We start from the raw sequence: 48470 nt of genomic DNA on the forward strand, positions 1-48470 counted from the left end.
GTTCTCTCGCACTTCGTTACTCGACATCTCGAAGCGTGAAGAACGGCCGCGTCACGTACGCCCAGATCCCGGGGATCTCAGCAGGTCGAGTGACCAGCAACGTTAAACGCCAAGCTCAGCCGGTGTGAAGGATCCGAAAGCGATCGGGCTCCGCCGGATCTCGATCGACGACTTGGACCGGTGTCCGAGCCCATTGCCAGACGCTGATGCCCGGCGTGCGGGAGAACCGGATCTGCCCGCGGGTGCCTTCGACTGCAACGCGCGGCCAGGAGTCGGCGATGCGCGCCCGATCCGAGCCGTGAGAACGCAGCATGTCGGCGAGGACCGCGACCGTGTCGTAGCCCTCGAACGCGACGAAGGAGGGCGCTTCGGCCAGCCGCTCACGAAGGGCCGTCCCGACGCGCACACCGAGTGGGCTGAGGCGCTCGGGCAGGTAGCGCAAGAACGGGATCGCGACACTGTCGTCGCCCAGCAGCGTCGACCATTCGGCGAACTCCGGTTGCCCGGCCGGAGCACCCATCATGATCCCGGCGAGGCGCCGGTCGCGGCGCACGGACTTGACGATCGACACGGCCGGCTCCGGGAAGCCGACCAGCAGAAGGAGGGCTGTCGCGCGGTTGTCGACGAGTTCGTCGCAGACGGCCGTGGGGGCGAGCGCGCGCATGTCGAGTTCGATGACGGTGCCGCCGCGCGGAGCGAGGTAGTCCCGCAGAATGCGGGCCCCGGATGCCCAGTAGACACTCGGTTCGGCTGCTACGGCGATTCGGCTGTGGCCCGCGCCGAGGAGGAAGTCTGCGTAGATCTGCCAGCCGTGGGACTGCGCCGGGGCGAGGCGCGCGACCCATTCCGTCGGCTGTTCGGTGAGCGCGTCGAGAACCGCCGACGAGCAGAGGAACGGAAGGCCGAGGGCGTCGGCCCTGGCGGCAGCGGCGCGAGCGACGACGCTGTGGTACTCCCCTGCCAAGGCAGCCACGCCCAGGCGGGCCAATTCGTCCACGGCCGCCGCGGCCCTCTGTGGATCGGCCGCGGTGTCCCGGACCACCAGCTCGAGTGGCCTTCCGGCGATCCCGCCGGCTTCGTTGACTTCGCGAACGGCCAGCTCGAGTCCAGCGAGCAGGTGCCGTCCTGCCTCGACCCAGCCAGGCCGGGTCAGCGGAACGAGAGCGCCGATCCGGACGGATGGTCCGTCAGTCCGCTGCGCTCCGGGGGGCGATGGTGGCGCATTCATGCGTCGGCGTCTCCCGCGTGACGAGTCGGTTGCAGTGGGTCCGGATCGCAGAGTGGCAAGGCCCGGTGGTACGCGTTCATCGCGCCGTGGCGGGCGCACCTGGTGACCACGCCGGACATTGCATCCACCACCATCGCCAACAGGCAACCGATTATCTGTTCGCCGAGTTGCCGGGCTTCAGGAAGCCTTGCCGCGCTCAGCCCGGGATGAGCGCATCCCACTGATCTCGGGTGGGGCCGTCGTACTGGGGCGAGAAGTCCGGGTGGGCAGCCAGCCAGGCGGTGACGCGCCCGTCCACTTCGTCGGTGCCGTAGGCGTCGTCGGCCGGTCGCAGGAGATGGCGTACCTGGGCCCGGGCCCTCATGACGACGGGATCGTCAAAGGCGCAGGCGGCCCGGGCGGCGGCCCGCCGGTCCGAGGGCGGTGAGCTCTCGGCGAGGCGTTGCTCGTTGGCGCGGTCGGCCGTCACCTGCGCGTCGAACCACGGGCGGAGGGCCTGTGCCGTCCAGGTGTGGAAGCCGATGGGGTCCGCGGCGATCCGGTCGGCATGGGTGGCGATGTGCTGGGCGGCGCGCAGGCCGAGGGCCACGCCATGGCCCAAGGTGGGGTTGGTGTGGATGAGGCTGTCGCCGGTGTTGACCAGGCCGGTGACGACAGGACCGTCGTCGTCGGCGAAGCCGGTCCAGCGGTTGTCCAGGCCGCCCATCGCCAGGACGGCTGACTGTGGTTCGGGGTCCAGGCCGAGCCAGGCGGCGGTGGCGGGGAAGCGACGGGCGGCGGCCTCGAACACGGCGGGGTCGGTGAGTGCGCCGCGGGTCGGATCACCCGTGGAGAGCACCAGGTGCACCGCGAAGGTGTCGTTGTCGGAAGGGAAGACGCCGGCGAGCGCGAACGGCGCGGCCGAGCCGGTCTGCACCCGCCCGGGGTCACGCGGGCCGTCGGCACGCAGGCGGTACCAGCGGCACAGATAAGCGATCCCGGTACGGTGGCTGTCGACCACGGGCGGGCGGCAGCCGGCCGCGATCAGCCAGGCGGGCACCGGCGAGCGACGGCCTGCCGCATCGACGACGAGGTCCGCCCGGTGCGTTTCCGTACCCACCTGCACGCCGGTGACCCGGGCAGGGCGGCCCTCCTCGATGGTGAGGGCGCGCACCCGGGAGCCTCGCCGCACCTCAACGGTGCGTTCCCGCCGCACGGCCGCGGTCAAGGCGGCCTCCAGCACGATGCGGCGGGTGCGCAGGGTCACCAAGTCCTCGTCGCCGGCCCGATGCGGCGGATGCTCACCGAACCAGTCGAAATCGTGGTACTCCCTGGCTCCGCGTGCCAGCAGGTCCGCGTAGACATCGGGGGTCTCGGTGAGCAGCACGGTGCGCACGGGCGCGAGGAATGAGTGGGGCTGGACGGCCTGCGGTATCCGGGGCCTGTCCCAGTGGAAGAAGTCCCGGTTCAGGTCCTCTCCGGCCTGCCGCGCGTCCTGCTCGAACAACGTGACCGTGTGGCCCCGCCGGCCAAGCATGAGCGCCGTCCCCAGCCCGCTGATGCCCCCACCGATCACCGCAACCCGCGCCACTGTGCTCCCCTTCGCGTCGTGTTGCCAAATGATCATACTGCTTGGCGATCCAGGGCTCCTCGCGATCGCCTACCGCCGCCGTTGTCCGGGCGGGCGTCAGGCGCGGCAGCGCAGCATTTCCAGTGGGGGGTTGGTGTGGAAGTCCGCCCAGAAGTCCGCGCCGAACGTGCGCACTCCGGCCTCCGACACCGTCAGCGGGACCCAGGTCACCTCGCTGAATCCGGCCGCCCGCAGAGACTCCTCGTAGACCTCGCGGCGCGGACGGTTCGCGACGAACGAGACCGGCGGGTCGAGCAGCGCCGTGGTCCGGACCTGCGGCCCGGTCTCGACCTCCCCGCCGGTGAGCTCGCTGCGGAAGCCGTACTTCTCCGGGGTCGGCCCGTCGAAGCGGAAGTCGGGCGACTGGTTGAGCAGGAAGAACTCGGCGCCGGGCTTCAGGCTCCGGTGCACGTTGCGGCACATCCGCTCCGTGGTGGCGATGTCCTGCGCGTAGTTGAGCAGCTGGACCGCCAAGCCGATGTCGAACTGCTGCTCGAAGGGCCGGAGTTCGGCCACATCGCCCACCTCGTAGCGCAGGCCCAGCGGGTTCCCCTGCTCCAGCTGCTGTGCGACGGACACCATTTCACCGGAGATGTCGACCCCGAGCACCTCCGCGGCGCCACGCCGCTTGAACTCCCTGCTGTAGAAGCCGGTGCCGGAGGCCAGGTCGAGGACCGACTTGCCGCTCACGTCCCCGACCATGCCCAGGAAGCTGGGCACCACCGCGTACTGCTCCAGCGGCAGTGACTTGAAGCCCTCGTACGCCTCACCGATCTCGTCGTACTGATGCACGCTCATCGTGCTGTCCTCCCCGTGTTTCGTGATGTCCTTGGCGTCGGCCCCCGCCTTCGGGACACGCCGAGGCTCTGGCTGGCAGTCTCTCCACATCCCGGCAGACCGTCGTACTGGCAGAACCCACAAAGATCCGGACGTCGTCCCGGCCTCCTGTACGGGCGGGCGTACGGGTCCGAGCGGACGGTGGGACGGTCTCGGGCCGCTCTTCGGCCCGCTCTTCGCGCGTCGGCAGGGCGGCGGCTGCGGATTCGACCGGCTCGCGCCGTGCGGGAATCGGCGAACCCGCCGGATTCCGGTCGAGCCCGCGTCGACGGGGCCCGGTACCCCGCCGCAAGCAGGTCCGGCGGGGTGTGCGGCCTCCGATCAGGGGCGGCGGCTCGCAAGGACGCAGAACTCGTTCCCCTCCGGGTCGGCAAGTACGATCCAGCTCTCATCGCCTTGGCCGACGTCGGCGAGTCGAGCACCCAGGTCGAGCAGGCGACGGACCTCTTCGGCCTGCTCCCTGTCGGTTGGATTGACGTCGAGGTGGAGCCTGTTCTTGACGGTCTTGCCCTCGGGCACCTGCGCGAAGGTCAGCGTCGGTGGCACTGGGCCGAGGCGGTTCCTGCCGTCAGGCACCGCCGGGGAGCCGATCGTGACAATTCCGTCGCCTTCCTCGTGCACTTCGTAGTCGAGGACCGCGCACCAGAACCGCGCGAGACCCCTGGGATCGGCACAGTCGATTCCGAGCTCGGTGAACTTGCTGGCCATGTCAGGACCTCCTGGTCAGTCGCGGGTCCGCCAAGGGTGGCACTCCCGAGCAGGAGCCGCTTGCGACGGGTCTGCACCTGAACCGACACGCTGTCCCCCCGGAGTCAATGTGGGCGGATGATGGCACGAATCAGCCACCCGTGACGTGCGCAGGCACTGGATCGAGACAGCGCGGATGCCGGAGTTCGTGCCGTACGCGTACCGCGATCAGCAACAGGCGTTCACGGGGCGGGTGGACGGAGCCTGCGCGCATGGCCGATCATGACGTGATGTCGCTGCGTACGTTCGAGGCCGAACTGTTCGAGAGTTCCAGGGGCCGCTTGGAGGCGATCGCCTACCGGCTGCTGGGGTCGGCCGGTGATGCCGAGGACGCGGTGCAGGACACGTTTCTGCGGTGGCACGCCGCGGACCGGGAACGGATCGAGACGCCCGAGGCCTGGCTGACGAAGGTGCTCACCAACCTCTGCCTCAACCAGCTCGCCTCGGCACGGGTCAGGCGGGAAACGTACGTGGGGCAGTGGCTCCCGGAGCCGGTCCTGGCCGGAGACCGGATGCTCGGTCCGGCCGACACCGCCGAGCAGCGCGAGTCGGTCTCCATGGCGATGCTCACCGTCATGGAGCGGCTGTCGCCCAATGAGCGCGCGGTGTACGTGCTGCGCGAGGCGTTCGGGTACGCGCACCGCGAGATCGCGGAGATCCTCGACCTCACCGAGGGGAACTGCCAGCAGATCCACCGGCGCGCCAGGCAGCACCTCACCGCCGACCGGGCCCGTACCGAGGTCGATGCGGTCGCCGCGCGGAAAGTCGTCGAGGAATTCCTCGCCGCGGCCCTCAGCGGCGACACCGAGCCGCTGATCCGGCTGCTCACCGACGACGCGGTCAGCGTGGCCGACGGCGGTGCCCGGGTTCAGGCCCGCAGGACCCCGGTCCTCGGTGCGCTCGGCATCGCGCGGTACCTGCGTGGCCTGTTCCGGCCGGGCGACGCCAAGCGAGCCAGTGTCGGTGGCAGTGCCGCCCTCCATGCCGCCGTTGTCAACGGCGGTCCTGCCGTGCTGATCTCGGCCGGCGAGCGGATCGTCGGCGTCATCTGCCTCGATGCGACCTCCGACGGCGTCGAGGCGATCCGGGCGATCCGGGCGATCCGCATCCAGGTCAACCCCGACAAACTGGAACGCATCACGCGCCAGTGGGCGGCCGCCGGCCCCCATCACCCCCTCGCACAGATGTGGTGACCCGCGTCACAACCGTTTCCTGTCAGGGATTGCGCGGCTGTCCGGTTCAGGAGGTGAGTCCCACCGGATAGGGAGCGAGCCAGCCATGAAGCACCGCATTGTCGTCCTCGGAGCCGGGTACGCCGGAGCCGTCACCGCCGGTCGCCTCGCCAGGCGGCTGCACCGCGACGACGTCGAGATCACCCTGGTCAACGGCGATCCCGAGTTCGTCGAGCGGGTACGTCTGCACCAGCTCGCGAGCGGGCAGGACCTGCCGCGCCGCCCGCTGCGCGATGTGTACGCGGGCACCGGCGTGCGGGTCCGGCCGGCGTGGGTCACCGCGGTCGATGCGGACCGCAAGACCGTCGATCTCACCAGCGAGCACGGCGCCGAGACCCTCGGCTACGACACCCTCGTGTACGCCCTGGGGAGCACCGTCGACGACCACGGCGTCCCCGGTGTCGCCGAGTACGCCCACCACGTCGCCGGGAAGCAGGACGCGCTGCGGCTGCGGGCGCGCCTCGGGGAGTTGGAGCCGGGTGGGACCGTGCTGGTCGCGGGCGGCGGCCTGACCGGAATCGAAGCAGCCGCCGAGATCGCCGAGGCACACCCGGACCTCAAGGTCGCCATTGCCGCCCGCGGCGGCCTCGGCGACTGGCTCGGCGACAAGGCCCGGCGCCACCTGCGCGGCGTCTTCGACCGGCTCGGCATCACCGTCCACGAGCGGGCCGACATCACGCGCGTCGAAGCGGACGGCGTGGTCACCGGTGCAGCCGGGGAGATCCCGGCCCAGGTGACCGTGTGGACCGCGGGCTTCACCGTGCACCCGATCGCGGCCGCCACCACCCTGGAGGTGTCCGACACCGGCCGGATCGTCGTCGACGGCACCATGCGCTCGGTCTCGCACCCCGATGTGTACGCGGTCGGCGACGCCGCGCTCGCCGAAGGAGCGGGCGGCAGGCCGCTGCGGATGTCCTGCGCCACGGCGACCCCCATGGCGTGGCAGGCCGCCGACGCCCTCGCCGCGCGCCTGACCGGTCGCAGGGTTCCCGAGACCGTGATCGGCTACGCCGCCCAGTGCATGAGCCTCGGACGCCGCGACGGCATCCTCCAGCGCGTGACCCACGACGATCAGGTCACCTCCACGGTCATCACGGGCCGGACCGGCGCCCGCATCAAGGAGTTCATCTGCGCGGTCGCGGCCTGGAGCGTCTCCCACCCGACTTTGATGCTGCCGAGCCGCCGCCGCCACCTCCCGGCGACCGCCGGAGCGGCGGAGCCCCGCCTCGCCACCCTGTGACGCGGCCGCCGCATCCGAATGCAGCGCAGCGGAGGCCGAAGCCGCCGCTGCCCGCGCCCTGCACCGCGCCGCGCCCGGACTCCTGGTAGGACCGGCAAGCCTGACGGCCCCTCTCCTGCCGGGAGCCCTTCACCCTCCGGACGGACCGTCGCATCGTCCGGAGGTCCGCCCGGCACCCGACACCGTTGCCGGAGCCGTCGCCGACGGCACGTCAGTGGTCGTGGCCGTGCCTGCCGAGGGTGTCCACGGGGGTCGCGCCGGGGCGGGTCCACTGCGGCACGGGGCGGCTGGTCGGGCCCCAGGTGGCGTTCCCGTCCGCGTCCGAGCGCCAGAACCAGCACGGGCTGCGCCCCTCGGGCCAGCCCTCGGGGTGGTCCTCCCACGCCTCGCCGCGGCCGTAGGGCGTCATGTCGAGCAGGTGGAGGGACCCGTTGACCGGCTCGTTGCCACGGCCCGTCGTGGAGTAGGTGAGGAAGGCGCGGTCGCCGTCGCGCAGGAAGCAGGTGAGGTAGCCCATGCTGCCGCCGACCGGCGCGTCCACGTCGCGCACCGAGTACCAGGGCTGGGTGTAGCCCATGAACTCGACGTAGGAGGCCACCTCGTCCGGGCGGCCCGTGGTCAGGATGGCGAACGAGACGCCGCGGGCGTTGAGGTAGACGGCGTCCTTCAGGTGCCAGGCCGTGGTGGTGCAGCCCTCGCACTGCCCCTGGTGCGGCGCGCCGTCGTACCACATGTGCTTGCAGACCACGAGCTCGTCGCGACCCTGGAACAGGTCCAGGAACGGGACCGGGCCGTCGGGTCCGACGACCTCGACCGTCCCGTCGAGCTCCACCATCGGCAGCCGGCGGCGGGCCGCGGCGATGGCGTCGCCCTCGCGGGTGTGGGCCTTCTCGCGGACCAGCAGCTCGTCACGGGCGGCCTGCCAGGTGGCCAGGTCGACCACGGGCGGGCGGCCGGGCGGCGCGGCGGCCGGGTCGTCCGGCGTGGTCGTCATGATGTCCTCCGTGGTGTCTCGTGCCGGGCAGGGCTGCGGGTTCAGCCTCCGTACGTGAATTCGTCGGGCGCGTCCCGATACCGTGCACGATGCGCAGGGCGTGCGCGTTCTGGGTGTCCCCCGAGGGGCGCGGGGTCGCCGCGGTGGCGGCGATCGCGGCGAGGGCCATGGTCCGGGCGCCGGTCAGCAGCGTCTGAGTCACCTGCGTCATACGTGCTCCTTGCATGTCACCGCGTCCGGGCGGCCGCTTGGCGCGCATCTGGGGGAGCACGCCCCTGGACCGGTGTCCGGGCCTCACTCCTGAAGTCGCATTGATCGTATTCATCGCGCTGGGTGATGTCTGGGCCGCGGGACTCCACGGCTCTGGGGGAGCTGCGGATTTCAGGCACCTGGTCCAATCCCGCACCGGTCCGCCGGACCGCCGGACCGCCCCCGGCCGGCGCGGCCGACGGCTCCTCGGATGCGCGGGAGGCGTCCTGGCGACTTCGCCGCGGGCATAGCGTTCACCCTCAGCCCATTGCAACCCGCGGGATGGGAGTTGTTGCATTAGATCGCAAACCATTGCAACGATTTCACGCCTCTCACCTGCAATGACTGAAATTAAGCGCAACGATCCTGTTGCCAGATCAATGAATGCAACGTAGCGTTTCCATCATCGAAAACAACGGTTCGAAGGAGAGCACGATGCAGAAGTTCGACACCACCACCCCGGTCTCGGTCGTCCTCGACATCCCCGCGGGACACATCCGGTTCATCGCCGCCGACCGGGCCGACACCACGGTCGAGATCCTCCCCGCGGACGCCTCTAAGAGCCGCGACGTGAAGGCGGCCGAGCAGACCACCGTCGCATACGGCGACGGCGTCCTGCGGATCGAAACCGCATCCGCGACGAACCGGATCATCGGTGCCACCGGATCCCTCGAGGTCACCGTCCAGCTCCCCGCCGGCTCCCACATCGAGGCGAAGACCGCCAGCGCCGAGTTCCACGGCGTCGGACGGCTCGGCGACGTCACCTTCGAAGGCGCGCAGGGCTCGGTCAAGCTCGAGGAGACCGCGAACGCCCGCCTCACCCTCCTCGCCGGCGACATCTCGGTCGGCCGCCTGGGCGGCCCCGCCGAGATCAGCACCCAGAAGGGCGACATCCGGATCGCCGAGGCCGTGCGCGGCACCGTCGAACTGCGCACCGAGGCCGGCGAGATCCAGGTCGGCGCCGCCTCCGGAGTCTCCGCCTCCCTGGACGCCGGCACCGCCCACGGCCGGATCCAGAACGCACTGCGGAACACCGACGGCGCCGCCGCCGGCCTGAACATCCGCGCGACCACCTCCTACGGCGACATCACCGCCCGCAGCCTCTGAAGGAGCACCCGCCCCTGGCCCTGTAGTTGTGGAGCGTGTCCGGACCGTGCCCCTAGGATGCGCAAGGACTGCATCGACCACCTGCGGGGGACGCGTTGAGAGAGTTGGCCTGCGTCGTACCAGAGGTCCGGGACCGGCTCGTTGTCCGGTTCGGAGCCGAGGTGCTCGGCTGGTGTGACGAGTTGCCGGCTCTCGTCGGCGAACTTGCCGCTCGCTGGAATCTGGATCTCGTCGCGGCGGATGGCGGAGGCACCTCGCGGGTGTTCCGCTGCTTCAGCCACACCGGCACGCCGGTGTGGCTGAAGCTGACGCCGGAGCCCGGGATCGCCCGGGAGGAGGCCGAAGCCTTGCGGGCCTGGGCGCAGACGCCGTCGGTCGTCACTCTGCTGGCACACGACCTCGCCGCCGGAGCCCTGCTGCTGGAGGACGTGGAACCAGGAGTGCCGGTGCGCCAGCTCTCTTGGGATCTGCCCGAGGTCGCGGCGCTGCTGCGGAACCTGCGGACCTCTCCTCCCGTGCCGGGAAAGCACTCGGTAGTGCAGCCTCTCTCACATCGGATCGACTTCCTGTTCGACTTGACTGACCGCAAGGTGGCGGCGGCCGGCATGAACGCTCCGATGGCCTCGGCGGTGCTCGGCCGGGGACGAGCGGCGGCACTGGACCTCGCCGCCAGCGGGCCGGTGGGCCTTGTGCATGGTGATCTTCATCCGGCCAACGTGCTGTCCGGTCCGAGCGCGCGCATGGTGGCGATCGATCCGAGGCCCGCGTGGGGCGACCCGGACTTCGACGCCGTGGACTGGGTGCTTGAAGGAGTTACAGGTCTCGCCGTGCTGGAGCAGAGGATCGAGAAGCTGGCGGCGCTGGTTCCCGGCCAGTCCCCCCAGCGTGTGCTGGGTTGGTGCCGAGCCCTGGCCGCCCTCATCGCAGTCCCCAGAATGTGCGCGGGGCGGGGCGACGCGGAGACTCGGTTCCTCATGACCTTGGCCGGCGGCTGATCCGCCCTGTGGCCGCAGCCCGCGGTGGTGCGGTCGAACGCCTCGGGCCGGCCGGCGTGTCGTCCAGGGCAAGGAAGCGAACCGTCATCGTGCCGCCCTCCGGTACCGCGCCAGCACGGCGGCGCCGACCGGCTCGGCGGACACGCACTCCAGGTACACGGGCGGGGCGCCGGCCGGGAAGAGCCGTTCGCCGGCGCCGAGGACCGTGGGGAAGGTCAGGAGCCGGTACTCGTCGATCAGGTCCGCGGCCATCAGCGCGTGGACGACGCTCAGGCTGCCCGTGATGATCACATCACGCCGTTCGCGCTTGACCGTGTCGACGAGGTCACCTTCGAGGATCCGGGAGTTGGCCCACGCCGATGCGTCGGTCAGCCTGCGGGAGGCGACCAGCTTCGGCACGGCGTTCATCCGCGCGGAGAACGGGTCGTCGCGTCCCGGCCAGAGCCGCGAGAACAGCTGCCAGGTCGTACGTCCCAGCAGCATGACCCCGTCGTCCAGCGCGCTCCCGAGCCTGAACTTGTCCCCGGCCACCGTCTCGGGGCCGTGCCGGAACGCCCAGCCGCCGAGCGGCGTGCCCCCGGACCCGTCCGGGTCGGACACGACCCCGTCCAGGGTGATGAACTCAATGACGATGACGCTCATGATGGGTGTCCCTTCGGTCGATGCTCACCCTTACGTACCGGCGGCATCGGCCCGACTCATCGCGCCTGGCGGAACTCGTCGAAAGAAATCCGCCGGGGCAGGTCAAACGCCTCGAACACGCTCGGATCGGCGAACACCACGTTGTGCGCGACCCGGCCGTCGGTGACCGTGAGGACCTGGAGCGTGTGCAGCCGGTGCCCGCCGCCGGGTTCCGGCGCGTACGCGGCGAGCGCGGGCTGCCCGTTGGCGGTCAGCTGCCTCATGCCCCAGCCCCTCCCGCGCATCTCGAACACGCGGTCCATGAACAGCCCGTAATCGCGGCTTCCGCGGTACCACAGCGGCACCGGCGGCATCTCCAGAACCGCCTCGTCGGTGAGGAGCCGCACGAGCGCAGGGACGTCGGCCGTCTCGAATGCCTCTACGTACCGTTGGATCACCGCGCGCACCCCGGGATCGCTCGGCTCCGTGACCTCGCCCGCGTCGCCTGCGTCCGCGACGGCGGCACGGGCTCGCTGCAGAGTGCTGTTGACGGCCGGGACCGTGGTCTCCAGCTGCGCGGCGACCTCGGCGGCACTGAACTCCAGCACCTCGCGGAGCACGAGCACGGCCCGCTGCCGCGGTGGGAGTACCTGCATCGCCGCCACCAGCGCGAGCCGCAGATCGGCCCGCACCCCCGTGTCGAACCGCGCGTCGGGGAACGGCTGCAGCCAGGGGATGTCGAACACCGGCGTGAGCGGCGCCCCGGGATCGTCGCTCGGCGTGCCCAGCCCGGACGGCAATGGCCGCCGCGCACGCCCCTCCAGCGCGGTCAGGCACACGTTGGTCGCGATCCGGTACAGCCAGGTCCGTACGGACGCGCGCGTGCTGTCGTACCGGTCGCGGGCCTTCCACGCGCGCAGCATCGTCTCCTGCACCAGGTCCTCGGCCTCGTGGAACGACCCCAGCATCCGGTAGCAGTACGCCACCAACTCGCCTCGGTACGGCTCGAAGTCCACGGACCCATCATGGCTGACGCGGGGCCGCCGCACGGCCGGGTGGCGCGGGCGGCGCGCCCCAGAGGGGGGCTACCGTAGGTTCGCGTTTTCTGTGTCCTTTTCTCACAGGCGATGTCCCTTGCCTGGCCCAAATGACACAGAAGTGAGACGAACGGTGTCCTGTCGCAGTGCAGCTGGCGGAGTCTCACTCGGTCTCATCCGAGCTGCCACATTCTCACTGCGTCGCGGTTGACCGCTGGCGGTTCGTATCGTCGAACCTTGGCTGGCCCGGCACTACCAGCAACTGGGGCCGCACAATGGACGCATCTGGGCAGGGAATACGGTGACGACGTGACGGAGACACTGCCCGCTGATGTGGCCCTCGTGCTGGAGGCCGTTCTCGGTGAGGATGATCCGGTCCACCTCGCACTTCGCCAGCAGGTGTCGCACATCCGTGTGCGAGAACGCTGCACGTGTGGGTGCGGCACCGCGTACTTCGATCTCGATACAGAAGCGGTGGAGCCGGCGCCGTCCGGGCCGGGCACTGTGGTGGCGGCCGAAGTCCAGATCTTCACGGAAGACGGAGAGTGCCCCGGCGAAGTGCTGGTCTTCGCGCAGGGCGGCTACTTGTCGTGGCTGGAGGTCTGCTCCTGGAGCGACGACATCGAGGTAACTCTGGCCACCGCTCAACGCTCGCTGCGCACTTGAAGCTGGAGCCCTTCATCGAGGGCTGGCTCCGTTTGTGACCTGGGGCGGTCGGCTCGCAACTCACGCGGGATTCCGCAGAAGCCAGATGCACCGAGAATCCCGAGCCGGGAGTTCTCATCCGACCTGGCAACCCCGCAGCTCAGCGCAAGATCCACAGACGAGCTCAATTCGACGGGACAAACGGCTGGGGTTTGACCCCGCGAGAGCGCAACGCTTCAGGCCGTCCCCGGACGCGTCGGAGGCGGGCTCACTGTTGCACCGGCCCCGCCGCGAGGGCGTCCAGCTGCTCCTTCGACGACGAGAGCCGGCCGGCTCGCAGGTCTTCGACCACCGTGCGCACCCACTCCAGCTCCGCGGCCGTCACCGCCCGCAGGTACTCGGTCTCCAGGCGGGTGATGCGCGGCAGCCCCCGCTCCGCCTCTGCGGCCATGGCCGCTTCCAGTCCGTCGAGCTGCTCCGCGAGGGCGTCGGCCCGCAGCTGCAGTACGTCCCCCATCTCTTCGGGCGTGAGCAGCAGCAGATTCGAGAGAGCGGCCGGGAACTCCGGGAACTCCTGCTTGGGCGCGGAGAGCATCTCCTCCAGCCAGGCGCGGGCGATCTCACGCCCCGCGTCGGTGACTTCGTACACGGTCCGCTCGGGGTACTGCTGATCGCGCCCGGTCTCGCGGACCGCGATCAGCCCGTCGCCGTTGAGTCTCTCGATCGTGCGGTAGAGGCTCGCACGCTGCCTGACGTTGACGACCTGCTCCTTGCCCCAGTCCTTGACCAGCCGCTGGATGCCGTACGGGTGCAGCGGCTTGTAGTGCAGCAGAGCCAGGACGGTCAGGGCGAGGGGGGAGCTGCGGGGAGCGGATGTGGTCATGGAGTCGATTTTAGCCCCGGAATAACTAGTTGACGAGATACTAGTTTCAGTGAAACTATCAAATCGTCAACGCGACACAGCCCCGAGAGGAACCACCGAGATGTCCCTCACTGAGCGCATCCACTCCGACCACGACCTCGTCAAGCACCTCGGCAACTGGACCGAGGCCGGCCACTTCGAGATCAAGGCCCGCCATGGCACCGCTGTCCTCGACCTCCGCTCCCCCGACCTCCCCGACGACGTCGAGATCCACCTCGACATGGACCGGGCCATGGTCAAGCTGCTCGTCGACGACGCCACCGCCATCGACCACTGGAACCTGAGGTGGACCGCCCGCGGCAAGGTCAAGGACTCCCAGTCCTCATCCACCCACAACACGACCGCCGGCCGCCGTGTCCGTCTGTCCGGCTCTGCGACGAACAGCGAAATCCGCATCCACCGCGGTGGCATCGCGATCCTGTCGGCGATGTTCTCCCGTGCGTACTTCCAGGATGTGCGCCGCGCACACAAAAGCGGCGGCGTACCGACGATCGACGACCCTGCGAGGGGGCACCAATCATGACCCGCATCGGCAAAGCCCGCACCGCGCTCGTCATCGGCGGCGGTATCGCAGGCCCGGTCGCCGCGATGGCCCTCCGCCAGGCAGGTATCGAGGCCGCCGTCCACGAGGCGTACGACTCCGCGGCCGATGGGGCCGGAGGCGGCATGACCATCGCTCCGAACGGCCAGAACGCCCTCGACGCGATCGGCGCGGGCGACCTCGTCCGCGCCATCGGCACACCGGTCACCGCCATGGGACTACGGAGCTGGACGGGCAAACACCTCGCGCAGTTCGCCCCGCCCTCCCGCCTCCCGTCCCTGCAGTTCGTCTGGCGCGCCGATCTCTACCGGGCGATCTACGACGAGGCGGAGCGCCGCTCCGTCCCCATCCACCACGGCAAGCGGCTGACCGGCACGACAGAAGCCGGCTCCGGTATCACCGCGCACTTCGCGGACGGTACGGAGGCGAGCGCCGATGTCCTCATCGGCGCCGACGGCATCCGCTCCACGGTCCGCTCCCTGATCGACCCGGCCGCAGCACAGCCGAACTACGCCGGCCTGGTCTGCTTCGGAGCGCGGATGCACCAGTCAGGGATGCCCTCCACTGACGGCGTCATGTACATGTGCTTCGGCAAGCGCGCGTTCTTCGGCTACCAGGTCTTCGAAGACTCCTCGGCGGTGTGGTTCGTGAACCTGCCCCACCGCGCCCCGATGACAGTCTCCGAGGCCCAGGCGATCGGCGCGAACGAGTGGATACGCATCCTGCGGAACGCCTTCGCCGACGACCGCACCCCTGCCCTCGAGATGATCAGCCGTACCAACGCCGGCGAGCTCCTCATCACCGGCCCGATGGAGAACATGCCGGGGGTCGCGAACTGGACCCACGGCCGCATGACCCTGATCGGCGACGCGGCCCACGCCGCCTCATCCAGCTCCGGGCAGGGCGCCTCCATCGCCGCCGAAAGCGCCGTCGAACTGGCGCGCTGCCTGCGGGACTTGCCCTACGGCCAGGCCTTCGCAGCATACGAACAACTGCGCCGCCCCCGCGTCGAACGCATCATCAAGCTCGGCGCCCGCACGAACAGCAACAAGACCGCGGGCCCGGTCGGCCGCGTACTGCGCGACCTCGTGATGCCGGCCACCATGAAGCTGATCAACCCGGAGAAGATGGCCTGGCAGTTCGACCACCACATCGACTGGGACGCGACGGCAGCCCCGCTCACGTGAACTCCAGCCCGTCCAGCGCTCTGGCGAGTTCCGGCAGACGGGCGGCGGGTGCCTTGGCAGCCAGCTCCGCATGGATCCGTATCGCCGCCTCGGACGGGGCGAGGGACTCCTCGCGGCGCTCCAGTGCGTCAGGCAGTCGGCGAGGTTGTCCAGCGCGGGCGATCACGATCCGACGGCGTTCTTCGATGCAGGGCGACGGCCTGAGGGGCTGGATTCCCGGCGGCCTCCGCGGAGGCGGAGGCCCGGTCCCGGCAGGTGATCGCCGCTTCAGGGCGCCCGGCCGGCCGGCGCGGGCACCCTGGCCATGGTCCGGCCCCGGCGCCGCAGTCACCGGTCGGGCAGCACACTCACGCTCACGGCCTTCGCCGTGGTCATGCGCGGACCGGGGTCAGCCGAGCTGCCGCCCGAGGAAGTCCAGCATCGGCTCCGCCGCGACGCTCCAGTAGGACCAGCCGTGGCCGCCCGGCTGCAGGACCACCTCGGCGTCCACGCCGCGGGCCGCGAAGGCGGTGTGCAGGTCTTCGGTCCCCGGCAGGTAGTTGGTGTCCTCGGTCCCGCAGCCGAGGTGGTAGCGGATGCGCCGGAGCCGGTCGGGCGCGGTGCGCCGGATGATGTCGGCCAGGTTGTACTCGCGGGATCGGTGCGTCAGCCGGGCGGATCCGGCCAGGTCCCGGCCGAAGGCATGGCCGAGGAAGCGGTTCCATTCCTCCATCGGCATCGCGCGGTAGCCCTCGTCGGTGAAGTGTGCCGTGCTCAGCCCGGCAGTGGCGCCGAACAGGCCCGGATAGCGCAGGGCGTACATCAGCGCACCGTAGCCGCCCATGGAGAGCCCGGCGACGGCCCTCTGCTCCGCCCGGCCGCCCAGTCCGTGGGCCTTTTCGACGGCCGGGACGAACTCCTTGATGAACATGTCCTCGTAGCGCAGGGCGTGGCCGCCGGATCCGGCGTCGTTGATGTAGAACGTCTCGTCCTGGCCTCCCCCCGGCTTGCCGGGGTCGCGCCGGGCGTCGGGCATGACGAGGGCGCACGCCGGGATCCGGCCCGCCGCGATGGCCCGTTCCAGGGTCTCCACGATGCCGCCCTTGACGACCCAGTCGGTGTGCTTCCCGCTCGCGCCGTGCAGCAGGAAGAGGAGCGGGATCCCGCGGTCCGGGCCGCCGCCCCGGGGTGCGGAGCTCACCCCGGCGGGCAGGTAGAGGCTGTACGGGACGTCCCGGCCGAGCAGCCGGCTGCGTACGGCCAGGTCGGTGCGCAGCGATGCGGTCCCGGAGGCGGACGAAGCGGGCGGGGTGGAGGCCGGCGCCGGTCCCGGCGCCCCGGGGCCGCCCCGCAGCAGGAAGGCCGCGGAGACGGCGGCCGCGAACGATCCGCCGGCCCCGGCCGCGAGCAGGGAACGGCGCGCGGGAAGTTTCACCATGGTTGCCTCACCTTCGGCACCGGATGTCCGTCCCGGCCGTCCTGCGCACGTGCCCGGCGGTCCGGATGCGGCGAAACCCACGCCCGTGCCGGGTGTGCGAGCGAGCGAGCGATGCTTGTAGCCGGTCCCAGGCGAGGGAGTTGCGGGGGCTTCTTCCCTCACGCGGCCGGGCGTTCACGGGACCTGACACATGACACGCCCGGCGTCCGCATCGAGGCAAGCAGCCGCGCCGGAGACCCGCAGAGGTCATCACCCAGCGGGCTACCGGCTACCGGCTGAGGACTGCGGCGGAGCCAGGTCGCACATGGTGCGGAACATTCCGAATGAGACACGTACGGGGATCGGGTGCACCGCACTCCGTCACGTGGAGCGGGAGAGCTGTGCGCGCACCCATTCGGGATCGGGGTTGACGTGCGGCCGACCCGCCACCACGACGGTCGGCACGGTCTCGTCGCCATGGTTGGCTGCCCGCACCACACTCGCCCCGGCCGGGTCGCGCCAGATGTCGACCCAGTGCAGTCGGCGGGCGCTGCGGCCCAACCGGATCCGCAGGCGCAGGCAGTACGTGCAGCCCGCCCGCCAGTAGACGATCGGTCGGCCGTCGACCGCGCTGCGGCGTTGTGCCTCCACCGCACCGATCGACCGTGGGAACGTCAGTGGCGAGTTCAGCCCTGCGAGCAGGACGAACATCAGCAGGAGCGGAACGGCGGCGCCGGGGAACCCCCGGACGGCCAGCATGGTCGCAACGAGTGAGCCGCAGACCAAGAGCAGCATCGGCAAGATCCAAGCGCGTGTCATGACGACGCAGACTATCGGTGGCGCAGCTTCGGCGGATCTGCGGCCAGGTGCGGCAGGCCCCCCGCCTGGATGCGGACGAGGGCTGCGCGAAACGCCGCCTTCATCGTCTCGGGGCCCTCGTACTTCGCCGCGAGCGGGTGGAGCCGGCAGGAGTTGCCGTTGCGTTCCCCGCTGCGCGGGCTGAGCACGATGTTCAGGTCGCCCAGGGGCGCCATGAGCCCGCTGACCGCCTGGGGCGTGACCCCGCACTCGGCCGCCATGTCCTTCTGCCGGACCGGGCGCCCATCCCGGATCACCCCTGCGGACCCCGCCCGCCGCGCGTGCGGAGTAGCACCCGTACGCCGGATGTGCCGGTTTCGGTGAAGACGCTTCAAGACGCCTTTCCGTCGACCTGAAGTGGCAGGTCGGCAAGACTGCTCCCCGCACCCGCGGGCTGATCCCGGGTGAGCGGGACCGCGTCGTGCCCCGTTGCGGCCCGTTGCGGCCCACGTGTTCCGCGGGAGTGCGGGCCGCATGGCGCGGTGGGTCATCGGGTGCCGGCGATCCATCGTTGGACGGCCGCGTTGGTGGTGTCGTCGAGTGCGGAGACGGCTTCGATGGCCTGAAGGTCTCCGGCGAGCGGTGGGACGCCGGCGGCGGTCAGCGCGGCGTGCAGGTCGAGGCGCCGGTGGTGTGCTGCGCTGATCAGGCCGAGGGGCCGCTCCGCCGGGTCCGGGGCCGGCACGGAGCTTTGGAGGCGAGTGTCCTCCCTGCTCTCGAATCCCCGCACACCGGGGAAGCGGTAGGGGTCGAGCGCCTCCTGTGGTTTCGGCGCGTGCGAGGAAGCTCGCCATGTGTCCATGCAAGGACCTCCTGGAGTCTGCCTGGTGGTGGGGGAGTTGCGAGGGTGCGGTACGGGGGCGGCGCCGGTGGGTGGCGGACCGGTTGTGTCCGGGCGTGGTGGGGGGCACGTGCTCACGCCCGCTGCTCCTGCAGGGCATGGGCGCCCGCGGCGATCACCTCGGCGAGCTGGTTGGCAACGGCGACGCTGCATCCGCCGAGCCGGACGAACCCGCGGGAGCCCAAGGGCCCGTCGTTGGACAGGGAGGGGAGGACCAACCCGGCGAGCGCGAGGGCTGCCTCGAGGTGGGTGACGGCGTCCAGGCCTGCCTGGTAGGCGGCGTCCTGAAGCCGCTTGTACTGGATTCGCTCAGCGTAGGAGAGCTCGTACACCATTTTTGTTGCTGTCCTCTCTCAGTAGATGGGGGGGGGAGGTGTGGCGCGGGGCGCGGGGTGTTTCAGCGCCTCCCGAGCCCGGCCGGGGTCCGGGGCGGCGCGGCGGGCCGTCGGACAGGTGGCAGCGGAGTCCGGGCAACGGGATGGCGCTCTGAGCTGCGGTATGTGAGGTGCCCGGGCCGGCTTCGCGTGCAGGGGGAGGCGGTGCGCGCAGGCCGTCGTGCCGAGTGCCGAGATTGTTCGGACCGCCCGTGACTTATCGGATTCGGTTGTCGTTCCTCAGATGAAAACGATCACTGCGGCTCTGGGAAGGAACACGTTCTCCATGCGGTTGGCGGCTGTTGCGCCCTTCGTTCCCGGCGCCGTATGCGGCGGCGCCGGCTCTGCGGCTCTGCGGTTGTCGGCGTGGCCTCGACTGCCACGGCAGACTCCGGCCCTGCCCGTCTCGGCGGATACTCCCTCCGCCAGGGCGTCGTCACGGCCTTCTCCGAGCTCGACGGCACCCGGCTGGCGTCTGTCAGACACGGAACTGGTTCGCACGGGCGGCGGACCGATCCCGGCCAGGGACTTCCCGGACGTGACCGTCATGCCCCGTAATGGAGCTTGGGGGCAGAGGAGGGCCTGGAGTTGCGGTGCCGTGGCGCCGGCTGACGGGGCGGCCGGGTGAGCGTGATCTGGCGGACGAGCTGCTGGAAGCAGGCGAGCGCGGCGATGGCGGGAAGGGTCGCCGCGGCCTCGGCGGCGAACGTTCTCGGCGCCTGGGCCACGCACAGGAGCGTGGCCAGGGTGGAGAACAACAGGACGATGGACCAGGAGTGGGCGGCGCGGCGCTGGTGCAGGGCCGCCCTGAGGATGGACAGGGAGGCGACCACCCAGGGTCCGTAGATCAGCAGCGGCCACCAGCTGACCACGTCGTGGGCGGTGTGGGGCACGGCACTGTGCCGCAGGGCATCGCAGAGGGCAAGGCCGCTGAGGACGCTCACGACGGCGGCGATGAGCGCGACCAGTACAGCTGTGAAGAGGCTCCCCGTTCGCATCAGGGCCGCTGCCGGCGCCTTCGCCGTGGCAGTCCGGCGGTGCCCGCCGGACACTTCTGGCTCCGGCAGCCCGATGATGCCCGGAGCTCCGGCTACCAGCCCGGTGGTGCTCATCGTGTCGTGTGGTTCGTCGAAGACGACCCGGTCGAAGGGCTCCGGCTGGCCGGCGGCGGCCATGCCCCCCTGGAGAAGACAGGCGAGCTCCTCCGCCGGATCCCATGCGCCGTTCGCCTGGCCCAGTCCGAACGGCGCATGCCCCGTGGCGATGTGCTGTTCGGGTTCCGGCCCGGGCCGGAACAAGAGGGCCTCCGGCTGGGTGTGGAAGCTGTTCCAGTCGTGATGACCGTATGGTTCATACACGGGAGACGTGCCTCACTTGGTCGTCGGTGTACATTCCGGATGCAGCCACGTCGTGCGACCGTCGGTTGAATTCGCGATGGATCGTGCTGATTGCTTCCAGGAAGTCCTCAAGGATTGAGGACGAGTAATTTAGCTCGATTTTCCGACCTTCATGATGCAGAGTCGCGTTCTCGCTCTGGGCGCGGTCCGATGAAGCCGGTGTGAATGTCCATTTACCCATCCGGGCGGCCCCGGGGCGAACGGGGAGACCTTCCTCTGCCGCGTATCGATGGAAGGTTGCACCGAGGCTTGCTCTTGTCATAGTCCAACCAACGCTTCCGGCGTCGGGCAGGGTGTGCGCCATGCGGGTGATGATGGCCGAGCGCACGAGTGTTGACCGTCTGCTTTCATCGTTTCTGCACGCGTGTCGAACCCGTCACGACCGCGCTCCGCACACCCCGCCCGGGGTGCATCTTCGCAGCTCAGACCGGTTACGGTGCGGTGGCGTGCCGGGGTGTCGCGGGGGCGGTGTCCGCGTCGGCCGGCTGCCCGCTCGCGCAGGTTTCGGCGTAGCCCGAGTGGGGGTCGGCGGTACGCCGTGCTGCCGGTCCGTCATGCCCCGTTCGGCCCGCCGCCTCATGTAAATCAGACATTACTGCAACCCGACAGGGTGCTGCACATGGCTGCAATAAGAGCACGGGGCATAACTCTGCATATGCCGCTGCGTTATGTCGAGATGTTGCTGAGGGCTCGGCTGCGGGCCCCGCTTGCGAATCCGTCACCGGAAAGGGCCCGCTGTGGCAGATGTGTTGATGAGGCTTGTGCTGATCTGTGCAGTACTAGGTGCGTTCTGGGGCGCATTGGCATCGTCGGGGGTGGGCCGGATGCGGCACAGGGACGTTCTCGAACTGAGGCGCCAGCAGCGCTTCAGGTACGTCCTGGACCGGAATGCGAATGCCCCCTGGCTCGCCGGCCAGGAAGTACCGGCGGCTGCCGCGCCGGCGCGAGAACGCGCCGGCAGTGCGACGTGCGCCGTCTGCGGAGCCCTGTCCGGCTGGGAAGGCGGCGTTCCCGGCTGAGCGCCGACGCTGCCACCGCTTACGAGGGTCGGGTGTGGATCCGGATGGTGTCGCGGATGAACCGGCGGCTCTGTTCGGGGCCGAGTGCTTTTGCCTGGAGGTGGTCGTAGATGAAGTGGTAGGGCCGGCGGTCCGCGGGCTTCTCCAGGTAGAGGCCGCTGGTGTAGCGCTCCAGGTACACGACTCCCGCGTCGCCGCCGGGGAACGTGAGGATGGAGAACTGCCCCGAGACGCCGGGGTGGGCTCCTGCGCTGTGCGGGAGGATCTGCACGGTGATGTGGGGCTGGGCGCTGAGGCGGTTCAGATGCTTGAGCTGTTCGCGCATGACGTCGGCGGTGCCGACGGTGCGGTGTAACGCCGATTCGTCCAGGACGACCCACAAGCGCAAGAGACGGGCGGGGTGGTGGGCGCGATGCTGGCGCCGCAGCCGCAGCTCGAGATGGGTGGCGGCCTCCTCGGCTGTGAAGTGAGGGTTCGTTTCCTCAATGACCGTGGCGGCGTAGGCGGGGGTCTGCAGCAGGCCGGGGATCAGCAGTGGCTCGTAGGCGTGGATGGAGGCCGCCTCCGTCTCCATTCCGACGAACACGCCGTAGGGGACGTCGCCGTAGGCGACCCACCAGCCCTGCCGGCCGGATTCCTCCGCCATCCGCATCATCGCGGCGACGAGCGACTGGTCGGTGACCCCGTAGAGCTCACACAGATCACGCACGTCACGGGGGTTGATGGCGCGACGGCCCGTCTCCAGCAGGCTGATCTTGGACTGTGACACGAGTAGCCGACCCGCCACCTGCTGGGACGTCATGCCCGCGGCACGGCGCAGCCGGCGAAGTTCCGCACCCAGGCGGCGTCTTCTGATGGTGGGGCTTCCGTTCGCCGGCATGGGCGGTCTACTCCAACTGCAGGACCTCAGGCAGAAATGCACACGCCAAGGCAAGTGGCAAAAGCATTCTGCACATCCGAACCGACGAGGAGCAGACCCGGACGACGAAGATCACCTATCCGGCCCAAGGGGCAACGCCCGGAGCGACGCCCCGGCGCCAGACGGCCCGTCGGACCCGCGCCGAGCGCCGTCAGATGTCCGGGGGCCGCCCGGGGGCCGTCCGCCCACAGCCCCTGCGAGGCCGTCCGTTGGAGGACGAGCACGTACGTGCGTCCGTTGACGCCGGCGTCCAGGCCGGGACGAGCTGCGCGGCACTGGGCCAGGCCTTGGTGAAGGCCACCGCCGGGAGCGAGCCCGGCAAGCACTCACAGGCACAGGCACAGGCAGGCCGTGAAGGACGTGTTCTATTCCCCCGGGCTCGGCTCCACGAAGAATCTGCGGATCGACCCCGCCTCCGGGTGCCGCTGGCCACCGTGCTCGCGGACCACGCGGGCGACGCTCATGAGGTGCTCGCAGGACTCGACTCCCAGTACGTCGTCAAGGCGGATCCGGACGACGACCCGTGGGAGTCCTCCGGCACCTGTCACCTGGCCGTCTCCCATCCGGTCTTCCGCAACGTCGTGCGAGCCGTCGCCGAGGACCCGCAGGCGTACGCGATCCTGCGGCTGGCGGAGACGCGGTACGCGGCGCAGCAGCTCGCCGCCGTCCCCGGCGAGGCGACGGGCGCCGCCTTCGACCTCCCGCCGACGAAGAACGCCCGCGCCCTCGCCATCCTGGACGGCCTCACCGACAAGTACGGCCGTGGCCTGGCGGACCGCCGTCCTCGACCACCTGGTCCACGCGCCGGCCGACCAGTTCACGGAGGCCTGGCTCCGGGGGCTGAAGGACACTCCGCAGGACCGGCTCACCGACCGGCTCAGCGCGCAGAGCGTCGACATGGCCCGTACGTGGACGCAGGCGCGGAACACGGACGAGGAGACCCGGCAGGTGCTGCTGGCCGAGGTGACGCGAAGCGCTCAGACCGCCTTCTCGGAGGCCACGCACTGAGGGCCGTCAAGGAGGAATGCCGTCGTCGGGGAGGTTCGGACCCGCCGCGGCGTGGCCGCCACTACCAGGCTCCGGTCACCCTCGCCTGCCTACGCCGCCGGCTCCCATGACTGTGCGGACACGCCTTACGCCCTGTCGCCAAAGGAGCGCCTGGCCCGCGGCTACCGGGACGACAGGACCTGGTGCCGGATCCGGGACAGGTCCTGCCCGGCCAGCTCCGGCCGGGCCTCCAGCGTGGCGCGGACCGCCTCCAGGATCGGCAGCGGGGCGTGCGCGGTGGCCAGGGCCACGTCCTTGGCGGCCAGTGCCACCGGGAAGTGGGAGCCCTCGGCGAAGGCCCGCGCCACCGCGCCCGCGAGGGGTCCCTTGGCCAGCTGCTCGCGGACCAGGCCGGCCGGCAGCCCGAGCGCGCCGCCCAGCGCCAGCGCCTCGGCGACCAGGCCGACGCCGCCGACCACCGCGTTGATCAGGACCAGCTTGAGGGCGGCCCCCGAGCCCAGTGGCCCGCATTCGGTGACCGCGCCGAGCGTGTCGAGGACCGTACGGACCGGGCCCGGCAGCGGGGTGCCGCCCGCCAGCACCCACAGGTCCCCGGTGGCCGCCCGGTCCACGCTGCCCATCACGGGGGCGTCGGTCAGCGTCACCCCGGCGGGCAGCAGGGCGGCCAGTTCCCGCACCTGCTCCGGGCCGACGGTCGAGGTGTCGATCCAGTGGGTGCCGGGGCCGACGGCGGGCAGGACCTCGTGCGCGACGGCCCGCAGGGCGGCCGGGTCGGCCAGCATCGTGATCACGAGCTCCGCGCCGCGTACCGCTTCGGCGGGTGTCGCGGCGGCGGTTGCCCCCGCCGCCGCCAGTGGGGCCGTCTTGGCGGCCGTCCGGTTCCAGACCGTCACCGCGTGGCCCCGGTCGTGGAGATGACGGGCCATCGGAGCGCCCATGTGGCCGAGCCCCAGGAAGGCGATCTTCCGCGCCGGGCCCGCGTCTTCGTGTGTGTTCTTCGCTGCTGCGTCCATGACCTCGAGGCTAGATTCCACCCATCCATGCGACAAGCGAATGTCTAGCATGGCTGCCATGCCCAGTTCGCATAGCCCCAGTCCGCATAACCCCAGTCCGTACAGCCCCGGTTCGTACAGCCCCGGTTCGCACAGCCTCTACGAGGTGTTCCTGCGCGTGGCCCGGCTCGCCTCCTTCACCGCCGCCGCCCGTTCCCTCGGTTACACCCAGTCCGCGATCTCCCGCCAGATCCAAACCCTCGAGGAGGAGTGGGGCGCCCCGCTCTTCGACCGCCTCCCGCGCGGGGTCCGCCTCACCGAGGCCGGCCGGATCCTGCTCCCGCACGCCGAAGCCGTCGGCGAGCGGCTGCGCACCGCCCGCGCCGAACTCGACGCGCTGCGCAGCCTGGAGACGGGCCGCCTGCGGATCGGCGCCTTCGCCACCGCCGACGCGGCCCTGATCCCGCGCGCCCTCGCCGCGTTCCGGGCCCGCCACCCCGCCGTCACCGTCACCCGCGCCGAAGGGCTCTCCACCCGGCTGCTGGCCCTCCTGTCCGCCGGGGAGCTCGACGTGGCCGTCGTCGCCGGCGCCTCCGACCGGCCGCCCGGGGACTGCGTGGCCCACCATCTGCTGGACGAGCGGATGTACGTGGCGCTGCCCCTCGGCCACCGGCTCGCCGGGCTCACCGACGTACGGCTGGCCGAACTGGCCGACGAGGAGTGGCTGGCGGCCGGCCCGGATCCGGCCGAGACCCTGCTGCGCTCCGCCGTCGCGGACGGCTTCCGGCCGCGCATGGGCTTCGCCGTCGCCGACTGGGTGGCGAAGCAGGGCTTCGTCGCGGCCGGGCTCGGCGTCACCCTGATTCCGGCGCTCGCCGCCTCCTCCGCGCGGCCCGACCTCGCGCTGGTGCCCCTGCACCCCGAGGACACCCCGTGCCGGCGGGTCTACGCCGCGACCCCGCGCGGGCTCGCCCCCTCGCCCGCGGCCGAGGCCTTCCTCACCCTGCTGCGGGAGGTCGCGGACGGGCTGGCACCCTGAACCGGTTGAAGACCGCCGCCGCGCAGCCGGCCTGCGCACCGGCCGGCGTGTCCGCCAACGCCGCGCAGCCGGCCGCCCTCGCTGTCCGCACGGGCGGCCCCGCGGCCCCCGTTCCGTCAGGCTTCGTCCAGCACCGCCCGGATCACGTGCCGGGCGTTGTGTGCCATCGCGGGGTTCGTCCTGCGGTAGTACGGCAGGGCGATCAGCGCCTGTGAGAGCGTCCCCCCCGGCCGCGGATCCAGGTCGCCTCGTCCACGGCCAGCGCCTCGCGGAAGACTTCCCTCGCACCGGGCGGCAGCAGATTCCACGCCGGGAACAGATCGCAGGCCGGATCTCCCACCCCCATGCACCCGAAGTCGATCACCGAGGCCAGCCTGCCCCCGTCGACCAGCAAGTTGCCCGGCATCAGATCGGCATGCAGCCACACCGGCGGCCCGTCCCACCCAGGGGCTCGCAGCGCCTCCTCCCACACGGCGGCCGCGGCATCGCAGTCGACGTCCTCCTGCGGGATCCCGCGCAGTTCCTCGATCGCCGCCCGGGTCTCCGCGTCCTGCGAGGCGAGCGGCCCGCCCCGGTGGGCGTTCGGCGCAGCCGGCAGGGTGATGCTCCGCATCGCCGCCACGAATGCGGCCAGGTCCTCGGCCAGCAGCACGGGCTCGCTCAGTGCCCCCGCTTCGGGAAGCTCGCCCGCCAGCCACCGGTACACCGCCCACGGCCACGGATACCCGTGGGCGGGCTCCCCGGCGCCGAGCACCTCGGGGACGCGCGTGGGCAGGTGCGGTGCGAGGCGGGGCAGCCACTCCCGCTCCATCGACACGTCCTCGGCCCCGCCCTGCACCAGCGGCAGCCGTACGACCAGGTCGTCGCCCAGCCGGTACATGGCATTGACCGTCCCGCCGGACGGCCACCGCTCCACCGCCAGCCCCGCCCACTGAGGGAACTGCCCGGCGACCAGCCGCCGTACGAGGCCTTCGTCCATGGGGCGCATACCGGGATGCATCTGTCCTGTGCTCATGGACGTCATCCGATCGCCGGACACCGACGGGCGTCAAACGCCTTTCCGGCCGTCACCGACAACGGCGGGGTCTTCGGCCCGGGACGGCTCACACCCGACGAACGACGGTGCTCCGGCGCAGATCACCGGCCGAGGATCTTCCGTTCGTAGCCCACGGCCACCGCCGCGGCGCGGTCCTTGGCGCCGAGTTTGGCGAAGACGTGGGTCAGATGGGTTTTCACCGTGGCCTCGCTGATGAACAGCGCGCGGGCGATCTCCCGGTTGGAGGTGCCCTTGGCGACCAGTTCGAGGACCTCGCGCTCGCGGGCCGAGAGGGGCTCGTCCGCGGGGGGCGCCGGGTTGCGGACCGCCGAGACCAGGCGGGAGGCGACCGCCGGGGAGAGCACGCTGCGTCCCTCGGCCGCGGCCCGCACCGCGGCGAACAGCTCCTCGCGCGGGGCGTCCTTGAGGAGGTAGCCGGTGGCGCCTGCCTCGATCGCGGGCAGGGTATCCGAGTCGGTGTCGTAGGTCGTCAGGACCAGGACCCTGGAGCGCAGGCCGCGCCGGGTGAGCTCCGCGATGGCGGCCACTCCGCCGCCGCCCGGCATCCGGAGGTCCATCAGGACGACGTCCGGGTCGAGGCGCTCGGCGAGCTCGACGCCCTCCACCCCGTCGGAGGCCTCGGCGAGCACCTCGAAGCCCTCGGCGGACGCGAACATGCCGCGCAGGCCGTCCCGTACAACGGGGTGGTCATCGCAGATCAGCAGGGTGATGGCGGCATCAATGGTCATGGCAGTGTCAATGGTCATGGGGCACCAACGGTACGCGGGCACAGACCGCGGTGCCGTGGCCGGGTTCCGACTCGACGGTCACGGTGCCCGCGATGCGCTCCGTACGGGCCCGCATGCCGTCGAGGCCGAATCCGTGGGTACCGGAGCGGGGCGGCAGGCCGAGCGGGTCGAAGCCGCGGCCGTCGTCGCGTACGTCGAGCGACACCTCGTCACCCATGAAGGAGAGGGTGACGCCCACCCGGGAAGCACCCGCGTGGCGGCCCGCGTTGGCCAGCGCCTCCTGCGCGACGCGCAGCAGCGTTGCCTCGATCTCCTCGTGCAGCTGCTGGGCCGTTCCCGTGACGGTGAAGTCGGCGCGCACCCCGTGCCGGGTTCCCCATGCGGCCACGGTCCGGTGCAACGCCTCGTGGAGCAGGTCGTGTTCGAGGTCGAGGGGGCTGAGGTTCTGCACGGACCGGCGGGCCTCGCCGAGGCTGTGGCGGGCCAGTGCCTGGGCGCTGGCGAGGTGGTCCCGCATGGTGTCCGGATCCGAGCCCACGGCGACGACCTGGAGCTGGGCGATGATCCCGGTCAGGCCCTGTGCGATGGTGTCGTGGATCTCGGCGGCGAGCCGGCGGCGCTCGTCCGCGACGCCCGCCTCCCGTGCCTGGAGGAGGAGCTGGGCGTGGAGGGCGGCGTTCTCGTCGAGGGCCTGCCGGAGCCGGGCGTTGGCGGTCTCGAGCTCGCCGATGGTCTGCGCCTGGAGGCGCGCCCGCTCCTCCTCCTGTTCGGCGAAGTGGTGGAAGACGGTGAGCAGGGCGATGTTGACACCCATCAGGGCTCCGAAGACGACCCAGCCCATGGACCCCTTGGGCGGCAGCCCGCCGGACTGGGAGCCCGACATCGTGATGACGCTGGCGAGCAGGCCGACCCGGACCCAGCGGCGGGGCAGCAGCCGGTCGGCGCCGAAGTAGCCGATGACGGCGTAGAAGGCGAAGAACGGGTTGAGCCACGTCAGGGCGAAGCCGAGGGCCCAGCGCAGGGCGTAGTAGGCGCCTGCGGCGGCCGACGGTCCGGGGCGGGCGGCCCGGAGCCGGCCCCAGCCGAGCTGGAGCAGCAGGGCGCAGCCGACCAGGCCGGCGGCGGCCCGGCGGTCGGCGGTGCTCATCATCAGGTCCGCGGTGGCGGCGGCGATCAGGGAGGCCGTGCCGAGGAGGGCGTAGGGTCCCCAGCGGTGGAAGGCCTCCCACCGCTCGTCGACCCTCAACCGCTGTACCTGCAACCGCTGCATCTGCAACGGCTGTACCTGCAACCGCTGTACGTGTGACTGCTCTGCCTGTGACTGCCCTGCTGGAGGCGTCCCGCCGTGGCTCATGGACACAGTGTCGGCGGTCATTCCCAGCGGAACCAGCGGGATGCCGCGCCGGTGAGGAGGACCGACCACACCGCGAGGACGCCGAGGTGGCCCCAGCCCGGCCAGTTGCCCGCCGCGGCCTCGTTCAGGGCCTGCGCGGCGGCTCCGAACGGGAGGAGCCCGGCGATCCGGGCGAGGGTGTCGGGCATGGCCTGGACGGGCAGCCACAAACCGGCGCTGAACATCATCGGGAAGAACAGCCCCGCCCCGGCCGCGTTCGCGACCTTCGAGGTGGGTGAGAGCGCGGAGACCAGGGCTCCGCACGCGAGGGCGCTGAGGACGGCGAGGGCCAGCGCGACGAGGTACCCGGGGAACTGGCGGGGCAGTGCCACCCCGAAGGCGAGCCGGCCGACGGTGATCGAGAGGAGGGCGGAGACCGCCGCCGCGGCGCCGTGGAGCCCCATCTGGGTGCCGAGCACCGCGCCGGGGCGGACGGGGGTGAGGGACATCCGGCGCAGGATCCCGCGCTCCCGGTAGCCGGTGATGACCGGGGGCATGGCCTGCAGCCCGGCCATCACCAGGGACAGCAGGACCGCGATGGGGACGTACGCGTCGACGAAGACGATCCCGTGCAGGTCCTCGGCGGGTTCGTCGAAGCCGGGGATGTTGCCGATGACCACCAGCAGCACGGTGGGGAACACCATGATCCAGAAGAGCCCGGCGGGTTCCCGGCGGAACAGCCGGGTCTCGACCTTCAGGACGGCGAGGGCAGCGGTGCGGGACGTACGGGGCCCTCGGGAGCGGCGGCCGGCAGCCGGACGGTCGGGTGCGGTGGGAGCGGTGGGTGCGGTGGTCATGCCGATTCCTCCGTGAGGTCCAGGAACGCATCGTCGAGCGTGGCTTCGGTGATGCGCAGTTGGCGGGCGGTGATGTGGTGCCGGGCGAGGAGGGCGGTGGCGATGCCCGCGGTCTCGTCGCTGCCGTGGAGGGAGATGCGGCCGTTCTTCTCGGTGAGCCGGGCGGCGCGGCCCAGTTCGGCGAGGAGGTCCTCGCCGAGCGGTACCGACGGGGTGAAGGAGATGACGGTGGAACCGGAAGACCGGCGGATCAGGCCGGACGGGGTGTCGAGTGCGGCGACCCGCCCCTTGTCGATGACGGCGATCCGGTCGCAGAGGCGCTCGGCCTCCTCCATGAAGTGCGTGACGAGGAGGACGGTGACGCCGCTGTGGCGGACGTCCTCGATCAGCTCCCAGGTGTCGCGGCGGGCTCGCGGGTCGAGCCCGGTGGTGAGCTCGTCGAGTACGACCACTGTGGGGCGGCCGATGAGGGCGAGCGCGATGGACAGCCGCTGCTTCTGGCCACCGGACAGCCGGGCGAAGCGGGTGCCGAGCGTGCCGGTCAGGCCGAGGCGTTCGGCGAGCTGCCGCCAGTCGGCGGGGGCCGGATAGAAGGCGGCGTACAGCTCCAGCGCCTCGCGCACGGTGATCTTGGGCTGCAGCTCGCTCTCCTGGAGCTGGGCGCCGAGGATGCCGGTCACCCGGTCGTGGTCGGCGACCGGGTCGTACCCGGCGACCCTGACCGTCCCGGCGTCGGGGATCCGGAGCCCTTCGACGCACTCCACGGTCGTGGTCTTGCCCGCGCCGTTGGGCCCGAGGATTCCGAAGATCTCCCCCTCCTCGACGGCGAAGCCGACTCCGTCGACGGCGGGCCTGCGCCCGTAGGTCTTGCGCAGTCCGTCCACTTCGATGATTGCCATGCCACGAGGATCACGGCGGGCGGGGTGCCGGCGCATCGCCCATCGCGCTCGAAGCCGCATCAACCGATCGGTTGACCGCGCGCTACGACCGCGCGCTACGACCGCGCGCTACGACCGCGCGCTACGACCGCGCGCTACGACCGCGCGCTACGACCGCGCGGGCAGGGCCGCGCGGGCAGGGCAAGCCGCGGCGCCGGCCCCGCCTGATCCGAAGGGTTGCGCATCCCGCCCGGGAACCGATGCCGGGATCCGCCGAAATCGCGCCCCGGCCGCCGGCAGGGGCGCGCTACGGCGCCGGAGGGGTCCAGTAGTCGGGGCCGCCGCCACGCCACTCGACGAGGGCGGGGTCCGTGAGGTCGAAGTCCTCGGCGTTCTCCATCCCCGTGGCGGCGAGGAAGACGGCTATGTCGCTGATCCGGTACGCCGTGCCCAGGCTCTGCCCCTCGCACCGCACCCGGCGCCATCCGCGGTGGTCCGGGGGATGGACGACCAGGCGGGGAGCCGCTGTCGGCATGTCTTCGTCCGCGGCGTCCGGGACCGCAGTGCCGTGTCCCCGGTCGCCACCGGGGCAGGCGCTCGTCATGCCGCCCTCGCCCAGGCCCGGGCCCTCGCCGCGCGGCGGAGCTCGGCCGGGCCGCCCGCCGTACGGACCGGGCGGGACCAGTAGGGGTGGAGGGAGATCGCGCACGAGAGCGCGATCAGCCGGCGGCGGAGCGTGGTCGTGCCGGCTGCTGCGGGCCGCCGGGCCAGTTCCCGGTAGGTACGGAGCCAGTCGGCCTGGAGCCCGATCAGGTCGTCGGGGAAGGAGGTGCACTGCATCCACCAATTCAAGCATGTGTTCGATTTATGGTGCGAATGGGAGCGCAGGCCAAGCGTGCTCGGTCACAGGCGGATGTGGCGTCCGCTGCACCAGTGAGGGCCGTGGCGCGGGATACTGACCGCATGGCTCAGCTCTCCTCTCCCGTCTCACCGGCGCTGCCCGCCGCCGAGGTCCTGCGCGAGCGGTACACCAACCGCCTGCCCGCCTCCCTCGGCCAGCTGGCCGGCCCGTCCCGCGGAGTGGTCGAGCTGCCCCTGCACATCGCCTGGTCCGGGCTGCGCGCGTACGACCTGGACCGGCCCCGGCAGCGGATGAGCCTGTACCGCACCGTCCTGGCCGAAGGCCAGCGCGACGACCTCACCGCGCTCCTCGACCGCGACCTGCTCACCGAGCAGTGGCCCGTCCTGCGCACCCTGGTCAGCCGGCACATCCGGCAGGTCTGGGAGGAGCGCTTCCCCCAGCTCGCGGCCCGGACCCGGACGACGTCCGCGGCGTGAACCTCAGCGCACTCCACCGCCGGCTCCTGGCCGACGTCATCGCCATCGGCACCCCGTACCCGCTCGTGATCACCGGCGGCTACGCCGTGCAGGCCCACGGCCTCGTCGACCGCCTCAGCCAGGACCTCGACGTCGCCACCGAGAACCCCGCCCCCATGGGCGACATCACCGCCGACCTGACCCACGAGCTGGCCAAACGCGGCTGGCAGGTCGCCGTCATCGCCGTCGACCCGCTGTCGGCCCGCCTGATGGTCACCGACCCCGCAGACGGCGCCGAATGCGAAGTCGACATCCTCAAAGAGAACCTGTGGAGCGCCCCGGCCCACACCGAGTACGGCCCGGTCCTCGCCCTCGACGACGTCATCGGCACCAAGGTCCGCGCCCTGGCCGACCGCGGCGCCGTCCGCGACCTCATCGACGTCCACGCCGCCTCCCGCATGCGCACCACCACCGAACTCGAGCACCTGGGCCGCCGGCACGGCCGCGACGAGTTCCGCCTCGAGGACCTCCACGACCGCCTCGCCGGCGCCGACTGGTACGACGACGAGGAGTTCCACGCGTACGGCCTCGACCACGCGGCCATCACCGCTCTGAGGGGCTGGGCCCGGCACTGGGCCACCGGCCTCGAGCAGCGACTCGCCCGCGACACGTGCGACGGCACCCTCTGACACCGCCGCACCCCCCATATCTCTGCCCGGCAAGGCTGCCCACACCTGACAGCCACCTGGCCGCAGGCGACGTCGGCGCCGATGGCGGCTCGCGATCCTGGCCGGCTGCTGCGCGCTCTGGCCGGCGCCGTCGTCCTCGGGGTGCCGGTAAGAACCGTGTCACCAGCCGCAAACGAGCGGTCAGGGCTTCGTGGCCTCGGTCTTCTTGGGCTGGCGAAGGACGGTTTGGTCTTGTCGAGGTGCCTGTACACCGTCGAGCGCGACTCGCCGAACATGTCGGCGATCTGCTGGACCGTCTTCTCCCGCTCGTCGTAGAGCCGTTGGGCAAGCGCAGCCTGGTCCCCGGTGAGCTTCGGCCTGCCCCCGCCTCTGCGTGGCCATCGTCGACCGCCTCACGGCGGTACATCATCGAGACCGGCACCGACTTCTACCGCCTCGCCACCACCCGAGCCCGCGCCGAGCACAAAGCCGTCGGCTGAGAAGCCGCTCGGGACGGGCCGCCTGTCGATGGCCGCCGACGGCGCACGGACTGCCCGCCTCCCCATGCCCGCCACCGCTGCCGGCGAGGACCCGGACGCGGCCGACGCCTCCGCCCGGGGCACGGCCGCCGAGCTGGTCCTGGCCATGTACGGCCGTATTCCGGTGGACGCCCTGGAGCTGGACGGCGACCGACGCCTCTTCGACCTGCTCGTGGCCTGGGACCCGGAGGAGTAGGACGTGACGATGCGCCACCTGCCGCCAGGACTACGACGAGGCCGACGGTAAGGCTGCCGCGCATCACAGCGAGCCCGTCGACTGCGGCCGGTCGTGCCGCAGCGACGGGCGCCCGCGCCGGTGTTCTGGCGCCCGGCGGAACTACGCCGCGCTGTTCTCCGCGGGCTTCTGCTGGGCGGTGGGGGACGGCTTGCCCTCGCAGCCGCAGCCGCCGCGCTGGACGGTGAAGCGGCGGCGCGGCGCCGGGGCGGCGGGAGCGGCGGAGTCGGCGGCGGCGGAAGCGGCGGCGGAAGCGGCGGCGCTCGGGAGGGTGTACTCGGTCATGTGTCCTGCTTTCCGGTGGGTGCGGAGCCGGTACGGCTCCGCACGAAGGCGATCTGGGCGGACACGGCGTCCGCGCCGACCTCGGCGCGGGCGCCGGCGTGGCCGGTGGAGCGCAGCCGGAAGTCGGTCCGACTTCCGGGTTCAGGGCCGGGTGGAGCCCCAGGAGAACCCTGCGAACGCCGGACGGCCGGCAGGGGCCTGCGGCGCTGCCTCCACCCGGGGCGTGAGCGAGCGGACCAGGGTCTGCGGCCCGGCCGTCGACAGCCGGCGCGCGGCGTGGGCGGCCCTTTCGGCCAGTCCCTGTGCCGTGCCCGGTTCGTAGAGTGCGGAGTCGTACTGGAGGAGCAGTCTCAAGCCGCTCGAGTAACGCGCGAACTGGAACGAGAGGTCGAACAGGCCCTCGTCCAGCGGGATGGGGCCGCCGGTGAGCCGGAGCGCGCCCGGCCCGGTGTCGATCTCGTCCCAGAGGGTCACCCACACGTCGAAGAACGGGTTGCGGCCCGGGTTCCGCGGTGGTTCCAGGGTGCGCACCAGCTCGCTGAAGGGCAGCCCGCCGTGGTCCATCGCGCCGACCGCCTGGTCCGCGAGGTCGTCGACCAGCGCGACGCAGGGCGATCCGCCCTGTACGGCGGTCCGCAGGACCACGGTGTTGACCATGCATCCCACCGCGGCCGCCGGGCCGGGCCCGAGGGCGGGGCGGCGGCTGACGGCCGTGCCGAGGCTGATGTCGCCGGCGCCGGTCGCCTCGTGCATCGTGGCGGCGACGGCCGCGGCCAGCACCGGGAACAGCCCCGTACGGCGGCTGAGCGCGAGCTCCTCCAGCGCCTCGAGTTCGGCGGCGTCGAGGTACACGGCCGTGACCGCGGTGGCCCGGCCGGCCGGGCCGGTGCGCGGATGGTCGACGGGCAGCGGGAGCGGAGCCGGCGGCGGGCTCAGCCGGCTCCGCCAGTACGCGAGTTCGTCCCCGCCGGACGGCTCGTACGAAGCACGGCCGGGCAGCCCGGGAGCCGGGTCCGGACCGGTCCCGGCCAGGGCCCGGGCGATGATCTCGAGCGAGGTCTGGTCGGCGACGATGTGGTGCAGGACGACCAGCAGCCGGTCCCGGCCGCCGGGGCGGCGCAGCAGTGCGGCCCGCACCAGCGGCCCGTGCGCGAGGTCGAACGGCGCGTGGGCCCACTCTTGTACGGCGGCCGCGCGGGCGGCCTCGTCGGGCAGGTCCAGGACCGCCAGGCGGGCGCGCTCGGGCGCGGGGCCGGGCACCGGCTCCCCCCACTCCTCGCGGAAGACGGTGCGCAGCTGCGGCTCGACCTCCTGGAGGCGGGCGAACGCGGCGCCCAGCGCCTCGGGATCGGCGGCGCCGTGGCACTCCAGCAACATCGGCACGTGGTACGCGGTGCTCCCGCGCGCCCCGGCACGCCGGGTCCGGTCCTCCAACCACAGCCACCGCTGAGCCCCGCTGACGCCCTGCGACCCGTCGGCGCCCCCGGCCGGGGCCACGGCCTTGGCCTCGGCCGTCGCGGAGGCGAAGCGTGGCGCCAGCCGGTCGGCGAGGGCGGTGACGCTCGGGCATTCGAACACGTCGCGGACGCGGACCGGTACGGACAGCCGTTGCGCTGCCGCCGCAGCCAGCGAGGCGGCCTTGAGGCTGGTGCCCCCGAGCAGGAAGAAGTCGCCGCGGTCCGAGACCGGTTGGCCGAACGCCTCGGAGAACAGAGCCCGCAGCGCGGCACGGACGGTGTCGGCCGCCCCACCGGCATCCGCCGCGGGCCGCGGCCCGGTGGACGGAACCACCGTACCACCGAAGGCACCGGCATCCGCGGAGGGCGCGAGCCCGGCGGAGGCACCGGCGTCCGGAACGGCCGGAACGTCCGGAACGGCCGCGGGGAGGGGGCGGGCGGAGAGGCTGCGGCGGTCTATCTTGCCGTTGGGAGTGCTCGGCATACGGTCCAGCGGGATCACCGCTGCCGGGACCATGTAGTACGGCAGCCGCTCGGCCAGCCTGGTCCGCCAGTCGGCGGGCAGCGGCCCGTTGGTGACCACGTACCCGGTGAGCAGCGGCTGCGCCGTCCCCTCGGGCACGACCACGGCGGCGGCCGCGACGCCCGGCAGGGCGGTGAGCGCCACCTCCACCTCGCCGGGCTCGATGCGGAAGCCGCGGATCTTCACCTGCCGGTCGGCGCGCCCGCGGAAGTCCAGGGTGCCGTCCGCGCGGTGGCGGGCCAGGTCGCCGGTGCGGTAGAGCCGGGCCCCGGGGCGGGGGTCGTCGGGGTCGGGTACGAAGCGCGCCGCGCCCGCGTCGGGCAGGCCCAGGTAGCCCCGGCCCACGCCGGCGCCGCCGATCCACAGCTCGCCCTCGACGCCGGGGCCGACCGGTACGCCGGAGCCGTCGCGCACCGAGTAGCGCAGGTTGGCCATGGGACGGCCGATGGTCGCCGGCTCCCCGGGGGCACCGGGCAGGCACCGGTGCCAGGACTGGAACACCGTGGCCTCGGTCGGCCCGTAGACGTAGATGAGGTCGCGGCCCGGGGCCCAGCGGTCCACCAGCGCCTGGCTGAAGGACTCGCCGCCGGTGACGACCGTCCGTACGCCCGGGAAGGCGGCCTGGTCCAGCTGGGCCAGCAGTGCGGCGAGCAGGAACACGGTGTCGGCGCGCCGTTCGCGGACCAGTGCGGCCAGGGCCTCGGCGGAGGCGACGGGCTCGTCGAAGACGACGACGGCCGCCCCGGCCCACAGGGTCGCGAGGATCTCCCACACCGAGACGTCGAAGGCGGGGCTGGCGAACTGGAGCACGCGCCGCCCCGGGGCGAGGCCGAAGGGGACGGCGGTGGCCTCCAGCAGATTGGCCAGGGAGTGCTGTTCGATGGCCACCCCCTTGGGGCGGCCGGTGGAGCCCGAGGTGTGGATGACGTACGCGAGGTCGGCCGGGCCCGGCTGCGGCCCGCCCGGCTCCGGTACGGCCGGGCCGACGGCGCCCGGCGCGTCCAGGTCGACCTCCAGCACACCCGCTGCGGGGAACAGGTGGGCGAACCGGGCACTGGTCAGGGTGATCGGCGCGGGGGCGCTGTCGGCGAGCTGGGCGAGCCGCTCGGCCGGGTGGTCCGGGTCCAGCGGCACGTACGCGGCTCCGGCGCGCAGCACCGCGAGGACGGCGACGACCAGCTCGGCGGAGCGGGGCAGGCAGACCCGGACCAGGACGCCCGGCCCCGCCCCGCGCTCGCGCAGCCGTGCCGCGAGCGCCTCGGCGAGCCCGTGCAGTTCCCCGTGGGTGAGGTCCCGGTCGCGGGCCAGCACGGCGGGCCGGTCCGCGACCGGGCGGGCGCGCTCGGCGAGCAGGTGCGCCACCGGGCCCCGCGGGACGGGCGCGGCCGTGTCGTTGAGTGCGGCCAGGGTCTGCTGCCAGGTGGTGGTCACCGCTGCTCCCGCCGGGGCTCGTCGGGGCGGCCGACCGGTGCGGCGAGGGTGTCGCGGGTGCGGTCCACGAGCCCCTGGGCCGTCGGGCCGTCGGATATGGGGTGCCCGCAGGCCCGGCGCAGGGCCCGGCGGGACGCGGTCGGCAGCGGCAGGCTGCGCCGGGTGTGTCCGGGGACGCCCTCGCGGGCCGGCCGGGGCCGCGGCGGCGTGGCTGCCGCCGACGGTTCCCCCGTCACGGCGGGAGTACCAGCCAGCGGCTGGGGACGGGTCATCGGTGGTGCGGTCATGGCCGTGCGCTCCCTGCGGCGTGCGGTCGGTCGGTTTCGCCAGGGCAGGCGGATGGGTGGGGCGGCGCCGGCCGGTCCGCGGCGGCGGGGTACCAGGACGGGTGGCAGCGCAGGAGGCCCACCACCTCGTCGAGCAGCCCCTCGGCGGTGGCCTCGGGGAACAGCGCCCGGTCATAGGCGAGTTCGAGCAGGACCCGGCCGTCGCGCTCGTTCGCGTAGATCCGCAGGTCGTCGGTGAGCGGGAGCTGCGAGGGGGCCGCGGGCAGGAACTCGGGCCCGCCCTCGAAGCGTTCGGGCGTCTCCCAGCTCAGTCCGGCGTCGTAGACGAACCGGCGGCCGCGCGCGGGCCGCTCCGCGATCTCCATGACCATGGTGTCGAAGGGGAAGCGGGCGTTGTCGTACGCCTCGGCCAGCCGGTCGCGCACCTGGATCAGCAGCTCGGCCGGGCCGTGGGCCTCGCCGGGGGCGAGTCGCACCGGCAGGGCGTTGACGAAGCAGCCGACGGTCTCGGCGGTCTCCGCACGGTCGCGGGTGCCGGCCGGGCAGCCGATGACCACCTCGGCGCTGCCGGAACGGCGGTGCAGCACCAGCGCCCAGGCGGTGAGCAGGGCGGTGAACGGGGTGGCGCCCCCGCACTCGGCAGCAGCGTGCAGCACGGCGGCGGGCAGGGCGCGGCGGACCAGTCCCGCGCCCTGCCGTCCGGCGCCCTCGCGGGGGCCGGCCTCCGGCAGGTCGAGGCGGGGCAGCGGCCCGGCGAGGGTACGGGTCCAGTACGCGCGCTGGCGGGCGGCGTCGGGGCCCTCCAGCCAGGCGGCCTCCTCGGCCACCCATTCGCGGTACGGGCGGGCGGGGCGGCCGTCCCACGGTTCGCGTCCGGCGGCGAGGGCGTCGTACGCGGCCAGCAGGTCGCGGGCCACCACGGCGGCGCTGTCGCCGTCGTACACGATGTGGTGGGCGGTGATCACCAGGATGTCGCCGCCGGGGTGGCCGGTCAGCAGCCGCACTCCGAACAGCGGGCCGGCGTCAAGGGTGAACGGGGTGCCGTGGGCGGCGCTCACCGCCTCGGCGACCGCCTCGTCGGTGCCCTCGATGCGCAGGACGGACAGCGGCGGCCCGTCGGGGAGGCGGTCCATGACGACCTGCCGGGCGGTGCCGTCGACGACGGCCACCCGGGTGCGCAGCGCCTCGTGCCGGTCGGCGAGGGCGGTGACGGCCGCCCGCAGCACGCCGGGGTCGAGCGTCCGGCCGGCCCGTACCGCGTCGCTGATGTTGAGGGCGACGGGGCTGCGGCTGGTCCGGGCGGCCATCCAGATCCGGCGCTGGGCGCGGGAGAGCGGCAGGACGGCGCCGTCGGGGGCGGGCGCGAGCAGGGGCAGCGCGGCCGGGGCGGCCGGGGCGCCGAGCGGGATGGCGTCCGGCTGCTCGAGCACGGCCGCGAGGGCCCGTACGGTCTGCTGCTGGAAGACGGTGACGAGCGGCACCCGGACGCCGAACTCCTCCTGGAGGGCCGCGGCGAGGCGGGCGGCGGTCAGGCTGTGGCCGCCGAGGGAGAACAGGTTGGCCTCGGGGTCGGTGACCGGGGTCCCGAGCACGTCCGCCCAGATCTTGGCCACGCGCTCCTCGGTGGGGTTCAGGTCCACGTGCGCGACCGGCTCCTCGCGGGGCGGGGCGGGCAGCGCGCGGCGGTCGAGCTTGCCGTTGGGGTTCAGCGGCAGCTCGTCGATCGCGACGTACGTACGGGGGACCATCGCGGCCGGCAGCAGCTCGGCGAGGTGGGCCCGCAGGGTGTGCGGGGCGGCGGCGCCCACCACGTAGGCGACGAGGCCGAGTTCGCCGCGCTCGTCGGGCACGGCGAGGACGGCGCAGCGCCGTACGTCCGGGTGCTCGGCGAGGACGGCCGCCACCTCGCCGGGCTCGACCCGCTGGCCGCGGATCTTGACCTGGTCGTCGATGCGGCCGAGGAAGAGCAGGTTGCCGTCGGCCCGGCGGGCGGCGCGGTCGCCGGTGCGGTACATGAGCCGGCCGGGGCGCAGCGGGTGCGGTACGAACCGGTCGGCGGTCAGCTCCGGGTTGCCGAGGTAGCCGCGGGCCAGGCCCGCGCCGGAGATGCACAGCTCGCCGGGGACGCCGACGGGGGCGAGGTCGCCGTGGGCGTCGACGACGTCGACCGTCTTGTTGGCGATGGGGTGGCCGATCAGGACATCGGCGCCCGGGTCGGTGATCCGGTGGACGGTGGTCCACACGCTGTCCTCGGTGGGCCCGTACTCGTTGTAGAGGACGGTGTCGGGGAGCAGTTCGGCGTGCCGGGTGGCGAGGGCCTCGGGGAGCCTCTCGCCGACCAGGACGATCTGGCGGACGGAGGTGAGCCGGGCCGCGCAGCGCTCCAGCATCAGCTGGTAGAGGCTGGGGACCAGCATGATGTGGGTGACCGCGTTGCGGCCTATCTCCTCGGCCACGTGCTCGACGTCGAGGAGGCGGTCCTTGCCGAGGACCACGACCCGGGTGCCTGCGATCAGCGCGGAGAAGATGTCGTTGACCCCGCTGTCGAAGTGCAGCGGCGGCACCTGGAGCACGGCCGCGTCCGGTCCGAACCCGTAGTAGCCGGCCCGGTAGTGGACGGTGTTGACGATGCCGCGGTGCTCGATCATGACGCCCTTGGGGCGGCCGGTGGAGCCCGAGGTGTAGATGACGTACGCGAGGTCGTGCGGACCGGCCCGGTGCGCGGGCGGAAGCGGGGCAGGGGTGGCGCCGGGCTCCGCGGGGGCGCGCGGGTCGAGGACGGGCAGGCCGGTCAGGGCGGCGGTCTTGGCGTGGTACGGGCCGTCGGCGAGCACGGCGAGCGCCCCGCTGTCGGCGAGGGCGAACGCGAGGCGGTCGCCGGGCTGTTCGGGGTCCAGCGGGACGAAGGCGGCGCCGGTCTTCAGGACGGCGAGCGCGCTCACGACCATCCACTCGGTCCGCTCGGTGACCACGGCCACCAGCGTTCCGGGGCCCGCGGCGCAGGCCGCCCGCAGCCGGGCGGCGACGGCCTCGGCGCGGGCGTCGAGCTCGGCGAAGCTGAGGACGGTGGAGCCGTGCACCACGGCGGGCCGGCCGGGGCCGGCGGCCGTCTGCTCCTCGACCAGGTCCAAGAGGGTCCGGTGCTCGGGGAAGGGGGCGGCGGTGTCGTTGGCCTCGTCGAGCAGGAAGCGCCGTTCGGCGGCGGGCAGGACCGGGATCCCGGGCAGCGGGGCGTCGGGGCCGGCCAGCAGCCCGGCGAGCAGGTGGACCAGCCGCTGCCCCATGCGGCGCGCGCTGTCGCGGTCGAAGAGGTCGTCGGTGTAGCCGACCCACAGCTCGCCGGGGGCCCCGGCCCGGGCGTCGCGGAAGCTGAACGCCAGGTCGAAGTCGCTGACCGGCTGTTCGAGGTCGAGGTGGCGCACGGCCGGGCCGGGGCCGCCGTCGGTGCCGCCGGGGGCGACGACGCCGTCGTCGAGGACGGTCTCGACGAGGACGTCGAAGACGGGGTTGCGGCTGGGGTCGCGGGGCAGCGCGAGGTCGTCGACGAGCTGCTCGAACGGGTACTCCTGGTGGGCCATGGCCTCCTGCGCGGTGGTGCGTACGGCGGCCAGCAGCTCGCGGAAGGATCCGGCCGGGTTCACCGGGGTGCGCAGGACCACGGTGTTGGCGAACAGCCCGACCGTCTCGGCGGACCGCCGGTCGGGCCGGCCCGCGACCACGGTGCCCAGCAGTACGTCCGGCTGCGCGCACAGCCGCCACAGCAGGACGCGCAGCGCCGCGGTGAAGCCCATGAAGGGGGTGGCCGCGTTCGCGTGGCACAGCTCGGCCAGGGCGCGGGTGAGTTCCGGGTCGAGGGTGAGGCGTACGGCGCCGCCGGCGGAGCGGCGGGTGGCGGGGCGGCGCCGGTCGGCGGGCAGTTCCAGGGGTTCGGGCAGGCCGGCGAGGCGCTCCTGCCAGTACGCGCGGTGCTCCGCGCCCGCCGGGCCCGCGAGCCGGGCGGCGAGCCGGTCGGTGTGCTCGGTGTACGTGGGCGCCGGCTCCGGCGCGCCGGCCTGGCCGGTCAGCGAGCGCACGAGGTCGCGCATCAGCAGGCCGAAGGACCAGCCGTCGCAGATCGCGTGGTGCACGGTGAACAGCAGCACGCCGCCCGTCACCGGCTCGTTCCCGGACCGGGGGTCGGGCAGCCAGGAGACCTTGGCCAGCGGGCCCTCGGCGAGGTCGAAGCGGTGGCGGCAGGCCCGGGCGAAGGCCTCGTCCACGGTGGTGTCCCGCTCGGTGGCGAGGACCGCGGAGGGCGGGTCGAGCACCACCTGGGTCAGGCCCCCGGGTGTCTGGCGCAGGACGGTCCGCAGGGATTCGTGCCGGGCCACCAGCGCGTCGACGCCGGCGGCGAGCCGGGGCTCGTCCACCGGGCCGTCGAGCCGGTAGGCCTCGACCATCGTGTACGGGGGGACGGGTGACTCGTCCAGCCGGTCCAGCAGCCACATCCGGCGCTGGGCGTTGGAGGCGGGGAAGGTGTTCCCCAACCGGGGTGCCCGCTCGGCGGGCGCGGCCGCGGCCTGCGCACCGGGGTCCTGGGGTTGGGCCCCGCGTTCGCGCAGTACGGCGGCCAGCGCCCCCGGGGTGCGCTTGTCGAGCACGTCGTGGACGCGGGCCGCGTCGGGGCGTCCGGTGCCCTCGCAGAGGGCGGCGACGAGCTGGACGGCGGCCAGGCTGTGGCCCTCGGCCTTGAAGAAGTCCTCGTCGGCGGAGTGCGGCGGGTGGCCCAGCACCTCGGCCCAGGCGTCGTGGACGAGCTGTTCCAGGGCGTCCGCGGGCTGCCATCCGGGGCCCTGCGCAGCGGTGGGGAGCGCGAGCAGCGCGGCCCGGTCCACCTTGCCGTGGACGGTGAGCGGCAGCGTCTCCAGCCGGTGCAGGCCGGCCGGGAGCATCGGGGAGGGCAGCTGCTCGCGCAGCCATTCGGCGAGGTCGGCGGGGGCGAGCGGGGCGTCCCCGTGCGCCTGCGGGCGGGCCACGTACCAGGCGTGCAGCGTCACGGTGGCGTCCGCGGCGGTGCGGGGCACGACCACGGCCTCGATCACCTCCGGGTGCCGGACCAGGGCCTGTTCGACCTCGCCGGTCTCCACCCGGGAGCCGAAGATCTGTACCTGGCCGTCGGCGCGGCCGAGGAACTCCAGTTCGCCGTCGGCGTTCCAGCGGCCCTGGTCGCCCGTACGGAAGACGCGGGCGTCCCCCGAGTGCGGGGAGCGCCCGAAGCGGGCGGCGGTGGCCTCGGCGTCCCCGAGGTAGCCGGGGGCGACGCCGGGTCCGGCCACCTGGACCTCGCCCGGTACGCCGGGCGGGGCGAGTTCGCCGGAGGGGGTGACCACGAACACGCCGTAGCCGGGCGAGGGGCGGCCGACCGGCACCCGGTCGAGCCGCTGGGCGAGCGCGCCGTCCCGGATGAACATGGCGGCCTCGACGGTGGCCTCGCTGGGCCCGTACAGATTGGCGAAGGTGGCGATGCGCAGCCGCCCGGCGGTACGCGGCAGCAGCCCGCGAGTGATGGTGTCGCCGCCCAGCAGCAGGTGGCGCAGCGGGAGTTCGCCGTCCTCCGGCAGGGCGCGCAGCAGGACGGAGAGGAGTCCGGGCACGCAGTTGACGAGGTTGACCTCGCCGTCGCGCACCCGCTGCCACAGCGCGTGCGGGTCGATCCGGTCGGGGTCGCCGACGGCGACGAGGGTGCCGCCCGCGAAGAGCGTGGCGAAGACCTGGAAGACGGTGGCGTCGGAGGTGATCGCGGAGAGCAGGGCGGTACGGGTCGCGGCGTCGATGCCGAGCGCGCGGACCCCGGTCAGCATCTTGTGGCACAGCTGGTCGTGGTACACGGCGACCGGGCGGGGGGTGCCGGTGGATCCGGAGGTGAACAGGACCATGGCCGCGGCCCCGGGCTCTGCGGCGTCGCGGGCGCCTGCGTCGGCCGGCGCCGCGGCGAGCAGGGAGGTCAGGCCCGCCACCGGGACGGGCAGCTCCTCGTCGGCGGGGCCGTACCCCTCGGCGCGCAGCACCAGGCGGGCGCCGCTCAGCCGGGCCAGCAGGGCCACGCGGGCGGCGGGGTGGCGGTGTTCGAGGGGGACGACGGCCGCGCCGGTCCGCAGGACGGCGAGGAAGGCGGTGACGAGGTCGGCGCCGCGCGGAGCCAAGACGCAGACGGCGTCGCCGGGGCCGATGCCGTGCCGTGCGGTGAGCGCGGCGGCGGCCCGCCCGGCTTCGTCGGCGAGCTGCCGGTAGGTCAGGGTGCGGCCCTCGCCGGTGACGGCGACGGAGTCGGGGGTGCGCCGGGCGGACTCCTCGAACAGGGCGGTGAGGGTGGCGGCCTCGAAGGCCGCGGGGGCGGGCAGCTCGGCGAGGGCGAGGAGTTCGGCGCGCTGGGCGGCGCCGAGCACGTCCGCCTCCGCCGGGGTCCGGCGCGGGTCGGCGGCGAGTGCCTCGAGTACGGCGGCCACGCAGCGGGGCAGGGCCGCGGTGAGGCCGGCGGTGCCGTGGGCGGTGACCGAAAGTGCGCCGTCCGGGGCCGGTTCGGCGCGCAGCACCAGGGCCGCCCGGGGGGCCGGTGTGCGGTCCCCGTACAGGGCCGGGCAGACGACGGCGAGCTGCGCCAGGGCGGAGCCCGTGCCGGGGGTGACGGCGTCCAGCCGGGCGCTGAGCGCGTCCCGGTCCCGCCAGGGGCGGGCGGAGGCCTGCTCCAGCTCGGCGTGCAGGGCCTCCAGGAAGTCGGTGGCGGGCGCGGCGGGGTCCAGCGGGGCCAGCAGTGCGAACTCGGCCCCGCCGGACGGTGCGCCGAGGGCCGGTACGAGGACCGGCACCCGCCCCGGCGCACCGGACCCGGTGGACCCGGTGAGCCGGGCGAGGACGATCCGGGCGGCGGCGACGGTGAGCAGCAGCAGGCCTTCGGGGGCGCCGCCGGTCATCGTGTGCAGGGCGGCGGCGGCTTCGGGGGCCACCCGGCCGGGCGGTGCGGCGACGGCGCCGGGCGCGCCCGCGGGCTCGAGCAGGGATTCGTGGCAGGCGCCGTTCAGGCGCGGGAGCCAGAATTCGGCCTCCGCGGCCGACGCCCTAGAGTCGTCCCCATGGCCGAGCTCTCCGTCACCATCGTTGCGCAGCACTTCTACGTCCTCCCTGATCAGTTGTGGGTGCACCGTCTGCCGGCGGACGCCCCCGTGCCCCTGCTGCCCGGCCGTCCGTGGTCCTCGGTCACCCGGGCGCGGGACGGGCTTACCGTGGTGTGCGCCGAGCGGCTGCCGGGCGCGTCCGGCGCGAGCGGTCCGTGGCGCGGGCTGTACGGGGCCGGCGCACACTCCCTGGACCTGCCCGGCATGCTGGCGAGCGTGCTGGTGCCGCTGGCCGGGGCCGGGATCGGCGTGTTCGCCGCGTCGACGTTCGACGCGGACCTCGTACTCGTACCGGCCGGGGAGTACGAGCGGGCCCGGACCGCCATGGAAGCGGCCGGGCACACGCTGTCGTCGGACTGACTCAGACGCGGGTGAGAATCCGCGCCGGGGCCACACCGAGGGCGGGGAACAGCTCCACGTCGCGGCCGTCCACGCCACGCATCAGCACGTCGATGGCGGTGCTCATCAGGTCGATGTGGAACTGCGTGAACGTGCCGAGGCCCAGGCCCAGGTGCACACCGGGGTGCCGCTCGTTGGCGAAGTGGTTGCCGGGGAGCAGCGGGGAGCAGCTGGCGTTGGTGCCGAAGCCGATCTCGTGCAGCTTGGCGTAGCGGTCGTCCTGGGCCAGCAGCTTCTCGAGGTTGGTGGCGAACAGGGTGCGTCCGGCGACGGCGGGGCGGACCGCGGTGATGCGGCCCTCGGCCAGCGTGATGATCGCCGGCTGGTCGGTCATGGGCGCGAGGTCGCGGTAGACCTGCTCCGTCTCGTCGAGGCTGGTCTCGTGACCGCCGCGGTGGACGATGGGCGCGCCCTGGAGGGTGATCTCGCCGTTCAGCGTGAAGTGGGTGTGGAGTTCGAACTCGCCCGAGGCGTTGACCAGCGAGCTGAGCTCGCCGGTGGGCAGGACGACCTGCTGGCCGGGCAGGAGCGGGCCGTGCAGCGAGAACCAGTGCTCGGAGAGCTGGTGCTGGAAGACGGCCTCGGTGCCGAACTCGCGGCCGAGGAAGAGCATGTCGTCGGCCTGGTCGAGGAGGGTCAGGAACTCCTCCTCGATGCCGAGCTCGCGCTCGTAGTCGACCTCGGCCACGACGCGGATGTTGTTGCGCAGGCTCTCCTCGGAGAAGGGCACCGAGAAGCTGGAGAAGGCGCCCATGGCCATGCCCACGAGGTCTTCGTCGTCGAAGTGGACGAACTCGTCGTCGGCGATCCACAGGACGGAGGCGCGGCGGCCGGAGGCGCGGATGGCGGCCATCTCGGCGATGAGGCCCGCGCGGGATTCGGGGCCGGCCCAGGTGAACTCCTGCACCGGGACGGTGCCGGTCTCGACGGTGAGCGCGCTGCGCACGCCCGGCGACGTGACCAGGAGGAAGACGTCTGCGAGGTCACCCCCGAACACCTTGCGGAACTGCTCCGGGCTGATCGGTACGGGCTTTGCGGTGCTCAAGGAAACCTCCCTGTAAAGGCGTGCCGGGGTGTGAGCGCGTTCGCTCACACCCCGGAACACGACTCGAACTCAGCCCTCGAGGCGGTCGTACTTCCCGTACTTGCTGATGCGGGAGCTGATCGACGCCTTCTCCTGGGCTACCGGCTTGTTGCCGGCCTGGACGGACTGCTCGATGACGGCGGACTGCTGGTCCATGGTGTTCTTGGTCATATCGACTCCTGGTCGTGTTTGGGTGGAGCTCCGGGTCCCGCCTTGTGCGGGGCCCGGCGTCTGCGGGTCACGGAGCGGGATCTTCCGCTTCCGTGAGGCGGAGGAGTGCGGCTGCGGCGCCACGGTGTGCGCGCAGCCGTCCCAGGTCGAGCCTCGTCCCGGGGTCGGGTCGGGGCCGGTCCCGGACGGGGACCTCGGCCTTTCCGGAAACCAGAACAACTCGCTTGACTACAGCGACGCTTGAAAGACGCCGGAGTCGCCATGCCGACCAACTTGCAGTGGTGGTAGAGGGGTTGTGGCGAGGCGACGCGCGGCGGGCTTGAGCGCGATTCGAGTGGATCCTGAGAGGCTGCGGCCACCTCACGTCTCCTGAGGAAGGAAGCCACCATGCAGACCATCGCACCGGCCGCCATCGCACCGGCCACCGCGTCACAGCCGGGGCCGGAGGTCCCGCGCATCGAACTCATGCCCGACGAGCGTCACAGCGTGGCCGCACTCGCCCACGAGTACGCGCGGGCCTCGGCCTCGCTGGATGCCCGGCGATCCCTCCAGCTCGCCGCCCTGATGGCCCATGAGCTGCCGCGTTCGCTGCGGCGGCTGATGACCGAGTTCCGCCTGGCCGGGTCCCCGCACGCGGGTTTCCTGATCAGCGGGCTGCTCATCGACGAGAACGCGCTGGGACCCACCCCGAAGAGCTACCAGGAGCGCCCCGACCGCCCCGAGCTGCGGCACGCGGACGCGGTGCTGTGCCTGATCGGCTCCCTGCTCGGGGAGCCCTTCTCGTTCAGCAGCCAGCAGCGCGGCCAGCTGCTCCTCGACCTGTTCCCGGTGCCCGGGCACGAGCTGGACCAGCTCGGCTCGGGATCGACCGCCATGCTCGACTGGCACACCGAGGACGCCTTCCACCCGTACCGCGCGGACTGGATGATCCTGCTGGGCCTGCGCAACCACGACGCGGTGCCCACGACCTTCGCGGCCATGGAGGACATCGAGCTCAGCGAGGAGCACCGCGACGTCCTCTTCGAGAAGCGCTTCGCGATCCTTCCGGACAAGTCCCACTCCAAGAGCTTCAACGTGGCCACCGGCGCCGCCGACGCGGCGGAGGCCGGCGCAGCCGAGCCGTTCCGACGCATCGACACCATGGCGAACCGGCCCGAGCCGATCGCCCTGCTGGAGGGTGACCCCGCGGCCCCGTGGCTGCGCGTGGACCCGCCGTTCATGCACACCAACCCGCTCGACCCGCAGGCCGCTGAGGCGCAGGCCGCACTGCTGACCGCGATCGAGGCGAAGCTGACCGACGTGGTGATCGGCCGCGGCGACCTGTTCGTCATCGACAACAAGCGTGCGGTGCACGGCCGCCGGCCGTTCACGGCCCGCTACGACGGCACCGACCGCTGGCTCAAGCGCATCAACCTCACGGCCGATCTGCGGCGCAGCGCCGGATCCCGGCGCGGCGACCACGGCCGGGCCGTGGTCTGACCCACTGCCGCAAGCGCTCACGCCGCGCGCGGACCGACCCTTTTCCCCTTGAAAGGATTCAAGGCCTTGGCCGCAGAACCCAATCTGATCCGACGCCACCGGCTGTTCCGCCGGTTCTGGCTGGCGCGCGCGGTCTCGCTCACCGGCGACGGCGCAGCCATGGTGGCCCTCGTCCTGCTGGTCAGCCGCGGTGACCACGCCGGAACCGGCGTGTCGCTGATCCTCCTGGCCGAGTCCGTGCCGCGGTTCTTCGGACCGCTCGCCGGGGCGCTCGCGGACCGGATGGGCGTGCGGCGCCTGCTGATCGCCGCCGAGCTCGTCCAGGCCCTGGTCTTCGGGGTCGTCGTACTGGCACGGCCCGGACTCGCCGTCCTCGTGCCGCTGGTCGCGGTGGCCGCCGCGGCCTCCACCGTCTTCTCCGCGGCCGGCCGCACGGTGGTGCCGCGCCTGGTCGACGAGAAGGACCTGATGCCCGCCAACGCGTGGATGGGCACCGCCTTCAACCTCCAGGCCGCACTCGGCCCGCTCCTCGGCGGCGTGTTCTCCGCCTGGGGCGGCGAGTACGGCGCGCTGGCCGTCAACGCGGGCAGCTTCGTGCTCTCCGCCCTGCTGCTGACCCGCATCCCGGCGCTGGAGCCGCTGCGCACCGGCGAGCGGCGGACCCTGCTCGGCGACACCGTCGAGGGGCTGAAGTTCGTACGGCACCACCGGGTGTCGCGGGCCATCGTGCTGCTGCTCCTGCTCGGCCTGTTCTTCGGCTCGCTCGACAACCTGGCGCTGGTCTTCTTCGCCGAGCACGTCCTGGACACCGGCGAGACCGGATTCGGCATCCTGTCCGCGTCGTTCGGCGTCGCCATGGTCGCCGCCTCGCTGTGGCTGGTCCGCGCCGCTGAGAGCCGCTCGCCCGTGTGGGTGCTGCTGGCGGGATGGTTCTTCACCGGCCTGGGCCTGCTGCTGACGGCCGCCGCGCCGGTGCTGCTCGCCGCGGTCGCCATGCAGATGATCGCGGGCCTGGGCAACGGTGTGGCCAACGTCGGCGAGGAGACGCTGCTGCAGAAGGCCGTGCCCGGCGAGGTGCTGGGCCGGGTGGGCGGCACGCTGTCCTCCGCCGCTTTCTTCGGCAGCACGGCCGGCTACCTGGCCGGCAGCCTGCTCAGCCCCGACAGCCACGCCCGGCTGATCTTCGTGATCGCCGGTGGCGGCATCTTCCTGGCGCTCGCGCTGTGCGGCCCCGCGCTGCTCTCCGCCCGCGCGGCGCTCACGGCAGCCCCGGCCGACGCCGAGGAGCAGGAGCCGCAGAAGGCCGCCCGGGCGGTCGCCGAACCCGTCGCGCAGCCCGTCGTACAGTCGGGAGGCGTGGCCTGAGCGCCCCGCTCGACGGACGTCCGGCCAACCCGTCCGTCGTCCCGCAACCCCTGCTGCACCGCTGATACGCCTGGTACCGCGGACGCGTGCACCTGCGGCGAGCGCGTGGCGGCCGAGGGCAAGCCGTACATCGTCGCACGCAACGAGTTCGGCGGCCCGACCTCCTTGAACCTGAGCGGGATGGCCTACTCC

At 72.6% G+C, this 48470-nt stretch carries 46 protein-coding genes and 1 pseudogene; 15 read left to right on the forward strand and 32 right to left on the reverse strand.

Going from position 1 to position 48470, the window contains the following annotated elements:
- Positions 1 to 115: 115 nt before the first annotated feature.
- The 4 genes from AB0I68_RS30165 to AB0I68_RS30180 all read right to left on the reverse strand — a co-directional run bounded on the left by AB0I68_RS30165 (position 116) and on the right by AB0I68_RS30180 (position 4382).
- On the reverse strand, positions 116 to 1228 hold the full coding sequence (locus AB0I68_RS30165) for an ABC transporter substrate-binding protein (protein WP_363180520.1): 1113 nt from the start codon (positions 1226 to 1228) through the stop codon (positions 116 to 118).
- 196 nt (positions 1229 to 1424) lie between these two features.
- On the reverse strand, positions 1425 to 2798 hold the full coding sequence (locus tag AB0I68_RS30170) for an FAD-dependent oxidoreductase (RefSeq protein WP_363180522.1): 1374 nt from the start codon (positions 2796 to 2798) through the stop codon (positions 1425 to 1427).
- A gap of 96 nt (positions 2799 to 2894) precedes the next feature.
- A complete protein-coding gene (locus tag AB0I68_RS30175; RefSeq protein ID WP_363180523.1) occupies positions 2895 to 3635 on the reverse strand; it encodes a class I SAM-dependent methyltransferase in 741 nt (246 codons plus the stop codon).
- Between the two features lie 360 nt (positions 3636 to 3995).
- Positions 3996 to 4382, reverse strand: coding sequence for a VOC family protein (locus tag AB0I68_RS30180; RefSeq protein ID WP_363180524.1), 387 nt, complete (start codon positions 4380 to 4382; stop codon positions 3996 to 3998).
- Positions 4383 to 4651: 269 nt separating this feature from the next.
- Here AB0I68_RS30180 and AB0I68_RS30185 point away from each other — a divergent pair, with 269 nt between their 5' ends.
- Positions 4652 to 5614 (forward strand): RNA polymerase sigma-70 factor, encoded by a 963-nt coding sequence (locus AB0I68_RS30185; RefSeq protein WP_363180592.1) that lies wholly within the window; start codon positions 4652 to 4654, stop codon positions 5612 to 5614.
- 85 nt (positions 5615 to 5699) lie between these two features.
- Positions 5700 to 6893 carry an FAD-dependent oxidoreductase gene (locus AB0I68_RS30190; protein WP_363180525.1) on the forward strand — a complete coding sequence of 398 codons (1194 nt, stop codon included), beginning with the start codon at positions 5700 to 5702 and terminating at the stop codon, positions 6891 to 6893.
- A 211-nt stretch (positions 6894 to 7104) separates the two neighbouring features.
- On the opposite strand, the gene AB0I68_RS30195 is transcribed toward AB0I68_RS30190, so the two are convergent.
- Together AB0I68_RS30195 and AB0I68_RS30200 are read right to left on the reverse strand one after the other, a co-directional pair.
- Positions 7105 to 7887, reverse strand: a complete 783-nt coding sequence (locus AB0I68_RS30195) for a DUF899 family protein (protein ID WP_363180527.1) — start codon at positions 7885 to 7887, stop codon at positions 7105 to 7107.
- Positions 7802 to 8098 (reverse strand): hypothetical protein, encoded by a 297-nt coding sequence (locus tag AB0I68_RS30200; RefSeq protein ID WP_363180528.1) that lies wholly within the window; start codon positions 8096 to 8098, stop codon positions 7802 to 7804. The genes AB0I68_RS30195 and AB0I68_RS30200 overlap by 86 nt, the downstream gene beginning before the upstream one ends.
- A gap of 473 nt (positions 8099 to 8571) precedes the next feature.
- On the opposite strand from AB0I68_RS30200, the gene AB0I68_RS30205 reads away from it, so the two are divergent.
- Positions 8572 to 9243: a DUF4097 family beta strand repeat-containing protein gene (locus AB0I68_RS30205; protein ID WP_363180529.1), complete on the forward strand. Its 672-nt coding sequence runs from the start codon at positions 8572 to 8574 to the stop codon at positions 9241 to 9243.
- A gap of 161 nt (positions 9244 to 9404) precedes the next feature.
- Entirely contained in the window at positions 9405 to 10238 is an 834-nt protein-coding gene (locus AB0I68_RS30210) for an aminoglycoside phosphotransferase family protein (RefSeq protein WP_363180530.1), read from the forward strand.
- Positions 10239 to 10322: 84 nt separating this feature from the next.
- Here AB0I68_RS30210 and AB0I68_RS30215 read toward each other — a convergent pair whose 3' ends face one another.
- Both AB0I68_RS30215 and AB0I68_RS30220 read right to left on the reverse strand, forming a co-directional pair.
- On the reverse strand, positions 10323 to 10880 hold the full coding sequence (locus AB0I68_RS30215) for a dihydrofolate reductase family protein (RefSeq protein ID WP_363180531.1): 558 nt from the start codon (positions 10878 to 10880) through the stop codon (positions 10323 to 10325).
- A 56-nt stretch (positions 10881 to 10936) separates the two neighbouring features.
- On the reverse strand, positions 10937 to 11908 hold the full coding sequence (locus AB0I68_RS30220; RefSeq protein ID WP_363180532.1) for a sigma-70 family RNA polymerase sigma factor: 972 nt from the start codon (positions 11906 to 11908) through the stop codon (positions 10937 to 10939).
- Between the two features lie 297 nt (positions 11909 to 12205).
- On the opposite strand from AB0I68_RS30220, the gene AB0I68_RS30225 reads away from it, so the two are divergent.
- Positions 12206 to 12562: a hypothetical protein gene (locus AB0I68_RS30225; RefSeq protein WP_363180533.1), complete on the forward strand. Its 357-nt coding sequence runs from the start codon at positions 12206 to 12208 to the stop codon at positions 12560 to 12562.
- A gap of 247 nt (positions 12563 to 12809) precedes the next feature.
- Here AB0I68_RS30225 and AB0I68_RS30230 read toward each other — a convergent pair whose 3' ends face one another.
- Positions 12810 to 13424 carry a PadR family transcriptional regulator gene (locus AB0I68_RS30230; RefSeq protein WP_363180534.1) on the reverse strand — a complete coding sequence of 205 codons (615 nt, stop codon included), beginning with the start codon at positions 13422 to 13424 and terminating at the stop codon, positions 12810 to 12812.
- A gap of 100 nt (positions 13425 to 13524) precedes the next feature.
- Between AB0I68_RS30230 and AB0I68_RS30235 the strand changes: the two genes are divergently transcribed.
- Both AB0I68_RS30235 and AB0I68_RS30240 read left to right on the forward strand, forming a co-directional pair.
- Entirely contained in the window at positions 13525 to 13986 is a 462-nt protein-coding gene (locus tag AB0I68_RS30235) for a hypothetical protein (protein WP_363180535.1), read from the forward strand.
- Positions 13983 to 15191 carry an NAD(P)/FAD-dependent oxidoreductase gene (locus tag AB0I68_RS30240; protein ID WP_363180536.1) on the forward strand — a complete coding sequence of 403 codons (1209 nt, stop codon included), beginning with the start codon at positions 13983 to 13985 and terminating at the stop codon, positions 15189 to 15191. The genes AB0I68_RS30235 and AB0I68_RS30240 overlap by 4 nt, the downstream gene beginning before the upstream one ends.
- On the opposite strand, the gene AB0I68_RS30245 is transcribed toward AB0I68_RS30240, so the two are convergent.
- The 9 genes from AB0I68_RS30245 to AB0I68_RS30285 form a co-directional block, all read right to left on the reverse strand.
- Entirely contained in the window at positions 15184 to 15357 is a 174-nt protein-coding gene (locus AB0I68_RS30245; protein WP_363180537.1) for a hypothetical protein, read from the reverse strand. The genes AB0I68_RS30240 and AB0I68_RS30245 overlap by 8 nt on opposite strands.
- A 222-nt stretch (positions 15358 to 15579) precedes the next feature.
- Positions 15580 to 16608: an alpha/beta hydrolase-fold protein gene (locus AB0I68_RS30250; protein ID WP_363180538.1), complete on the reverse strand. Its 1029-nt coding sequence runs from the start codon at positions 16606 to 16608 to the stop codon at positions 15580 to 15582.
- A gap of 360 nt (positions 16609 to 16968) precedes the next feature.
- A complete protein-coding gene (locus AB0I68_RS30255) occupies positions 16969 to 17406 on the reverse strand; it encodes a glutaredoxin domain-containing protein (RefSeq protein WP_363180539.1) in 438 nt (145 codons plus the stop codon).
- Positions 17407 to 17417: 11 nt separating this feature from the next.
- A complete protein-coding gene (locus tag AB0I68_RS30260; protein ID WP_363180540.1) occupies positions 17418 to 17702 on the reverse strand; it encodes a hypothetical protein in 285 nt (94 codons plus the stop codon).
- A 230-nt stretch (positions 17703 to 17932) separates the two neighbouring features.
- The gene (locus tag AB0I68_RS30265; protein ID WP_363180541.1) at positions 17933 to 18247 is read right to left on the reverse strand and encodes a hypothetical protein; all 315 of its coding nucleotides are present in this window, start codon (positions 18245 to 18247) and stop codon (positions 17933 to 17935) included.
- 113 nt (positions 18248 to 18360) lie between these two features.
- Positions 18361 to 18621, reverse strand: a complete 261-nt coding sequence (locus AB0I68_RS30270) for a hypothetical protein (RefSeq protein ID WP_363180542.1) — start codon at positions 18619 to 18621, stop codon at positions 18361 to 18363.
- Positions 18622 to 19205: 584 nt separating this feature from the next.
- Entirely contained in the window at positions 19206 to 20018 is an 813-nt protein-coding gene (locus AB0I68_RS30275) for a hypothetical protein (RefSeq protein ID WP_363180543.1), read from the reverse strand.
- Positions 20019 to 21095: 1077 nt separating this feature from the next.
- The gene (locus AB0I68_RS30280) at positions 21096 to 21956 is read right to left on the reverse strand and encodes a helix-turn-helix transcriptional regulator (RefSeq protein ID WP_363180544.1); all 861 of its coding nucleotides are present in this window, start codon (positions 21954 to 21956) and stop codon (positions 21096 to 21098) included.
- 404 nt (positions 21957 to 22360) lie between these two features.
- The gene (locus tag AB0I68_RS30285) at positions 22361 to 22543 is read right to left on the reverse strand and encodes a hypothetical protein (RefSeq protein WP_363180545.1); all 183 of its coding nucleotides are present in this window, start codon (positions 22541 to 22543) and stop codon (positions 22361 to 22363) included.
- 214 nt (positions 22544 to 22757) lie between these two features.
- On the opposite strand from AB0I68_RS30285, the gene AB0I68_RS30290 reads away from it, so the two are divergent.
- The gene (locus tag AB0I68_RS30290; RefSeq protein ID WP_363180546.1) at positions 22758 to 23003 is read left to right on the forward strand and encodes a hypothetical protein; all 246 of its coding nucleotides are present in this window, start codon (positions 22758 to 22760) and stop codon (positions 23001 to 23003) included.
- A gap of 161 nt (positions 23004 to 23164) precedes the next feature.
- On the opposite strand, the gene AB0I68_RS30295 is transcribed toward AB0I68_RS30290, so the two are convergent.
- Positions 23165 to 24016, reverse strand: coding sequence for an NAD(P)-binding domain-containing protein (locus AB0I68_RS30295; RefSeq protein ID WP_363180547.1), 852 nt, complete (start codon positions 24014 to 24016; stop codon positions 23165 to 23167).
- A 58-nt stretch (positions 24017 to 24074) separates the two neighbouring features.
- On the opposite strand from AB0I68_RS30295, the gene AB0I68_RS30300 reads away from it, so the two are divergent.
- On the forward strand, positions 24075 to 25034 hold the full coding sequence (locus AB0I68_RS30300) for a LysR substrate-binding domain-containing protein (RefSeq protein ID WP_363180548.1): 960 nt from the start codon (positions 24075 to 24077) through the stop codon (positions 25032 to 25034).
- Positions 25035 to 25150: 116 nt separating this feature from the next.
- On the opposite strand, the pseudogene AB0I68_RS30305 reads toward AB0I68_RS30300, so the two are convergent.
- The 7 genes and pseudogenes from AB0I68_RS30305 to AB0I68_RS30335 form a co-directional block, all read right to left on the reverse strand.
- Positions 25151 to 26049 (reverse strand): annotated as a pseudogene (locus AB0I68_RS30305) (aminoglycoside phosphotransferase family protein).
- Between the two features lie 122 nt (positions 26050 to 26171).
- On the reverse strand, positions 26172 to 26819 hold the full coding sequence (locus AB0I68_RS30310) for a response regulator transcription factor (RefSeq protein ID WP_363180593.1): 648 nt from the start codon (positions 26817 to 26819) through the stop codon (positions 26172 to 26174).
- 7 nt (positions 26820 to 26826) lie between these two features.
- The gene (locus AB0I68_RS30315) at positions 26827 to 28089 is read right to left on the reverse strand and encodes a sensor histidine kinase (RefSeq protein WP_363180549.1); all 1263 of its coding nucleotides are present in this window, start codon (positions 28087 to 28089) and stop codon (positions 26827 to 26829) included.
- A 101-nt stretch (positions 28090 to 28190) separates the two neighbouring features.
- The gene (locus AB0I68_RS30320) at positions 28191 to 29009 is read right to left on the reverse strand and encodes an ABC transporter permease (protein ID WP_363180550.1); all 819 of its coding nucleotides are present in this window, start codon (positions 29007 to 29009) and stop codon (positions 28191 to 28193) included.
- Positions 29006 to 29908 carry an ABC transporter ATP-binding protein gene (locus tag AB0I68_RS30325; RefSeq protein ID WP_363180551.1) on the reverse strand — a complete coding sequence of 301 codons (903 nt, stop codon included), beginning with the start codon at positions 29906 to 29908 and terminating at the stop codon, positions 29006 to 29008. The genes AB0I68_RS30320 and AB0I68_RS30325 overlap by 4 nt, the downstream gene beginning before the upstream one ends.
- 286 nt (positions 29909 to 30194) lie before the next feature.
- Positions 30195 to 30422, reverse strand: coding sequence for a hypothetical protein (locus AB0I68_RS30330; RefSeq protein ID WP_363180552.1), 228 nt, complete (start codon positions 30420 to 30422; stop codon positions 30195 to 30197).
- A gap of 65 nt (positions 30423 to 30487) precedes the next feature.
- Entirely contained in the window at positions 30488 to 30727 is a 240-nt protein-coding gene (locus AB0I68_RS30335) for a hypothetical protein (protein ID WP_363180553.1), read from the reverse strand.
- Between the two features lie 123 nt (positions 30728 to 30850).
- Between AB0I68_RS30335 and AB0I68_RS30340 the strand changes: the two genes are divergently transcribed.
- The 3 genes from AB0I68_RS30340 to AB0I68_RS30350 all read left to right on the forward strand — a co-directional run bounded on the left by AB0I68_RS30340 (position 30851) and on the right by AB0I68_RS30350 (position 32607).
- On the forward strand, positions 30851 to 31225 hold the full coding sequence (locus AB0I68_RS30340; RefSeq protein ID WP_363180554.1) for a hypothetical protein: 375 nt from the start codon (positions 30851 to 30853) through the stop codon (positions 31223 to 31225).
- Entirely contained in the window at positions 31222 to 31893 is a 672-nt protein-coding gene (locus AB0I68_RS30345; protein WP_363180555.1) for a nucleotidyl transferase AbiEii/AbiGii toxin family protein, read from the forward strand. Before AB0I68_RS30340 ends, AB0I68_RS30345 begins: the two co-directional genes overlap by 4 nt.
- A 543-nt stretch (positions 31894 to 32436) precedes the next feature.
- On the forward strand, positions 32437 to 32607 hold the full coding sequence (locus tag AB0I68_RS30350; protein ID WP_363180556.1) for a hypothetical protein: 171 nt from the start codon (positions 32437 to 32439) through the stop codon (positions 32605 to 32607).
- Positions 32608 to 32748: 141 nt separating this feature from the next.
- On the opposite strand, the gene AB0I68_RS30355 is transcribed toward AB0I68_RS30350, so the two are convergent.
- The 4 genes from AB0I68_RS30355 to AB0I68_RS30370 all read right to left on the reverse strand — a co-directional run bounded on the left by AB0I68_RS30355 (position 32749) and on the right by AB0I68_RS30370 (position 43774).
- Positions 32749 to 32931 (reverse strand): hypothetical protein, encoded by a 183-nt coding sequence (locus AB0I68_RS30355; RefSeq protein WP_363180557.1) that lies wholly within the window; start codon positions 32929 to 32931, stop codon positions 32749 to 32751.
- Positions 32932 to 33072: 141 nt separating this feature from the next.
- Positions 33073 to 36342 carry an amino acid adenylation domain-containing protein gene (locus AB0I68_RS30360; protein ID WP_363180558.1) on the reverse strand — a complete coding sequence of 1090 codons (3270 nt, stop codon included), beginning with the start codon at positions 36340 to 36342 and terminating at the stop codon, positions 33073 to 33075.
- Positions 36339 to 36629, reverse strand: coding sequence for a hypothetical protein (locus AB0I68_RS30365; protein WP_363180559.1), 291 nt, complete (start codon positions 36627 to 36629; stop codon positions 36339 to 36341). Before AB0I68_RS30365 ends, AB0I68_RS30360 begins: the two co-directional genes overlap by 4 nt.
- The gene (locus tag AB0I68_RS30370; RefSeq protein WP_363180560.1) at positions 36626 to 43774 is read right to left on the reverse strand and encodes an amino acid adenylation domain-containing protein; all 7149 of its coding nucleotides are present in this window, start codon (positions 43772 to 43774) and stop codon (positions 36626 to 36628) included. Before AB0I68_RS30370 ends, AB0I68_RS30365 begins: the two co-directional genes overlap by 4 nt.
- Between AB0I68_RS30370 and AB0I68_RS30375 the strand changes: the two genes are divergently transcribed.
- Positions 43739 to 44140 carry an ACT domain-containing protein gene (locus AB0I68_RS30375; RefSeq protein WP_363180562.1) on the forward strand — a complete coding sequence of 134 codons (402 nt, stop codon included), beginning with the start codon at positions 43739 to 43741 and terminating at the stop codon, positions 44138 to 44140. The two genes, AB0I68_RS30370 and AB0I68_RS30375, sit on opposite strands and share 36 nt — an antisense overlap.
- 1 nt (position 44141) lies before the next feature.
- Here the strand turns inward: AB0I68_RS30375 and AB0I68_RS30380 are convergent, their stop codons facing one another.
- Together AB0I68_RS30380 and AB0I68_RS30385 are read right to left on the reverse strand one after the other, a co-directional pair.
- The gene (locus AB0I68_RS30380; protein WP_363180563.1) at positions 44142 to 45224 is read right to left on the reverse strand and encodes a hypothetical protein; all 1083 of its coding nucleotides are present in this window, start codon (positions 45222 to 45224) and stop codon (positions 44142 to 44144) included.
- A 69-nt stretch (positions 45225 to 45293) separates the two neighbouring features.
- Entirely contained in the window at positions 45294 to 45434 is a 141-nt protein-coding gene (locus tag AB0I68_RS30385) for a hypothetical protein (RefSeq protein WP_363180564.1), read from the reverse strand.
- 387 nt (positions 45435 to 45821) lie between these two features.
- On the opposite strand from AB0I68_RS30385, the gene gntD reads away from it, so the two are divergent.
- Together gntD and AB0I68_RS30395 are read left to right on the forward strand one after the other, a co-directional pair.
- Positions 45822 to 46913, forward strand: a complete 1092-nt coding sequence (gene gntD, locus AB0I68_RS30390) for a guanitoxin biosynthesis L-enduracididine beta-hydroxylase GntD (RefSeq protein ID WP_363180565.1) — start codon at positions 45822 to 45824, stop codon at positions 46911 to 46913.
- Between the two features lie 66 nt (positions 46914 to 46979).
- Positions 46980 to 48278, forward strand: coding sequence for an MFS transporter (locus AB0I68_RS30395; RefSeq protein WP_363180566.1), 1299 nt, complete (start codon positions 46980 to 46982; stop codon positions 48276 to 48278).
- Positions 48279 to 48470 lie beyond the last annotated feature (192 nt).

It is taken from the genome of Streptomyces sp. NPDC050448, assembly GCF_040655295.1.
Classification (GTDB): domain Bacteria; phylum Actinomycetota; class Actinomycetes; order Streptomycetales; family Streptomycetaceae; genus Streptomyces.

Excerpts from the sequence above, each read along its gene's own strand:
- AB0I68_RS30195 (WP_363180527.1), bottom strand. The coding sequence starts at position 7,887 with ATGACGACCACGCCGGACGACCCGGCCGCCGCGCCGCCCGGCCGCCCG.
- AB0I68_RS30255 (WP_363180539.1), bottom strand. The coding sequence starts at position 17,406 with ATGACACGCGCTTGGATCTTGCCGATGCTGCTCTTGGTCTGCGGCTCA.
- AB0I68_RS30320 (WP_363180550.1), bottom strand. The coding sequence starts at position 29,009 with ATGACCACCGCACCCACCGCTCCCACCGCACCCGACCGTCCGGCTGCC.
- AB0I68_RS30295 (WP_363180547.1), bottom strand. The coding sequence starts at position 24,016 with ATGGACGCAGCAGCGAAGAACACACACGAAGACGCGGGCCCGGCGCGG.
- gntD (WP_363180565.1), top strand. The coding sequence starts at position 45,822 with ATGCAGACCATCGCACCGGCCGCCATCGCACCGGCCACCGCGTCACAG.
- AB0I68_RS30325 (WP_363180551.1), bottom strand. The coding sequence starts at position 29,908 with ATGGCAATCATCGAAGTGGACGGACTGCGCAAGACCTACGGGCGCAGG.
- AB0I68_RS30205 (WP_363180529.1), top strand. The coding sequence starts at position 8,572 with ATGCAGAAGTTCGACACCACCACCCCGGTCTCGGTCGTCCTCGACATC.
- AB0I68_RS30280 (WP_363180544.1), bottom strand. The coding sequence starts at position 21,956 with ATGCCGGCGAACGGAAGCCCCACCATCAGAAGACGCCGCCTGGGTGCG.
- AB0I68_RS30215 (WP_363180531.1), bottom strand. The coding sequence starts at position 10,880 with ATGAGCGTCATCGTCATTGAGTTCATCACCCTGGACGGGGTCGTGTCC.
- AB0I68_RS30310 (WP_363180593.1), bottom strand. The coding sequence starts at position 26,819 with ATGACCATTGATGCCGCCATCACCCTGCTGATCTGCGATGACCACCCC.
- AB0I68_RS30375 (WP_363180562.1), top strand. The coding sequence starts at position 43,739 with ATGGCCGAGCTCTCCGTCACCATCGTTGCGCAGCACTTCTACGTCCTC.
- AB0I68_RS30190 (WP_363180525.1), top strand. The coding sequence starts at position 5,700 with ATGAAGCACCGCATTGTCGTCCTCGGAGCCGGGTACGCCGGAGCCGTC.
- AB0I68_RS30230 (WP_363180534.1), bottom strand. The coding sequence starts at position 13,424 with ATGACCACATCCGCTCCCCGCAGCTCCCCCCTCGCCCTGACCGTCCTG.
- AB0I68_RS30315 (WP_363180549.1), bottom strand. The coding sequence starts at position 28,089 with ATGCAGCGGTTGCAGGTACAGCGGTTGAGGGTCGACGAGCGGTGGGAG.
- AB0I68_RS30235 (WP_363180535.1), top strand. The coding sequence starts at position 13,525 with ATGTCCCTCACTGAGCGCATCCACTCCGACCACGACCTCGTCAAGCAC.
- AB0I68_RS30300 (WP_363180548.1), top strand. The coding sequence starts at position 24,075 with ATGCCCAGTTCGCATAGCCCCAGTCCGCATAACCCCAGTCCGTACAGC.
- AB0I68_RS30240 (WP_363180536.1), top strand. The coding sequence starts at position 13,983 with ATGACCCGCATCGGCAAAGCCCGCACCGCGCTCGTCATCGGCGGCGGT.
- AB0I68_RS30355 (WP_363180557.1), bottom strand. The coding sequence starts at position 32,931 with ATGACCGAGTACACCCTCCCGAGCGCCGCCGCTTCCGCCGCCGCTTCC.
- AB0I68_RS30250 (WP_363180538.1), bottom strand. The coding sequence starts at position 16,608 with ATGGTGAAACTTCCCGCGCGCCGTTCCCTGCTCGCGGCCGGGGCCGGC.
- AB0I68_RS30180 (WP_363180524.1), bottom strand. The coding sequence starts at position 4,382 with ATGGCCAGCAAGTTCACCGAGCTCGGAATCGACTGTGCCGATCCCAGG.
- AB0I68_RS30265 (WP_363180541.1), bottom strand. The coding sequence starts at position 18,247 with ATGGACACATGGCGAGCTTCCTCGCACGCGCCGAAACCACAGGAGGCG.
- AB0I68_RS30175 (WP_363180523.1), bottom strand. The coding sequence starts at position 3,635 with ATGAGCGTGCATCAGTACGACGAGATCGGTGAGGCGTACGAGGGCTTC.
- AB0I68_RS30270 (WP_363180542.1), bottom strand. The coding sequence starts at position 18,621 with ATGGTGTACGAGCTCTCCTACGCTGAGCGAATCCAGTACAAGCGGCTT.
- AB0I68_RS30350 (WP_363180556.1), top strand. The coding sequence starts at position 32,437 with ATGCCCGCCACCGCTGCCGGCGAGGACCCGGACGCGGCCGACGCCTCC.
- AB0I68_RS30330 (WP_363180552.1), bottom strand. The coding sequence starts at position 30,422 with ATGCCGACAGCGGCTCCCCGCCTGGTCGTCCATCCCCCGGACCACCGC.
- AB0I68_RS30335 (WP_363180553.1), bottom strand. The coding sequence starts at position 30,727 with ATGCAGTGCACCTCCTTCCCCGACGACCTGATCGGGCTCCAGGCCGAC.
- AB0I68_RS30385 (WP_363180564.1), bottom strand. The coding sequence starts at position 45,434 with ATGACCAAGAACACCATGGACCAGCAGTCCGCCGTCATCGAGCAGTCC.
- AB0I68_RS30165 (WP_363180520.1), bottom strand. The coding sequence starts at position 1,228 with ATGAATGCGCCACCATCGCCCCCCGGAGCGCAGCGGACTGACGGACCA.
- AB0I68_RS30340 (WP_363180554.1), top strand. The coding sequence starts at position 30,851 with ATGGCTCAGCTCTCCTCTCCCGTCTCACCGGCGCTGCCCGCCGCCGAG.
- AB0I68_RS30365 (WP_363180559.1), bottom strand. The coding sequence starts at position 36,629 with ATGACCGCACCACCGATGACCCGTCCCCAGCCGCTGGCTGGTACTCCC.
- AB0I68_RS30185 (WP_363180592.1), top strand. The coding sequence starts at position 4,652 with ATGTCGCTGCGTACGTTCGAGGCCGAACTGTTCGAGAGTTCCAGGGGC.
- AB0I68_RS30200 (WP_363180528.1), bottom strand. The coding sequence starts at position 8,098 with ATGACGCAGGTGACTCAGACGCTGCTGACCGGCGCCCGGACCATGGCC.